Consider the following 55,975-nt stretch of genomic DNA (forward strand, 5'->3'; position numbering starts at 1 on the left):
TACCCGACTGCATCAAGACTTTCGGCGTGTTGATCGCGCCAAGCGACAGCACCGTCTCGCAACGCGCCGTGAACTGACGTCGCTGACCATCGACAAGAACCTCGACACCAATCACCCGCTTGCCAGAGACGCGTGACCAGGGCATCGGTCAGCACCGTCAGGTTCGGCCGCGACATGAGCGGACGGACATAGGATCCGAACACGGATTCCCGCTTGCCATCTCGGATCCGCAGTTCAGCGATCGATGCCCCTCTGTCGGCGCCTAGGCTGTTGGCACTGTCCCTCCATCGATCGTATATTCGGTACCAGTGATTGATGCAGCCCGGTCCGAAGCGAGGAAGGCAATCAGGTTTGCGACCTCTTCCGGCTTTGCCGGACGCCCCAGCGGAATGCCGCCCAGCCCGTCCATGATGATCTTTTTGCCCCCCTCAAGGTCAGTTCCGGCCTGCTTCGCCAGGCGCTCTGCAAGGTGGACCGAAGCTTCCGTTTCGATCCAGCCCGGCGACACCCGAACGACACGAACACCTTTGGGCGAAACTTCCTTCGACATCGCCTTGCTGTAAGTGGAAAGTGCTGCCTTGGCTGCAGCATAGGCGGTCGTCGATTCTGGAAGCGGCAGGACTCTCTGGATGGATGTCACATGCACCACCACACCGTTTCCTTGAGCGACCATGCCCGGAACCAGTTGCCGATCCAGGCGAACGGCTGGAAAAAGGTTGAGCGACAGCTCCTTATGCCAGTCGTCTTCCGACAGTGCAGAAAATCCACCTCCGGCCGCTGAAGAGCCACCGAGCATATGGACGATGACGTCGACGCCGCCAAGGCGCCGCCGCGTGGCCTCTGCGACGATTGCACATCCCTCTTCCGTGGTCAGGTCCGCCTCGACGAACATTTCTTCCGACAGGCTTTCCGGACGGCCCCGCGCTGTCGTCAGCACCTTTGCGCCTAGCTCCCGAAACAGGCTGACGGTTGCAGCGCCGGTACCTTTTGTTCCAGCGGTAATGAGTGCGCGTTTGCCCCTCAGGTTGAGAAAGTCGGTCATGACCGGATCTCCAGCCAGACGATCCTGTCGTCCTTGAGGGTGAAGCCGTGGGTGAGCATCACCGGGCTACCGGGAAACTGGCCGCTCACCCTTGCTCGGACGATTGCTTTGTTGCCGTCAATCGCGGATTCCACGGGTTCTGCACGGTATTGGGTGGCCTTCTTCGCCGCCACCCACCACTCGCGGATTGCGGCGACGCCTTGATGGTGCGCTCCTTCGTCTTCGACGACGGCTTCGATCGCAAAGGTGTCCAGCAGCGCATCCGCGTCATTGCGACGGTCTGCTTCAAAGTACGTGTTTATGATACCGGGCATGTCCATTGTGTTCTCCTCATAATCTAACCGATACTTATCCCTCGACCATTGCGTAAATAAGTGGGATAAACCGGCATGCGATGATGAACAGATCGGGACGATGGAGCTATCCAGCCTGAAGGAACTTGAAGCGGCCATTGCAATTGCCAGGCGCGGGACTTTTCGAGCAGCGGCCATTGATCTCGGTATGTCCACGACCGCGTTGAGCCATACGATAAGCAGGCTCGAGGCGGGACTTGGCGTGCGGTTGTTTAACCGCACCACCCGCAGTGTGTCGCTGACGGATGCCGGCCGGTTGTTTGTGCAGCAGGTTGGGCCCACGCTTCAGGATCTCCATGCTGCTCTGGATCTGGTACGCTCCCACCGCGAGACTCCTTCCGGTACGATACGGATCAACGCAGCGCCATTTGCGGCGCGCGCCATCGTCTCACCGCTCGTGCTGGAGTTCCTGCGCCGCTATCCCGACATGAATGTTGATATCGTTACCGAGGGTAAAATGGTCGATATCGTCAAGGACGGGTTCGATCTGGGCGTCAGGGTAGAAGGCCTCGTTCCCAGCGACATGATTGCCGTTTCGCTCGGCCGGCCTCAGCGACACGCAGTGGTTGGGTCGCCCGAGTATTTCGAGAAACATGGTAAGCCCACGGTGCCTCCGGATCTTCTCAGTCACAGGTGCATTCGTGTTCGCCTGCCAGACGGCTCCTTGTTTCGATGGCGGTTCGAAAAGGACGGCGAGTCGTTGCAGATCGACGTGCGGGGGCCAATCGCACTCGACGAGACCAGTCTTACGCGGACTGCTGTGATCGAAAGCGCCGGCGTGGGCTATCTCTTTGAACAGGACATTCTCTCGGACATAGAGGCGGGGCGCGTTGTGCGCGTTTTGAAAGATTGGACGCCGCCGTATCCAGGGCTATGTCTATACTATCCTGGACGCCGAAATCTATCGGCTGGCGTCCGAGCATTCCTCGACTTAGCTCGTGAGTTCTCCCGAAAAGTGGGTTGACCCACTGCCTTCACCTTGAACGGTTTAGAACCGTTGGCGGTGAACCCTCCTGCGTCGCTCCTGCCTACCGCCCGCCTACTACTGCGCCGGTTCCAGCATCGCGCAATCTTCCCCGCCGTTGCACTCTCCCGAGAGGGTGCGCTGACCGAGCGCAATGATAAGGACGGTTGCGGCCCCGGCGGCTGCAGACACCCAGAATCCGCTCTGGGGACCGTAGCTGTCGACGACCCAGCCGGAGACGAAAGCGCCGAGCGCCATGCCGATGCCGATGCCGGTCATTACCCAGGTGACGCCTTCCGTCAGCACCGATTCCGGCACGCGACGCTCAATCAGTCCGAAGGCCGTAATAAAGGTCGGCGAGATTGCGATGCCACTGACGAAGACGGCCACAGCAAGCAGGGTTACCGAACTGCCGGCGACGAGCAGCGGCAGCGAGGTCAGGGCGAGGATCGCAACAGCGATCAACAACTGACGGTGCAAGGGGATGCGGATATTTAGCGCGCCGAGGGTCAAACCCACTAGGAAGGAACCGAGGGCATAGACACCGATGACCAGGCTTGCGGCATTCGGCTGACCAAGCTCCTTGGTGATGGCGACAACACTCACTTCAGCGGTTGCGAAGATCGCGCCGACGAAGATCAGCGCGAGTGTGATGATCTGCACCGGGCGCTGGCGGATCGCAGAGCCAACCGAAGCCGCGCCGGCGACATGACGCACCTTCGGCTCGGTGCCGCGCTGCACGATGAAGGCGGCCGTTCCGAGCGCCAGAAAAGCTGTGCTCACTATCATGCCGGCCTCCGGGAATAGGGCGACGGCCAGCCCGACCGACAGCGAGGCGCCGGCGATGTAGACCAGTTCGTCCGCGGCACTTTCGAACGCGAAGGCGGTGTTGAGTTCGGGCCGGTTGCGAAAGAGTTCCGTCCAGCGCGCCCGCATCAGCGCCGGAATGCTTGGCATGGCCGCCGCGAGGAAGGCAGAGGCAAATAGCGTCCACACCGGCCAGTTCTGATTGGCCGCGGTGATCAGCGCGATGAACGCCATCACCGATACCATGGTTGTTGGAACGACGACTGCCGTCTGGCCCAGTCGGTCGACCGCTCGCGAAATCTGCGGTGAAATCACAGCATTGGTGAGCGCATAGGTCGCCGACACGGCGCCTGCCAGCCAATATTCGCCACGTGCCTGGGAAAGCATGGCGACGATGCCAATCGGCGCCATGGCGATAGGAAGGCGTGCGAAAAAGCCGGCTGCGGAGAAGCCCTTGGCCCCAGGTGCCGCGAATATTTGTTTATACGGATTTGACATGGGACGATCCTTCCAGATATCGGATAGAACGCTTATATACGGAGCGTATGTGTTCTAGATAATGCATACGTTCCGTATGTCAATGAAAAAGATACGCGGCGTATGCCAATGGAGAAGAGATGCGCAAACCGCGCCAGGAGATGATCGCAGAGACCCGCGGCAAACTGATCGCAGCCGGGCGGCGTGCCTTTGGCACGATCGGCTACGCGGAAGCCTCGATGGACGATTTCACCGGCGAAGCGGGACTGACGCGCGGCGCCCTCTATCACCACTTCGGTGACAAGACGGGCCTGCTCCAGGCCGTCATCATCGAAATCGATGCAGAAATGACGGACCGGCTGAACGAGGTCTCGGCCGCCGCTCCCACGCGCTGGCAGGGATTTGTCGACGAGTGCTCCGCCTATATCGAAATGGCGCTTGAGCCTGAAATCCAGCGTATCATGTTTCGCGATGGCCCGGCTGTGCTCGGCGATATCTCGCAATGGCAGAACACCCCCGGCTGCATCGCCGCCCTCTCCCGCAGCCTCGACCGTCTCAAGGCCGATGGCGAGATCATCGATATCGACACCGAAACCGCCGCTCGCCTCATCAATGGCGCTAGCAGCCATATGGCGCTGTGGATCGCCAATGCGGAGAATCCGGAGGCGGTTTCGAAGCGGGCGGTCGCGGGATTCAAGGCTATGTTGGGGAGCCTCCGCAGGCAGCAAGGAGGTGTTTGATTTTCTATTCAGGCGCCATCGGGCCTGGGTCGTTCCCTTGACGATCGCGTTCCTGCCGCTGTGTAGCCACCGCTCCACACTCTGATACGTTTTTGGCATTTCCTGAAACATGCCAGATACCCAGACCCGTCAGACATCACTCCGTCACGAAATGTCGCCCTGGGCGACAAGAACATGGAGTGCCACATGAAGAAGTTTGACAATATTTTCGCCTGGCGCCGGCTTGCCCGCGGAGCAATGGTGATGGCGGTTGGACCGATGTTGCTGTTCCCAGCCGGTTACCTTGTGCCGGCGAGTGCCGCCGACGTCACATCGGACGGGCCGGCGACGCCGATCGAGGCCGACGAAACGATCCGCCCGTTCCAGATCCACGTTCCGCAGTCACAGCTTGACGATCTGCGCAAGCGCGTTGCCGAAACGCGTTGGCCAGACAAGGAGACCGTGAGCGACACCTCGCAAGGCATCCAGCTTTCGCGCGTCCAGGATCTGGTCCGTTACTGGGGCACTGATTACGATTGGCGCAAAGCCGAGGCGGAGCTCAATGCACTTCCGGAATTCATCACGACGATCGACGGCGTCGATATCCAGTTCATCCATGTGCGATCGCGTCATCCCAACGCCCTTCCGGTCATTTTGACCCATGGTTGGCCGGGTTCGACCTTCGAGTTCATCAAGGCGATCGGCCCTCTTACCGATCCGACTGCCTATGGCGGTAAAGAGGAGGACGCATTTGATGTCGTCATCCCTTCGATCCCCGGCTACGGCTTTTCGGGTAAGCCGACGGAGCTTGGCTGGGGCCCCGACCGCGTTGCGCGGGCATGGGACATCCTGATGAAGCGGCTCGGCTACGCGCACTACGTTTCCCAGGGTGGCGACCATGGTTCCGTTATCTCCGACGCGCTGGCGCGCCAGGCACCGAAGGGTTTGCTTGGTATCCATCTCAACATGCCGGCGACCGTTCCGGGCAATCTCACCAAGGCGATCAACAGTGGAGACCCGGCTCCCGCAGGGCTGTCGGCGCCCGAGCGGGATGCCTATGAATCCCTGAGCACCTTTTTTGGCCGGAATGCCGCCTATGGGGCCGTGATGGTGACGCGTCCGCAGACGATCGGCTACTCGCTTTCCGACTCGCCGTCGGGCCTGGCTGCCTGGATCTACGAAAAATTTGCGCAGTGGAGCGATAGCGAGGGCATTCCCGAGCGTGTTTTTTCCAAGGACGAAATGCTGAATGACATCACATTGTACTGGCTGACCAACACTGGGGCATCCTCGTCGCGGTTCTATTGGGAAAACAACAACAACAACTTCAGCTCAGACGCCCAGAAGACCAAAGAGATCAAGATCCCGGTGGCAATCAGCGTATTCCCAAAGGAGATCTACCAGGCGCCGGAGAGTTGGAGCAAGCAGGCCTATCCCACGCTGCATTACTACCACCGTGTCGATATGGGCGGTCACTTCGCCGCTTGGGAACAGCCCCAGCTTTTCGCTGAGGAACTGCGAGAGGCATTCAGACCGGTGCGCTGATCCATCGGCTGCAGAATGACGGCTTGGCATATCCGCGGCTGAGAGTGGCGAATTCAAAGCCGCGGAGAATCGAGCTCGAACCGTTTCATCAAATCATCCTCATCCCATTGTATTTTCCGCGGGTCAGTTCAATGCGCCGCCCGCTGCCAATACCTCGTCCGGCGTATCGACATCGAGCAAGGCTGCGTCGCCAACATCGACATCAAGCACAGGGAATCCTGATGTGGCGATGATATCGCGCGCGCCGACATCGCCTTCAAGTCTCAGGACTGCCTGATTGAGAGAACGTGGCAGGATAACGGGGTTGCCCGGTTTCCCTCGCGAGACCGCGCGCACGACGGCGTCGCCGCCCACATTGCGAAAGGCGGAAATAAGGGCATCGAGATGCGTCGTGGAAATGCCGGGCATATCGGCGAGCATGACGAGAATGCCGTCGGCGCTGTCAGCGCCCCTCGATGAGAATCCTGCCATGAGCGAGCTCGCCATGCCGCTGGCGTAATCGGGATTATCGACGAAAGTCAGAGCGAGCCCATCGAGCGCGGCCTCGATCTCGCTCCGGCAATGACCTGTGACGACGATAACGGAGGCTGCATCCGTACCGAGCGCGGTCAATGTTGACCGCCGCACGAGCGGCACGCCATCGAACTCGGCCAGCAGCTTGTGCTTCCCGCCCTCACCCATCCGGCTTGCCTTGCCGGCAGCAAGAATGACGATCGCGACTGACGCCTTACGCATAAGCCACCAGTCTTGCCGCAGCGATGTCAGCCAGAACCGACAGGGCGAGCGAGGTTGCATCTCGCGTCGGGCCGAACATCCCGATGGGCGCTTTGATGCGACCGATGTCATCCTTTCCGAAAGCCATGGTTGTCAACCCCACGACACGCCGATGATGCGTGCGGCTACTGCCGAGCGCGCCGATATAAAAGGCGGGCGAGTGAAGCGCGGTCTCGAGAATGGCGGCTTCGGCGTCGAGGTCATGATGCAGGAGCACAACGGCCGTGAAGGGGTCGATGATGTCGGCCGCGACCCTGCCCCCCTCGCCCTGTCCTCTGACGATCACGTCGTAGCCGGAAGCCTCGGCCAGTCGTGCGACGGCCTGCGCTTCGATCGTCTGCCCGGAAAGGACGACGCGGGTGCGGGGACGGTAGACGCTCAGGAAATCTCGCTCGAGCCAGCACGCCCGTGACAGTGGGTCTACCGCTTCGAGCGTCTGACGTTCTGGCGAATAGGCAAGACCGGCTGCCTGCCGCCGTTCGAGACGATCGAGAACCTCCCGCAAAGCGCTGACATCTTTGAGGACATGGATTGCGACGGTGATCCCGCCGCCGCAGGGAAGGACAATGTCGAAGAAGGGAGAGCCGTCGCCGAATTTGACCGTGCGGTCCCGTCCTTCCGCCATTGCCAGAAGCGCTTCGGAAGCGACGGCGGCTTCGACACATCCGCCGGAGACATAGCCGCAGAACCGCCCGTCTGCGGCAACCGCCATATGAGCGCCGAGCGCCCGCGCGGCCCCGCCCCGGATGTCAACGAGAGTGGCGAGCGCCGCCACGCCAAGACCATGGGCGTCTATCGCGAAGCGAAGCAGGTCCGACGGATCGTCGGTGGACGAGGCCCTGACGGGAATTGGCGCCGTGATGGGCGCAAGTGTCTGATCCATCGGAAATCCTACAGGAATTGGCGGCGGTCCGCTTTCGAGACCGCCGCCGAAATAATCAGGCCACGTCCGGCAAGCCGCCGATAAGCTTGTCAAGCGTCAGCGGATAGTGCCGAACCCTGACGCCGGTCGCGTTATAGACGGCGTTGGCGATTGCTGCCGCGACGCCGCAAAGGCCAAGCTCGCCGACGCCCTTGGCCTTCATCGGCGAGGACATCGGATCGGTCTCGTCCATGAAGATTACCTCCTGGTGCGGAATGTCGGCATGCACCGCCACTTCGTAGCTGGCGAGATCGTGGTTGACGAAGAAGCCGCGGCGGGTGTCGACCGCCAATTCCTCGGACAGTGCGCCGCCGGCCCCCATCGTCATCGCGCCGATGACCTGGCTGCGGGCGGTGATCGGGTTGAGGATGCGGCCCGCCGCGCAGACTGCGAGCATCCTGCGAATACGGCTTTCTCCCGTAGCAATGTCGACGCCAACCTCCACGAAGTGTGCGCCGAATGTCGATTGCTGATGCGTCTCGGTAAGCTCTCCCCACTTGATGGTGTCCTCGCCGACAAGACCCTCCGGACCGGCGGCTTCGGCAAGAGGCACCGAACGATTGCCCGAGCGGACCGCGCCATTCTCGAAGATGACGTCTTCGGAGTTGAAGCCGAGCTTCTTGGCGATTGCCTCACGCAGCTTGACACAGGCTGCGTAGACGCCGGACGTGGAGGAATTCGCACCGAACTGTCCGCCGGAACCAGCAGAAACCGGAAAACGCGAGTCGCCAAGTTGGACGGCGACCTTGTCGATCGCAACCCCCATCATCTCGGCGGCAGTCTGGGCGATGATCGTGTAGCTGCCGGTCCCGATGTCGGTCATGTCGGTTTCGACAGTCACGACGCCTTCCCGGTCAAGCTTTACCCTTGCTCCTGAAGGAAGGACGAGGTTGTTGCGGAAGGCGGCGGCAACGCCCATGCCGACCAGCCAGTTGCCGTCACGCCTGGAACCGGGCTTCCCCCGGTTACTCCAGCCAAACCGCTCCGCACCGAGCGTGAGGCAGCCGATGAGATTGCGCTGGGAAAAAGGCCGCTGCGGCTTTTCCGGATCGACCTGCGTGTCGTTGACGATCCGAAACTGCACAGGATCGATCCCAACTTTTTCGGCAATCTCGTCGATGGCGATTTCGAGCGCCATCAATCCGGGGGCTTCGCCCGGAGCGCGCATGGCGTTGCCCTCCGGGAGGTCGAGTGTCGCCAGCCGCATCGCGGTCATCCGGTTCGCCCCTGCATAGAGAAGACGGGTCTGATTGACAGCGGTCTCAAGCTGGCCGCCGGGTTGGTCGCCCGACCAGCTTTCGTGCGCTATGGCGGTGATCTTGCCGTCACGCTCGGTTCCAATGCGGATCCGCTGGATCGTCGCCGGCCGGTGGGTGGTGTTGTTCATGAGAAAGGGCCGGGGCAAGGCGACCTTGACGGGCCGCTTTGCCGCACGCGCGCCGACAACGGCCAGCACGGCATCCGCCCGCAGGAACAGCTTGCCGCCGAAGCCGCCGCCGATGAAGGGCGACATGAGGCGGATCTTCTCCTTGTCGATGTCGAGCGTCGTCGCAAGGTCGGAGCGCCACCAGTCGATCATCTGGCTGGAGGTCCAGACGGTCACCTCTTCGCCGTTCCAGGCTGCGATCGATGCGTGCGGCTCCATCATCGCATGTGACTGGTCGGGCGTCGTGTAAGATGCGTCAACAGTGACGGGAGCTGACCTGAAGGCCGCCTCGAAGTCGCCGACCGCTGTATCGGGCTGCTGCGATTCATCCGGCTTGACGGCTGAATCCTTTGCCATGCCGAGATCGAACACACCCTTCTCCTCGGCATAGTCGACCTTGACCAGGGAGGCTGCGGCGCGTGCCTGCTCGAAGGTCTCGGCGACGATGACCGCAATTGCCTGGTGATAGTGCTGAATCTCGTCGCCGCCAAAAAGCTTGGCGGTGTTGAACTTGCCCTTCTTCCGCTCGCCGATGTCGAGCGTCGTCACGACGGCAAGCACACCCGGAGCCCTCTTGGCGGCGGACACGTCCATGGACGTGATGCGGCCCTTGGCGATGGCCGCACCGATGGGATAGCCGTAGGCGTAGGACATATTCGGATCGTGCCACTCATAGGCGTACATCGCGCGGCCGGTCGTCTTGAGCTGGCCGTCGATCCGATGGATCGGCTGACCGACCACCTTCAGATTATCGATCGGGTTGGTTGTCGCTGGCGTATCGAACTGCATGGCTCAACCCCTTGCTTCGGCGATGACCGCGCCGAGCGTGCGCTCGACCAGACGGACCTTGAAACGGTTCTGTTCGGTAGGACGGGCGCCGGCAAGAAGGACGTCTGCCGCCGCGCGCGCACCTTTCGGCAGCTCGGCTTCGGCTGCCTCGATGCGCCATGGCTTATGGGCGATGCCGCCGACGGCGACCCGCCCTGTACCATCCGGCTGGATCACGGCTCCGACCGAGACGAGTGCGAAGGCATAGGAGGCACGGTCTCGCACCTTGCGATAGATGTGCTTGCCGCCGAACGGGGGCGGCAGCAGGACCGCCGTGATAAACTCGCCGCGCTCGAGAACGGTTTCGATATCAGGCGTGTCGCCGGGCAATCGATGAAAGTCGGCGATCGCAATTGCGCGACGACTGCCGTCGGCCTTGACCGTTTCCACGACAGCATCGAGCGCCCGCATGGCGATCGCCATGTCACTCGGATGCGTGGCGATGCAAGCTTCGCTGGTGCCGACGACGGCATGCTGGCGGCTAAAGCCGCCGATGGCCGAACAGCCGCTGCCCGGCTGCCGCTTGTTGCACGGCTGGTTCGGGTCATAGAAATAGGGACAGCGCGTGCGCTGCAGGAGGTTGCCGGCCGTCGTCGCCTTGTTGCGCAGTTGCCCGGAGGCACCCGCGACCAAGGCGCGGGACAACAGACCATAGTCGCGGCGAACAGTCTCGTGCGCTGCAAGATCGGTGTTGCGGACCAAGGCGCCGATGCGCAGCCCGCCCCCCGGCGTGGGCTCGATCTTGTCGAGGCCGAGACCGTTGACGTCGATCAGATGCGTCGGCGTTTCGATCTCGAGCTTCATCAGGTCGAGGAGGTTGGTGCCGCCGGCGATGAATTTGGCTTCAGGATTGGAGGCTGCCGCCTTGGCAGCGGTCTCGACGGATGAGGCACGTTCGTAGGTGAAGGCTCTCATGCTTTTATCCCCGCGACTTCCGAAATGGCATCGATAATGTTGGAATAGGCGCCGCATCGACAGATATTGCCGCTCATGCGCTCGCGGATCTCGGCCGGAGTGACCGCCGCCTCAGCCGTAAGATCGCTGGTGACGTGGCTCGGTATGTTCGCCTTGATCTCTTCCAGCACCGCCACGGAGGAACAGATCTGTCCCGGCGTGCAGTAGCCGCACTGGAAGCCGTCATGCTTGACGAAGGCCGTCTGCATCGGATGAAGGTTTCCAGGCTGGCCGAGGCCCTCGATCGTGGTGATCTGATCGCCTTCGTGCATGACCGCCAGCGTCAGGCAGGAGTTGATGCGGTGGCCGTCGACCATGACGGTGCATGCACCGCACTGGCCGTGGTCGCATCCCTTTTTCGTGCCTGTGAGATGCAGGTTCTCGCGCAACGCGTCGAGCAGCGACGTTCTGTTGTCGACCTCGAGATCGCGGTTCTGACCGTTAACCGTGAAGGAAACTTTCGATGTATAGGCCATGTCATTTCCTGGGGGCTGCGCCGCCGCGGGCGCGACGGCTCCGGTGACCGCAATCGCTGCGGCCGACGAGATAAGTAGATCTCGACGGGAAAGTTCCAGTTGTGTCTGGCTTGGCATGAACTGTTCCACCTTGCTCGTTGGACATGGGCGCGTCAACGCCGTCTGCTGAGGTAGTGCATCTCCGCCGTCTGATTAGGTCCCTTCCGTTGCATACGGTTATCGATCTGGCTCATGAATTCCCCGGGCCGCGGTCATAAGATGCCGCGAACCACATCTTCAATGAAGTTGGCTTGAATGTGGAAGCGCCGGCGGAGTAACGCCCGTCGATGCGCGCGAAAAAAAGCAGCGCCATGCGCAAAAAATGATGCTTTTCGGGCTCATCATTATTCCCTACTCCCTATCGAAGCAGGTGACGAAAAGGGATGACCGGATGCCCACGCCGTTTTACTGGAACGAGCTCAATACATATGATTTTGCCGGCCTCTCTCCCGAGACCACGATTGCCGTTCTGCCCATCGCCTCGACGGAACAGCACGGCCCGCATCTGCCGATCGCAACGGATGTCGCCATCGCGACCGGCATGCTGGCGGAGCTGAAGCGGCAGCGGTCGGAGGATCTGGACATCCTGGTCCTTCCGACACAGGAGATCGGCAAGGCCAACGAACACATCTACGGCCCCGGCACGCTGTCGCTCAGTGCTGAGCTGCTCATCCCCGTCTGGACGGCGATTGGCGCAAAAGTTGCCGAAGCCGGGCTGCGGAAGATGGTGATCGTCAATTCCCACGGCGGCAATGTCGACATCATGAGCATCGTCGCGCGCGAACTGCGCGTGCGCCAGCAAATGGCGGTGGTCTCCACGCAATGGGGCCGCTTCGGTCATCCGGAAGGCATGGTGAGCGATCACGAGAGCAAATACGGCATCCACGGCGGCGATGTCGAAACATCGTTGATGCTGCACTTCCGCCCCGAGCTGGTGCGCATGGACAAGGCGCAGAACTTTGCCTCCAAGGCCGAAGGGATGCGGCAGCAATCCAAATTTCTTCAGCCTCTGCCGCCGCATTCGCTGGCCTGGATCGCGCATGACCTCAATCCCCTCGGCGTTGTCGGCGATGCCTCGATCGCCACGGCTGAAAAGGGCGAGGCGATCTGCCGCCATCAGGTCAAGGGGTTTGTCGAGCTGCTCCGGGATCTCAAGGCCTATCCGCTTTCGAATCTCTATGTGAAATAGGTTCAGCCGCCGGTTTCACATCCGGTGGGATATGACCCTTGGCCTGCAATTCCTGCACCAGGCCGAGCAGTTCGGCGAGCAGATATTCGACGAAAAGGCTGGTGGCCGCGTCAAGGGGCGCGCGGGCGCGGGCAAACAGCTTCATCTGCTGGTAACGCGCATGGGGCTCGGCGATCGGCCGGAAGACGAGTTCACCGCGCCGGCATTCGGTGATGACGTCGAGCGGATTGAGCAGCGTCAGCCCGGTGCCGCATTTGACGAGCTGCTTCAGCATCTCCGATGCATTGGTTTCCAGCACCGGCTCGACCGAGATCGGCAGGCGCGCAAAAGCAAGGTTGATCACCTCGCGCAGGCTGGTCCCCGGCTGCGCCAGAACCAGTTTTTCCTGGGTGACATCGGCAAGGTTGATCGGCCCGGGACCGATCAGGTGATGCCCTGGCGGCAGCACGACACCGATCGGGATATCGAAATTTCCAAGCGTGCGGATGCCCGGAGTGGCGGGGATGTTGAAGCCGAGACCGATATCCACCTCGCCTGATACAACGGGGCTGGCCGTCGTGCCGCCGGTATCGTTGCGCAGCTGGACGAAGACGCGCGGATGCTCTGAAAGAAAGCGCGCGATGATTTCGGGCAGCGGCCCGGCGGCAAGCCCAACGGTCGTCACCATGCGCACCTTGCCGGCCTGCTGCATCTTGAGGCTGCGGATGCGCCCCTCCAGGCGCTCGTAATTCTTCAGCACGTCCCGGATATGTTCGATGCAGAGTTCGCCGGCAGCCGTCAGCCGCAGGCCACGCGGCAACCGCTCGAAAAGCGGCGCCCCGATCTCCTCCTCCAGCGCCAGAATCTGCCTGTTAACCGCCGATGACGCCACGTTGAGGCGCGCGGCCGCCTTGCGGATCGAACCGCAACGGGCGATCTCGTTGATGTAAAGAAGGCGTCTGGAGTGCAGCATGGTCTCTCCGATGCATAAATTTTGCGCAGGGCGCACAAATTATTTTCAGCTTTCCGACAGATGCCGAAAAGGCATCAATGCGCACGAATTTTGATGCTTTTCAAAGCGCATGGCAATGGCTCAAATTCCCTCAAAAGGGAGCCAGTAAGGTCTCCCTCGGCCACAAAAAGGGGAACTGCCGACCATGTTGAAAGCACAGACGAAGATGCAATTCCTGGGCTGCCTCGGCCTCGCCTCGATGCTTGCGGCTGCCTCACCGGCGCTTGCCCTCGACAAGGTGAGCTACGGGACGAACTGGCTTGCCCAGGCGGAGCATGGCGGCTTCTACCAAGCCGTCGCCGACGGCACCTATGCAAAATACGGCCTCGACGTCACCATCGTCCAGGGCGGCCCGAATGCTGCAAACAGCGCCCTGCTGATCTCCGGCAAGCTCGATTTCTACATGGGCGGCCCTCAGGGAGAGATATCCGCCGTCGAACAGGGCATTCCGCTGGTCGATGTCGCCGCGATCTTCCAAAAGGATCCGCAGGTACTGATCGCCCATCCGGACAACGGCGTCGACAAGTTCGAGGACCTCGCCAAGCTGAAAACGCTGTTCCTCAGCAAGGACGGCTATCTCACCTATTTCGAGTGGATGAAGGCCAACTTCAAAGGCTTCAAGGACGAGCAGTACAAGCCCTATAACTTCAGTCCCGCCCCCTTCCTCGCAGACAAGGAGTCTGCCCAGCAGGGGTACCTGACCTCCGAACCCTACGAGATCCAGAAGCAGGCAGGCTTCGAGCCAAAGGTCTTCCTGCTCGCCGACAACGGCTACTCACCCTATTCGACGATGATCACGACCACGCAGGCGACGATCGATGGCAAGCCCGACGTCGTGCAGCGCTTCGTCGATGCCTCGATCGAGGGCTGGTACAATTACCTCTACGGCGACAACACCAAGGCGAACGCGCTGATCAAGAAGGACAATCCTGAAATAACGGACGGCCAGATCGCCTATTCGGTCACCAAGATGAAGGAATACGGCATCATCGAATCCGGCGACAGCCTGGACAAGGGCATCGGCTGCATCACCGACGCCCATTACAAGAAGTTCTTCGACGAGATGACTGCTATCAAGGTCTTCAAGACCGACACCGACTATACCAAGGCCTTCACGACGAAGTTCGTCTGCAAGGGCGCCGGAATAGCGCTGAAGAAATAAGCCTCCCAGGCCAGGTCCGCCGCTCGTCTGGCGGCGGACCGCACTCCTTCGATAAATGAGCGAGAAAATGTCCCTAGCCGAAACCAAGGCGGCGCCTTCCAAGGAGGCGAGAAAGCGGCCACTGGTCGTCATGCAGTCGGTGTCGAAGGTCTTTTCCAGCGGCACGACAGCGCTCTCGGGCATGTCGTTGACCGTCGAAAGTGGCGAATTCATCAGCCTGCTTGGCCCCTCGGGCTGCGGCAAGTCCACGGCGCTGCGCATCATCGCCGGCCTTGGCGACATCACCGCGGGCAAGATCGACTGGCCGAGTTCACGGATCAATTCCAAGGGCCTGCCTGAAGGTGATATCGGCTTCGTCTTTCAAGAGCCGACGCTGATGCCGTGGAAGACCGTTTTCGGCAACGTCTACCTGCCGCTGAAACTGCGCGGGATCTCCAAGGCGGAAGCCCGCGGCCGAATCACCGAAGCGCTGGCGACCGTCAGCCTCCAGGATTTCGCCGATGCCTATCCGCGCGAACTCTCCGGCGGCATGAAGATGCGCGTGTCGATCGCCCGCGCGCTGGTGACCAAGCCGAAGCTGCTGCTGATGGACGAGCCTTTCGCCGCACTCGACGAGATCACCCGCCAGAAACTCAACGACGACGTGCTGCGGCTGTGGAAGGCGACCGGCATTACGGTGATCTTCGTGACGCATTCGGTATTTGAATCCGCTTATCTCTCGAACCGCATCGTGGTGATGAAGGCGAGGCCCGGCCGCGTGCATGCCGATTTTCCGCTGACCACCAGCCTTGAGCGGGATTCGCATTATCGAACCTCGGAACAATATCGGCAGGCCTGCGAAAAAGCGTCTCGTTCGCTGATCGAGGCGATGGGCGGATCGGAGGATCACTGATGAGCGTCGAAAGCATCGAAACCGCAGAAGCCGCATCTCCGCCCGGCTCCCGACCGGCGAACGCCCGGCGGCGTGAGTTAGCCCTGCGCATTGCCGTGCCTTTCCTCGTCATCACCGTGCTCATCATCGCCTGGGAGCTTTACGTGGTGCTCTCGGACGTTCCGCCATACATCCTGCCCGGTCCCGGCGCGGTGGCTGCGGCCTTCATCAATGATTGGGGCACGCTGGCGCCGGCCCTCTGGGTCACGACCAAGATCACCTTCATCTCGCTGATGCTGGCGCTGATTGGCGGCGTGGGGTTTGCAATCTTCCTGGTGCAATCGCGCTGGATCGAGATCGCCTTCTATCCGCTCGCCGTTATCCTGCAGGTGACGCCGATCGTGGCGATCTCGCCGCTGATCCTGATCTACGCTCCCTCCACGCAGGTCGCGCTTCTCATATGCGCCTTCCTCGTCGCGTTCTTCCCGATCCTGTCGAACATGGTGCAGGGCCTGAAGAGCGTCGACCATAATCTGATCAACCTCTTTGAGCTTTACGGCGCCTCGCGCTGGCAGACGCTGCTCTTTCTCAAACTGCCTGCCGCCCAGCCCTATTTCATGACCGGTCTTCGCATCGGCGGCGGCCTCGCACTGATCGCCGCCGTCGTCGCCGAATTTGCCGCAGGATCCGCCGGTGCCGGCTCCGGCCTCGCCTTCCGCCTGCTCGAAGCGCAGTACCGGATGAACATCCCGCGGCTCTTCGCCGCCCTCTTGATGCTCTCCATGCTTGGCGTAGCGATCTTCGGCCTCACCACCCTCATTGCCTGGCTGAGCCTTCATCGCTGGCATGAAAGCAGCATCAAACGGGAAAACTAATGACCTATTCCTTCATATCCCCGCCGAATGCGGCCCGCTTCGTGTTGAGCAACGCGACAGTGCCCGCCGTCACCGTCGAGCATGTCGACGTGCCGGTCACCGAAGGGCTGGCCACGGTCGATATCGTCATCAGCGACGGCATGGTTGCCGCCATTCGGCCGGCCGGCGCCGCACCCGCCGATTATGCCAGGATCGATCTCAAGGACGGCATGGTCTGGCCGTGCTTTGCCGATATCCATACTCATCTCGACAAAGGCCATATCTGGCCGCGCCAGGCCAATCCCGACGGCAGCTTCATGGGCGCGCTCGATGCCGTCAGGGCCGACCGGGAAGCAAACTGGTCGGCCGCAGACGTCAAACGGCGGATGGAATTCTCGCTCCGCTCCGCCTATGCCCATGGCACCAGCCTGATCCGTACGCACCTGGACTCGCTTGCGCCACAGCATCGCATCTCATTCGAGGTTTTTGCCGAAATCCGGGATACCTGGAAGGACAGGATTGCATTGCAGGCGGTCGCCCTCTTCCCGCTGGATGCCATGGCAGACAGCGCCTTCTTTGCCGATCTCGTCACAACAATCCGGCAGAACGGCGGCCTGCTTGGCGGCGTCACCAGGATGGGGCCGGAGCTTGTCTGGCAGCTTGACACGCTCTTCAGGACCGCCTGGGAGCATGGCCTGGATATCGATCTGCATGTCGACGAGACGGATGATCGCGGCGCCGAGACGCTGAAGGCAATCGCCGAGGCCGTGCTGCGCAACGGGTTCGAGGGCAAGGTCACCGCCGGCCATTGTTGCTCGCTCGCCCGCCAGGACGAAGACACCGCCGCGCGCACCGTCGAATTGGTCGCCAAGGCAGGTATCGCGGTCATCGCGCTACCGATGTGCAACATGTATCTGCAGGATCGCTATCCCGGCCGCACCCCGCGCTGGCGCGGCGTCACGCTGTTCCAGGAGCTGGCCGCCGCCGGTGTCGCGACCGCGGTCGCATCCGACAATACCCGTGACCCCTTCTATGCCTATGGTGATCTCGATCCGGTGGAGGTTTTCCGTGAGGCCGTGCGGATTCTGCATCTCGATCACCCGCTCGATACCGCCGCCCGTGTCGTCACCACCTCGCCCGCCGCCATCGTCGGGCGACCGGACAAGGGCCGTATCGCCGCCGGCGATCCTGCCGATCTCGTGCTCTTCAGCGCGCGGCGCTGGAGTGAATTCCTGTCCCGTCCGCAGTCTGACCGCGTCGTGCTTCGCCGCGGCAAGGTGATCGACCGCAGCCTGCCGGACTACCGTGAACTCGATAACGTCGTTGGAGCCTGACATGGCCGATTATCAAAAGATCAAAAAGGAACTCGAAGGCATCGCCGTCGAGGATAATCCGGCGCTGGTTCGCCAGAAGAGCCGGGATTTCTACTGGTATTCGCCTGTACTCAAAGCTCAGCTCGACAATGTGACGGCCGATCTCGTCGTTACGCCGAAGACCGAGGAAGAGGTCATCCGGACGCTGAAGGTCGCCTATGCCCATGGCGTACCGGTCACGCCGCGTGGCGCCGGCACCGGCAATTACGGCCAGGCCATGCCGCTTTCCGGTGGCATCGTTCTCAATCTTGCCGCCATGGACAAGATCAAGGAGATCCATCCCGGCCGTGTCGTCTGTGAGCCCGGCATCGTGCTTGCCCAACTCGACAAGCAGACCAAGGCCCATTCCGGCCAGGAGCTGCGCTTCCACCCCTCCACCGCCCAGACGGCGACGGTCGGCGGCTTCATCGCCGGCGGTTCCGGCGGCGTCGGGTCGATCACCTGGGGCGGCTTGCGCGACCTCGGCAACATCCTGCGCCTGCGCGTCGTCACCATGGAGGCCGAGCCGCGCGTGCTCGATCTCACCGGCTGGGATCTGCAGAAGGTGAGCCACGCCTACGGCACCAACGGCATCATCACCGAGATCGAGATGCCGCTTGCGCCCGCCTATGACTGGGTCGATGTGCTCGTCGGTTATGACGACTTCATGGAAGCGGTGCGCTTCTCCGATGCGCTGGCGAAATGCAACGGCATCCTGGTCAAGGAGATCGCGCCGATCGCCGCTCCCATTCCTTACGACTATTTCACCCGCCACAAGCCCTACATCCGTCAGGGCCAGTCGATCGTCGTGCTGATGATCGCGCCGCACTCCATGGATGCTTTTCTCGCCTTCACGGCGGCGCAGAAGGGCGAGATCATGTTCCGCTCCGACAAGGTGGAAAGCATGCGCGGCATTCCGCACGCCTACGAGCTTGCCTGGAACCACACGACATTGCGTGCGCTGAAGGTCGATCCGAGCTTCACCTATCTGCAGGTGCAATATCCGGGACCGGATCATGTCGCCAAAGTCCGCAAGATGGTCGAAATCTTCGGTGACGAAGTACCGGGTCATCTCGAATTCATCAAATTCGACGGCCAGATCCAGTGCTCCGGGCTGCCGCTGGTGCGCTATACCACCGAAGAGCGGCTGGAGGAGATCATCAAGATCCATCAGGACAATGGTTGCCCGATCTTCAACCCGCACCGCTATACGCTCGAGGAAGGCGGCATGAAGCGCACCGACGCGGTGCAACTTGCCTTCAAGCAGGAAACCGATCCGAAGGGCCTGCTCAATCCCGGCAAGATGATTGCGTGGGACAATCCCGATTTCGATTTCAACGCCGGCAAGAATTATCTCTTCCCGGGCCTGGCAGCCGTCATGGAGGCTTCATGAGGGTTCTCGTCCTCCACTCTCACCCGGTCGAGGAAAGTTACGGCAAGGCGCTTTACCGGCAAACGGTCGAGAGCCTTGAGAAGGCCGGGCATATTGTGGACGCCTGCGACCTCTATGAAGAGCAGTTCGATCCGGTGCTCTCGCGCCACGACCGGCTCGTCTATCACGACTATCCGGAAAACCTGAAGCTGGTGGAATCGCATGTTGAAAGGTTGAGGGCGGCCGAGGGGCTGGTGATCTGCACCCCGATCTGGAACTTCGGCTTTCCGGCAATCCTGAAGGGATATTTCGACCGCGTCTGGCTGCCGGGCGTCTCCTTCGAACTCGTCAACGGCAAGGTGGAATCGCGGCTGCGCCACATCCGCAAGCTCGCAGCCGTCCTGACTTATGGCGCAACGCCCTTCCGGGCCTTTGCAGCCGGCAACCCGCCAAAGAAAATCGTCAAGCGCGTGCTGAGGGCGCAGATCAATCCGGTGAGGCCGGTGACGTTCCTCGCCCATTACGACATGAACAATTGCACGCCGGAGACGCGGTCAAAATTCCTGGCCCGCGTCGGAGGCGCGATGGAGCGATTCTAGAAAATTTTCGCAGCCGTCACTTCGACCTCGACGAGGAATTCCGAGCGGGTAAAGCCGCCGATAACGAGCAAGGTGGAAACCGGCTTCGGATCGAGCGTATAGCGATCCCGCACGGCCATATAGGCCGGGAAATCCTCCCGGCGGATGACGAAGCCCGAAATGCGGATGACGTCGGCAAAACTCATCTCCGCCTCTTCGAGGATCGCCTTGATCGCCTCGAAGCAGAGTTCCGCCTGAGCCGTGATGTCGCTCGGAACAGTATCGTCGAGACCGATACCCAGCTGGCCCGAGGTGACGAGCAGCGCTGCGCCGGGCGGCACCAGCAGGCCGTGATTGTAATTCCCAAAAGGCCGGCGCACCGAGGCCGGATTGAAGATCTTCTTCATCGATCGCTCTAGAATTCCTATAGGTCCGTAGATCCCGCGACCCTACAGGATGCGGCGGGATATGAGAATATCGCTGCCGCTCATGATAAGTTGCGAGGAATGATGTGGGACAACCCGCCGCGGAGGGGCCGAGGATCGTCCAGGCGCCAGTTCAATATCCACGGTACTTAGTCTGATGTCCGCCGCGCTTCATCTTTGTATCACGCGCCGCGAGGCGACCAAGTGGATGGGGCTGTTGCCTTCAAAGGCTCGTCCGCTGCGCTGCCCGTCCGCCGCGCCTCTGTCGCCGTCCAATTGAAACTGATTGACCAGATCCCGCAGCCGGCCTGCCTCGGAGGACAATGAGGCAACGGCAGCTGTCGATTGTTCGACCATCGCTGCATTTTGCTGGGTCGCTTGGTCCATCTGATTGACGGCCGTGTTGATCTCGGCAAGTCCAATCGATTGCTCGCGCGCCGATGTGGCAATCGCATCCATGAGTTGGTTAATCTGTATGACGTATTCACCGATCGACTTGAGCGACGTTCCGGTTTCGAGAACCAATTTCACGCCATTTTCCACATCGGTTGACGACTTTTGAATAAAGCCCTTGATCTCCTTGGCCGCTTGAGCGGCGCGCTGGGCGAGCTCACGGACTTCCTGGGCGACAACGGCAAAACCCTTGCCCGCCTCACCCGCACGGGCAGCCTCAACGCCAGCATTCAGCGCCAGGAGGTTCGTCTGGAAGGCGATTTCATCGATTGCACCAATGATGTTCGAAATCTGCTGTGAACTGTCTTCGATGCGGCGCATGGCCTGTTCCGCCTCAGAGACGACCGTTGCCGACCGCTGGGCACTGATATCGGCTTCTTTGGCCACGTTGCGTGCCTCGTCGGTGCGTTTGGTCGACATCGTCACATTCGAGGTGATCTCGTCCAAGGCTGCAGCCGTCTCCTCGAGAGAGGCAGCTTGTTGTTCAGTGCGTTTGGAAAGATCCTGCGCGGCAGATGCAATTTCACCGGTACCATTGTCGATGCTGTGTACCGTCTCGAGCACGGCGCCGATGGTCGCACCCAATTGCCGGAGCGAAGCGTTGAAGTCTTCGCGCAAGGCTTCGTATTCGGCCGCAAATTGCTCCGAAAGCTGGAAGGAAATGTCGCCTGCTGCAAGCCGCCGGAGGCCTCCGCCCAATGTCGTGGTCGCGAAGCGCAACTGTTCTGCCTCGCGTTCGGCGCGCTGTTGGGCTGCGGCGCGCGCTGCTTCGCTCTCGCTGCGGGATTCGGCGGCTTCCTTCTCCAGCCTGACGACGTTTAGGGCATTCTGACGGAAGATTTCAACCGCGCCGGCCATTTCGCCGACTTCGTCGGTGCGACCGGCATAGGGAATATCACTGTCGAGATCGCCATCCGACAAGCGCCTCATGGCCGAAGCGATGCTTCGGATTGGGTTAGCAATGCCCGATATCGCAAAGAATATGCCGGCAACGGCAAGAAGCACGGCCAGCGTTGCGATCGTGGCCGTCAGCATGAAAGCGGATTGTGCGGAAGCACCGCTCGCGGCCACGAAACCTTCGGCCTGGCCGAGAATGAAGGCGACCAGATCTGCAACCGCCTTGTTCATTAGCTCGGCTTGTGGCTCCATATTTTCCTTGAGGAGACGGATTGCTTCAGGCGTCTTCCCGTCATTTTCAGACGCGATCATTTGCTCTGCAAGCGCGCGATATTTGGCGAGTTCCGGCTTGATCTGATTGATCAGTTCGCGCCCCCGCTCGGTGCGGACGCCTTTTTCGTATTCGCCAACAACTGTGTCGAGCGCGGCGCCGGCTGCATCGATTTTTTGCTGTCCGACATTCCGCTCCTCCGCTGTATCCTCCAGGAGATACTGGGCATAGACCAATTTCAGGTCGAGGAAGTCATCCTTGATCTCCCGGGCCGTCACAAGCCGCTGCATCCAGAAGGTCCCGATCTGCTCGGTATTGGCACGAAGTGTCGAAATCGTGCTCAGCGAGATATAGGACAGGCCAACCATGAACAGACTGATGATCGACAGCTTTAAGATCAGGGCTTGTTTGATGCTCGGGCGCTTCATGCGGGTCTCCTCGGAGGTCTGGAACGACCGGCATGCCGGCTGATGCAAGATCTCGCGCCAGATTCAATAATTTAGTATTAACTAAACAATGATCCCGCTCTTTTTCCTGAAATCTTCTGAGCAGATCCATACTTCCGCGATTAATTAAACGACATGCGACTTAAAGTTCCTGGAAATCCAAGGAAATAGCAGCCATGGCGAGCGAAAATGGCAGCTCCATCAGGTCTCGATACCAAGAATGAATCGATCTCCATTGACCCGGCTTTGGACATCAATCGCCGTCAGGGCAAGAAACGTCGATCCGCTCACGCAGCCGTCCTGCCGTCCGCGACGGGAGATCCTGACGGGCAAGGCGGAGCTCTGCCGATCGATCGTGGGGCTTTGCCAGATGGCTTTCAGAACCTGAGGTTATCGTAGCGGGCGCCCCGGCGATCGAAGACCTGCCGGTGTTCGCCTATGTCGAAGCCGATGTCGTGACCGCGTTGATGGCCTTGAAGCCGCACCCGCCGGGCGCCGTCGAGATCGCGCTGATTGCGACGCGACCCGAATATCACGGTCGCGGCGCCGGACGCCATCTCGTCGATGCGGCAGAACGTTTCGGTCACGAATCGGGTGCGCGGCTGCTGACGGTCAAGACGCTCGCCCCGCGCGGCCGCGACGAACCGCAGTTCGAGGCGACGCGGCGCTTCTATGACCGGAACGGCTTCGTGCGGGCTGAGGTCTTTGCAAACCTCTGGCACGAGGACCATCCATGCCTGTTCATGGTCAAGCCGCTCGCTGGTGTCCAGGTAGGTGAGGCTACGCTTTGAGACGACGGGATTTTCTGCTTGGCGCGCATTTGCAATAACTGGCGCGCAAGGCACCCGTCTCTGCGCGCGGTGGACGATAGGAGCTAGTGGCGCCCCTCCGGCAGCGGGCAGGCTTCGCCGCAGCCGCCGACGCCCGGCAGGTTATAGCGCAGGCAGCAGACTTTCCGGCGCACGAATTCGAGCCCGCATTGCTGGCGCGCAATGCGGATCATGCCGAACATCGGGTTGCGCCCGACGCCCGGCCATTGAGCTTCTTCCAGCAGCGCCAGGCCACCTTCGACGAGGAGGGGCTCATGGCGATGAGCGATCTCCTTCAGAATCCAGGAGAGATAGGCCGCGACATTGTTCCAGAGAAGCTTCGGCGCGACGCCGGCATTGGCGGCGATCGCCGCGATGACGGGCTCGGCGTGACCGAGCATCAGCCGGTGAAGCTCGCCGGCCGGGTCAGTCGTCACCTCGGGCCTGCCGGACATCAAGAATGCTTCCGGTTCGCCTGTCTGGTCGGTACAGACGAGCGATAGGCGGTCGATTTCTAGCGGCAGCCCGATGTGGTGCACGAACAAATGGACGCTGGGGGCGATGGTCAGCATGCTGAAGTAGTAGAGCGTCCACATCGAGACGATCGCACGACGGTCGCTGCGGGGAAATTTTTGCGCATACCGGCCAATGATCTCGTCGAAGATCGCCCGGTCGCAAAGATCTCTGCAGGAAACGACGATACCCGTCTGCGGCGGGGAATCGAGCAGCTTGCCGCGGCAATAAGAGAACGGTCCGTCGCCCACCAGTCCGTCGAGGTTGACGGTCTGGTGGGCGACAGGATGGTCAGCGATCAAGGTCGGGCGCTGGAGCGCCCCGTTTGTCTCCATTGCCGTGCCTTACCACCGGTATTTCAGGGTGCCGGTAATGTTACGGCCCTGGCCGAGATAGCAGAAGCCCTCATTGCAGACAGTGTCGCGTTCGTCGGCAATGTTGCGGATATTGAAGGCGGCCGTCAGGCCCTCATATTTCTTGTCGACCGCGCCGAAATCATAAGCGGCGGACGCATCGACGTAGAAACCCGAAGGGTTTTTCGAAGTATTGGCGGTATCCGTCCAGTTCTCGCTGACGTAACGGACACCCGCGCCGACCGACAGCCCGTTGAACGGATTCATTTCCTGGAACGTATAGTTGGCCCAGAGACTTGCGACATGCGATGGGGTCACAGCCGGCGTGTTGCCCTCGTTTTCACCACCTCCGGTCACCTCGGAATGGTTGTAGGTGTAGGCTGCGATGAGATCCAGGCCATCGGCGACTGCCGCGCGGGCTTCAAGCTCGATGCCCGTTCCCGTCACCTCGCCGAGCGAGTTATAGGCAAGGGTCAGGGGATTGGCCAACACCGGCTTGTTCTTTTCGACGATGTGATAGGCGACCGCCGATAACAGGATATCGGTGCCGGGCGGCTGGTACTTCACGCCAAGTTCGTATTGTTCGCCCTCCGTCGGCTCCAGGATCTTGCCGGATGCCGACCGGTTGGTCACGGGATCGAAAGAGGTCGCATAGGAAACGAATGGCGCGATGCCGTTGTCGAAGCGGTAAAGCGCGCCGGTCTGCCAGGAGAGGGCATTCTTGCTGACGTCTTCGGAGGCGTTCAACCCCAAAGAGGTATAGGTCGTGTCACGCGTCTGGTTCACCCAGGTCTGGCGGCCGCCGAGATTGAAGCGCCAGTTGCCGGCCTCGATCTGGTCCATGGCGTAAACACCGACCTGCCGCATGTCGGCATCGGCTACGATGAAGTTATAGGCCGGCGTGGCGCCTGACACGCCATAGGTCGGATTGGCGATATCGAAATCGAATGCCGGGTTGACGGCGCCGATGCCGTAGCCCCAGTTCGACTGGAGATTGGTGTAGTCGAGCCCGAAGAGCATCGTGTGGGCAATCGGGCCTGTATCGAACTTCGCCTCGAGCTGGTTGTCGACCTGGAAGACGTTCATCTCGTCCCGGATCGAGCTGGCGTTGCGATGCGCGACGGTCCCGGTCCAGCTGGAAACGCCGAGGTAGCGAGCGCGAAGATCGAGATGCGAGTAACGCAGGTTATGCCGGAACGTCAGGCCGTTGTCGAATTCATGCTCGAACTGATAGCCGACCTGCTGCTGCTTGACCTTCTGGTAGTCGTAATCGGGATCGCTCTGCCTAATGTCGAGTATTCGGCCGTCCAGTGTCGTGATCGCGCCGACATTGGAGTCGGTCTCGTCGGCCTGCACCAGACCGTACAGCGTGAAGGTCGTGCCCTCGTCAGGTTTCCAGGTAAAGGACGGTGCCAGGAAATAGCGGTCGTCGGCAATATCGAAATTGGTGTCGCCGTGACGGGCAAGGCCGACGATGCGATAGAGAAAATCGTCATTTCCTTCGCTGATCGGCCCGCCGAAATCGAACATCGCCTGAGCCCGATCCTTGGTGCTGTAGGAGATACCGACTTCGTGGATCGGCTCTTCGGTCGGAAGCTTCGATATCTTGTTGACGAGGCCGCCCGGCGATCCGGAGCCGTAGAGAACGGATACTGGTCCCTTGATCACCTCGACGCGCTGCAACTGATAGGGATCGGTGCGGAACATGCCGTAATTGATATAGGGTTGACGCAAGCTGTCACGGTAGTCGCCAACCGTCGTAACGTTGAAGCCGCGAATGAAGATCTGGTCGAAGCGCGGATCGAACCCGTTCGGTCCGGTTGTCACGCCGGCCGAATAGCGCACTGCCTCGATGATGCTCTGGGCGCCACGCTGCTCGATTTCCCTCTCCGTGGTCACCGAGACCGAACGCGGCGTCTCGACGAGCGGCGTGTTGATCTTGGTCGCGGCCGAACTGTTCTTGGCAGCAACGGACGTCCGGTCGGACTTGCTATCAGAGGATGCACCTTGAATGACGATCGGCTCCAGCGTCGTCGCGCTGCCATCTGTCGATGCGCTCTGAGCTAAAGCCGGCGATGCTGCAACGCCGATCAGGAGGATCGCTGTCGCGACAAATAGGCTATCGTTATAAATTCGCGATACATTATTAGAAACATTCAAAAAAACACGCGCCATTGCTTGGTCCCGACACCACCGATGCGGGCGGAACCTATGGAGCGAAATTGGCCCTGTCAACATAAGATGATTATTTAAATCATCTATTAATCTGCAAGAATCCACGCTTTCGAGTCACCCGAATAGGTTGCACGTAGAATTGGGGCCATGACGTCCCGTGCAGATAAATTGCCAACCTGCCGGTCTTGATGGGTCGAGATTGCGGGATGGCTCGGCAATCGTCAGCCGCTTGTCGCTGCTATGTCGGTGCGTACCACGGGTTGATAACGTTAAGTCCTGCGGCTTCGAAGGGACTAGTGTCGCGGGTAGCGACAATAAATCCGTTCGCCGCGGCAGTTGCGGCGATATAGGCATCTGCTTTACCGATTGCCCGACCTGCTACGCGTGCTCGCGCCATTAATTCCGAATAGCTCTTTGACACAGCCATGTCGAACGATAGAACGCGTCCAGAAAATAGAGGTAGAACTTCCTCTTCTAGTCGATCGTAGAGGACGGTCTTTCGTCTTCCGCTAGGCATCGCGGCGATGCCGAACCGTAACTCAGCTACTGTAATCGCCGAGACGAACAGTGTTTCCACTGCTTGAGCATCGATCCACGCCAGCACCTGACTATCGGGTGTGGGCTTCCATGGCTCCGAGATGACGTTGGTATCGATCAGGATCATTCGAAACTCATAGGTTCCGCAGGCGCTTTGTCTCGGACGAGCTGCAGATTATCCACGTCGTTGTTGGAAAGCCCTGCTTCGCGCCCGATCGATGCTAGCAACGAGCCCAACATGACGCGCTCAGCTGGCCGTACCGCTGTTTCTAGGATGTCACGGATTTCTGCTTCGGTACTGCGGCCGTGATGAGCTGCCCTCACTCTCAAGGCACGATGTGTCTCCTCAGACAAATTGCGTATTGTAACTGCTGCCATCGCTTGCACCCCCTTAACACTGATGATCATGCTATCAATATATGGAAGGTGATATCAGCTGACAACTCCTCTAGTTGTTTTGGAAGGACGCTTTTTGAATTGCGACAAATTGCAATCCTCATCCACCATCCATGCGCAACCTTTGCCACCCGACTGCGGTCAGTAGTATCAACTGACTAAGTAGGAGGGCATTTCGACCGCAGGTGCCGCTGAAGTGGCTCGCCGGCTAGATCGGCTGGCGGAGTTGCGCAAAACTCCATCGCGCGCAGTTGAGCAACTGCCACTCCCATTAGAGCCGCTGGCCAATTATGGGATGAGGCCCGTGGTCCGATAGGCCCGGATCGTCCGGTCATAGATGCCGATGTCCCGGCAACCGCGCGCGACCAGTTGGGCCCCCTCGATGGCTGCGAAGATTGCCATCGCATGCTCCCGCAGGTCCTGCTCGCCCGACGAGGGCCTTGCGCGTGAGAGGATCTGGGTGAGCCATCCGACGTTCATCTGCGCGAATCGATCGACCTCGGTTCTAACCTCCGCAGGGAGGTCGTCTAGTTCCGCGCTCATAATGCCGCACAGGCACATGCGATTATCGTTGGCCAGGGCAGCGCGAAAGATCGCCGCGTATCTGCCCATGCACCAACTCGCATCGTTGGAAGTGGCCAGCAGCTCCGCCAGGTAGGCTGCGCCCTCCTCCGTATAGCGACGCGCCAACGCGGCGCCGAGATCGCCCTTGGTCGGAAAATGATAGTGCACGCTGGCGCTTTTGATCCCGACCTCTTTGGCGAGTTCACGAAAGCTCAGCGCATTGTAGCCATGCGACTGCACCGTGGCTTTTGCGGCGGCCATGACCGCCTCGCGCATATCCGTCTTGGTTTTTGCCATTGTCGTTCCGTACCTATCACTCGATAGATAGTTGTTGACGGCCAAAAAGGGAAGAGATATCTGTGAATCGCAATCTATCTATCGATAGACAGATAAAGGCATTCCTGATGAAAATCTTCGATCGCCCCGGCTTTCCTGGGCAACCGCCAGCGCGATAAGGCGCTAGGCGGCATGAGGTATTTCGACATGGTGCTGCAGGACCGTTCGTTCGTCGCCGGCGATGCATTCTCGATGGCCGACAGTGTATGCCGGGCTGATGTTCGCGGACGCCGCCGGCATTGCCATCCCTGAAGATCATTCCGCGCTGAAGACCTGGCGCACAAAAGTCTCCGAGCTGCCGAGCGTCAAGAATCGCAGCGGCCAGATGTTCGTCGCGGAGGATCTGCGTAGGCTCGGCTTCTAATCGCACACCTCACCTCGCTACACCGCGCCAACCTATTCCCCACCGGCAGCTCTGATTGCACCGGCGCCCGCTCCTGCGCCCGCCGCTCCGCGGCAGATGGCACCCGAGAAAACACTGCCCGGAAACTCGAACAAATTCAGGCGGATCGTTATCCAGGTGCAGTCGGGATTGCCTGCCTACGGTTATTACGCTGGCTCCCTGACTGGTGTCGTCGACGAGGACACGCGCGCGGCGCTGAGCCAGATGCAGAAGGACAACAAGCTCAAGGTAACCGGTACGGTAACGACAGAGGTCTTGAACGCATTCGGGATTGCAGCACGATAGCGATTGGAATGCCCTGCCGCTCTATACGCAGCGCTTTTCCGACATAACGGCGATAGTAGTCAAGCCCCATTACAGCCATCATCACCTTGTTTTTATTCTATTTATTTCGTGTCTAGATGCGTGAGCAATCGCGATCCCGACAAAAGGGGGATAAAGACCGGGCGCCGTATCTAGGTCATCGGGGCGACCTGCTTCTCCCTCGCCGCATTCAAAACGCGGATAAAACGCGTCGCTCACTTCTTATTACCATCGCATTGTTTTTGCTGAAAAAACTCACCCCTCTCACCTGAGTGGACCGTGACGATAGGGGCGAATCTGATATAAGGGGGATAAAACGAGGAAACGAAATGCCTATCCATGATCCATGCGCTTTGCTCAACCGGTTGCTTCAAGAGCCGAACGAAACTGGGTGGCTGGAATTCAAGGTCAATAACAAGGATCCGCGCGAGATTGGTGAGTATGTTTCCAGCCTCGCGAATTCAGCCATGCTGGCTGGCAGGGATCGTGCTTTCCTTGTCTTCGGCGTGGAGGACCGCTCGAAAGAACGGGTGGGGACCGAACTCCGTTTGCAAAAACTAAAGCAGGGAAACGAGGATTTTACAAATTGGCTGAGCCGGATGATCGAGCCGCGTGTCCTCATCGAGGTTCTGGATTTCTCGTGCGATGGCCTTGCCTATTCCGTGATTGCCATCGAACCGTCCTATGAACGGCCCGTAAAGTTCAGCGGTGTGGAATTCATCCGGATTGGGGAGAACAAGAAAAAGCTCGCCGAGTTTCCGGAGCATGAGCGGGCGCTGTGGATAGCGACCGGAAGGCGCCGCTTCGAGACAGCCGTGGCTGCATCCAACGTGACCACGGAAGATGTTTTCGCGCTCCTGGATCCGGATCCTATGTTCGATTTAACCGGCGAGCCAAGGCCCAAGAACCAAGAAGAGGTGACCCGCAAGATGGCGGATCGAGGGGTTGTTCTGGATAATCTTGAGGGCCGGTTCGACATTACCAACCTCGGCGCCATCATGCTGGCCCGCGACGTCACGGCTTTTCCCTCCATCGCCGGGAAAGCCGTTCGCATCGTCAAATATACCGGCCGCGATAAATCTCGATCCGACTTCGAACAGGAAGGCAAGAAGGGCTACGCCGTCGGTTTCACCAGCATGATGAAATTCCTGATGGAACGCCTGCCCAAGGACGAACGATATATCGACGGGGTTCGACGCATGGTTCCGCACTTCCCGGAAACAGCTATCCGGGAAGTGATTGCCAACGCACTCATCCACCAGGATTTCATGGCGACCGGCGTCGGTCCTGTGGTTGAGATCTATGATAACCGGATCGAGGTCAGCAATCCGGGTAACTCTCTGATCAGCACCGACCGAATCCTCGACGAACGACGCTCCCGAAACGAAAAACTGGCAGCGACTATGCGTTCATTCGGCCTCTGTGAGGAACGCGGTGGCGGTCTCGACAAGACGCTAATTGAGATCGAGGCAGAGCATCTCCCGGCCCCCGATTTCATCTCATCCGAAAACTCAATGCGTGTCGTGCTGTTCGCGCCAAAAGGCTTCAACCAGATGTCGAAGGCAGAGAAAATGCGGGCGTGCTTCTTTCATTGTATTCTGCGCTGGCTAACTCACGATTACATGAGCAACGCAACTCTCCGGGAACGGTTCTCGCTTCCGGCCGAAGAGTATCAGGCAGTTTCCGCAATTATCGCGGAATCGATCAAACTCGGCCGCATCGCACCGGCAGATCCGGACCAGGGCAGGAGAAACGCGAGATACGTTCCGTACTGGGCCGTCTAAGGCAAGTGACCGCCTTGACAGGAATCGAACCGTGAATTCGGTCTGGCATGAGTGAGACTTTGGCCCGATATGATACGTTTACGACATACTGTCGTCCGCTGGTACAAAATCATTAGGGCAAGCAGATCGTCTTTTGGGGCGGAATTCGCGGCCCGCCTTGCCTCCGGTCGTCTGCTCCCTAGATCCGACACATGGATACCGAGCGAACCACAGCTCCTATCAGATCGGTAAGGGCGTCTTCGCGGAAACCTCTGCAGAGGTTGAGCCCGGCCATTGTCGAGCAAGTCGAGCGCCTGCTCGGTGGACGCACGCGTGATATCCGCTTCAATGGGGAACTGGCTCGGCTTTTTGGCGAACGCTCCTGGCCGCGGACTGCCAAGATCATTCGCGCGTGGATGGTCTGGGTTATCGTGCTCGACGTCCTGACGTTGGGCCTCAACGCGATCTTGCTTCCGACTGAAACCGTCATGTCGATGCTTTGGCCAGCGTCTATCCTTCCCCCCGCGGCTCTTGTCGCCGCGGTGGCCTTCCTGCGGCCGCATGCTTTGTGGGTGCAGGGAGTTTTCCTCCTCTCGGCTGTTTTTCTCATCCTCCTGTCGGTCGCCATGGTGGGCGTTAACACCGGTGGCGAGTTTTATGAGCGGCATTTGACCATCATGCTTTTTGTGGCCGTCACTGCCATTATCATATTTCCCATTCCACTCGGTTGGGCGATGGCGATCGGTGCTTCTGCCCTCGGTATCTACCTTGTGTTTCAACTGCGCAATCCAGCCATCGAAGTGGGCAGTGCTCTGGCCGGGACGCTGTTTTTCGCAAGCGGTGTGGCTGCAACCGTCGTTGCCCGACGTACCGCAACCATCTTCGCTCAGAAGACTTTCTTGCTGGAGTTACGAGATCGAAGTCGCCTCGCGGAGCTTACCGACGCCAATTCCCAGCTGGAATTGCTGGCACGGACAGATCCGTTGACGGGTGTCGCCAACCGGCGCTCGATGATGGAAACGCTCCATTATTTCTGGAGCGAGGATCTTAAACGAACGAGCGGCGCGGCGATGCTGATGTGCGATATCGACGACTTCAAGCATCTCAACGATAATCTCGGACATGCCGAAGGCGACCGCTGCCTGGTGAAGGTTGCCGGCATCATTCAGAGCAGCATGAGAGACGAGCGGGACCAGGTCGCCCGTTACGGAGGCGAAGAATTTCTCGTCTTTCTCCCAGGCTCAGATGAGCAAGAAGCCAAGGTCGTCGCTGAGCGGATACGCAGCCGAGTGGAAGCTGCGTCTCTTCCAAACCCGACCTCCCGCGTCGTTGCTTATGTCACTGTCAGCATTGGAGTGGCCACGATGATGCAAGACAGTGAGCTTGTGTCAGCAGAGCACATGCAACGCCAAGCGGATGCGGCGCTCTACCTTGCCAAAAAGACTGGCCGCAACCGTGTGGTGGTCCATGCCGCAAAGGTCGACCAAGCCTCAGACTAAGCCGTTTGGCTATCGTGGTCTCCAAAACGACTGCCTTAAAAGGCCGCAATCTGGGTCCGGTGTCAGCCCTGTCAGCTTGACCATTTGACAGATATCCTACAAGTCGATATGTAACATCGATCTTATCGGCGATGCGGGAAAGTGACCGGCATGACATTGAAATCGATGAAGCCGCTGACGCGCGCGCCACTGCTGCATGTCTCCGTGCAGGAAAGTCTGCGCGCCTATATCGACGACAATGGCCTGGCGCCCGGAACCCTGCTTCCGGCCGAGGGAGAGCTCGCCACCCAGCTCGGTGTCAGCCGCAATTCGCTGAGGGAAGGCATCAAGGCGTTGGAATCGCTCGGCGTGCTGGATACGCGGCGCGGCGTGGGTATCTTCGTGAAGGCATTTTCCTTCGGGCCGCTTCTCGACAACCTCGCTTACGGCCTCGGCGGCGCCCTGCGGCAGATCGAGGAGGTCCTCGAAATCCGCCGTACGCTGGAAGTGGGATTGATCGGCAAAACGATCGACGTGATCGGCGAAGAGGACATCGCCGAATTGCGCGCCACCGTCAATCGGATGCGCGCCCAGGCCGAGCGCGGTGAAACCTTTGCGGAAGACGACCAGCTGTTCCACCGACTGCTGTTTCGCTGCCAGGACAATGAAACGCTGGTGCGGCTGATCGATGTCTTCTGGCTCGCCTTCTACAAGGCGTCGGATTTCGTCAACCTTGAAAATGCCGATCCGATGGCAACGTGGCGCGACCATGCCGCAATCGTCGATGCGATCGAGGCAAAAGATCTGGAGGAGGCGCGCAGACGCCTGGATCGTCACTACGAAGGCATTGCCCGGGTGATTGCCAACAACAAGACAAGTTCAAACGTGGGAGGAACACATGAAAAGACTGTCTAGATTATCCGTGATTGCGCTTGGCGCCCTGCTGTCGACGGCTGCCGTTCCAGCTCTTGTCGTTTCGGGCGTTGCAATAGAGGCCCAGGCAGCCACGCTATCGGGCGGCTTCGATGTCGGTCCCGGAGGTTTCCAGGGCAACTTCAATCCGCTCGCCGCGACCGCCGGCTTCACCTGGCTCAGCATCTATTACGAACCGCTGATCACTTATGACGAGAAGCTGCAGAAGGTCGTCGGCGCGCTGGCAAGCTCCTACGAGGTCAGCTCCGACCAGATGACCTACACGTTCAAGCTGGTGGACGCCAAATGGCATGACGGCAAACCGTTCACTGCCAAGGACGCAAAGTTCACCATGGCCCTTGCGATGGACGCGAAAACCGGCTCGGTGCTCGCCGCCCGGCTGAAGGGCATATCGTCCGTCGAGACGCCGGATGAGCACACTGTTGTCATCAAGCTCAGCGCCCCCAGCAGCAGTTTTCCCGACACGATGACCAAAGTGATGATGCTGCCCGAGCATGCGCTCTCCTCGATCCCGGCCGACCAGCTGACGAAGAACACCTGGTGGTCCACAGCTCCGATCGGCACCGGTCCGTTCAAATTCACCAAATACGTCTCGGATCAATATGTCGAACTTGCCGCAAACACCGATTATCGCGGTGGCAAACCCGCACTGGAACGCGTCATCAATCGCTATTTCGCCAACCCGGCCGCAGCAATCGCTGCGCTGAGATCCGGCGAAATCCAGTTCACCTATGTCGATTCCAACGACGTGCCGACCTTCAAGGACAACAAGGACTTCCAGGTCATAGAAGGCAACTCTTTCGTCGTCAACTACCTGGGCTTCAACCACGAATCCCCGCTCTGGAAGGACGTGCGCGTCCGCCAGGCGGTGATGTACGCGATCAATCGCGATGCCATCATCCAGAGCCTTTATGGCGGTGCGGCCAAGCCTGCCAACTGCGCCTATGTCGCCGAACAGCTGATACCCCCTGATATCGACAGCTATGCCTATGATCCCGAGAAGGCCAAGCAGTTGTTGACGGAAGCCGGCTGGGACCAGATCAACGGCGGCAAGCAGATCACCCTTCTGACCTATTACACCACGCCGCTGGCGACCAACGTGCTTGCCGCAGTCCAGGCGATGCTTGCCCAGGTCGGCATCAACATCGTCCCGCGCGCCGTCGATGCGCCGACCTATAACAGCATCGTGCTCAATGCGACGCCGGATATCGCCCAGTTCCAGTTGGTTTATGCCGGGCTGCAGAACGGGCCGGATGCCGGAAGCATCAATGTCGGCCTCAACGAGAAGCAGATCCCTCCGGCCGGGCCGAATGTCGCCAGGGTTCGCATGCCTGACCTCACCAAGGCGCTCGATAGCGCCTTGGCCGAGCCTGATAGCACCAAGCGGGATGCCGCCTACCAGGACGTCTGCAAGGTGATGAACACCAACCTGCCCTGGGCGACGCTCTGGGTGGCAAACCGCTATGGCATCGTCTCGACAAAGGTGAAGGATTTCGTCTGGACGCCAGCGCCGGGCGGCGGCCCCTACCAGGCCAATCCGCAGAAATGGTCGATCGCCGAATAGGCGCTTTCCGGGAAAGCCTTGAGGGTGGCTTCGGCCACCCTGACAAGACGGCCCGATAAGACGGATTACCGATGCTCCAATACAGTCTCAGACGCCTGATCATAGGAATAGGCATGCTCGTCGCCCTGAGCATGCTGATCTTCCTGCTGCTGCGCCTGACACCCGGCGATCCGATCGATGCCTATATCGATCCTAACCTGCCGATGTCGCCGTCAGACCTTGCCGATCTGCGCCGAAGCCTCGGCCTCGATCAGCCCTTGCCAGTGCAGTATCTTGGCTGGTTGCAGCAGGCGGTGACGGGCAACCTCGGCTATTCGATCAAGCGTCTCGATCAGCCGGTTCTGGGGCTGGTGCTGTCACGGATCGGCCCGACAGTTCTGTTGATGGGCACCGCACTTGCCTTTGCCATCGTCGCAGGCATCACTTTCGGGGTGATCGGCGCCGTCCGCCGCAATTCGCTTGCCGATCTGTCCTTGTCGGTGGTTGCGCTTGCCGGCATTTCCAGCCCGGCCTTCCTCAGCGCGCTGATCGGCCTTTATATTTTCTCCGTCCGCCTGCACTGGATGCCATCAGGCGGCATGCTGACGCCGGGCGAGGAATTCTCGGTGGGCGATCTCCTCCACCATCTGATCCTGCCCGCGGCACTTCTGTCTGTCGCGCAAGCCGCATTGATCATGCGTTATATGCGCGCCTCGCTGCTCGAAGTTCTGACCCAGGATTACGTGCGCACGGCCCGCGCCAAGGGCGTTCGCGAGTTCTGGATCATCAGCAAGCATGCCTTGCGCAATGCGCTTCTTCCGATCGTGACGCTGATCGGTTCCACCATCGGGCTTGCAATCGGCGGCGCCATCTTCATCGAGAGCGTCTTCAACTGGCCGGGTATGGGTCTGTTGCTCGTCGATGCCGTGCAGACCCGCGACTACCCCGTCATCATGGGGGCGACACTCGTCATCGGCGCCTGCGTTATCGTCGTCAATCTTCTGACTGATATCACCTATGCGGTCGTCGACCCGCGCATCAAGGTGGGCTGACCATGCTGGCACGCTCGTCCGAACGCCGGAGCCCCGGACCATTTTCCCGCGCCTTCAGTCGGTTTCTGCTCAACCGCGCAGCTGTTGCCGGCGTCTGCATTGCCACGCCAATGCTGCTGCTGATCCTCTCCTATCCCCTATGGTGGGCTTTCCGGCCGAACGACATCGATCTTCTGGCCATGAATAGCGGGCCGACGGCAACGCACTGGTTCGGAGCCGACGGCGTCGGCCGCGACGTCTTCGCCCGCGTGCTCGAAGGCGGCCGGATTTCGCTGCTGGTCGCCGTCGCATCGACCGCGCTTTCTGCCGTCATCGGGTTTCTTTTTGGGGCAACCTCGGCGCTTGCCGGACGCTGGACGGACGCCGTCTCGATGCGCTTCGTCGATCTGGTGATGACCCTGCCACCCGTCATCTTCCTGCTTGTGCTCGCGTCGATTGCCGGCACCGGCATCTGGCCGACTGTGCTGGTCATCTCGCTGCTCTCCTGGCCGCTGCTTGCGCGCATGATCCGCTCGCGGCTGCTGGAATTGCGTGAACGCGACTTCGTCATGGCCGCCCGCGGCATGGGCGCCGGCATCGGCCATCTGCTCTTCCGCCACGGCCTGCCGAACTCGATCGATATCCTCGTGGTCTATGCAACGCTACAGATCGCCAATGCCATTCTGCTCGAGGCGGGACTGTCCTTCCTCGGTCTCGGCATCGCCCCGCCGGCGGCAAGCTGGGGCAACATGCTGAACGCGGCCCGCTCGACCGCCGTGCTCGAACAATATCCGTGGCAATGGCTCTTCCCCGGCGCCGCGCTGATCCTTGCCGTCCTGGCGATCAACTTCATTGGCGATGGCCTCAGAGATGCCTTCGATCCGCGTGCCGAACTGAACTGACAATCGAAAGAAGCGAAAATGACCAAATTCAAGGGTGTCGTCCCTCCCGTCGTAACACCGCTCAATCCGGATCTCACCATCGACTACCCATCCTATTCACGCGTGCTCGAGCATCTGATCGACGCCGGCTGCCATGGCGTATTCGTGCTCGGCTCGACGAGCGAGGTGATCTTCCATGACGAAAGGACCCGGCGGGAAATCATCGAGCATTCGGCCAAGGTGGTGAACGGCCGGGTGCCGCTGATCGTCGGCGTCATCGATCCGACCACGGATCGCGTCATCGCCCATGCGAAGGTCGCAAAGGCGGCCGGCGCCGATGCAGTCGTGGTGACGGCGCCATTCTATACGGTCACCAGCCAGTCCGAGATCCTCGACCACTTCCGTTATATCCGCGACGCGGTGGACATTCCGCTGATCGCCTACGACATTCCGGTCTGCGTTCACGTCAAGCTGCAGCGCCAGACCGTGGTCACGCTCGCCAGGGAAGGCGCCATTATCGGCCTCAAGGATTCCAGCGGCGACGATGGCAACTTCCGCTATGCGCTCCTCGACCTTGCCGAACAAAAAGACGTCTTCCTGATGACCGGCTCCGAGATCGTCGTCGACACCGCCCTGCTGATGGGCGCCCATGGCGTCGTTCCTGGCATCGCCAATGTCGATCCGCACGGCTATGTCCGGCTTTGGGATGCTGCCCAACGTGGCGACTGGATCGCCGCGAAGAAGGAACAGCAGCGTCTCTGCCGCTTGTTCGAAATCGTCTGGGTCGCGCAGGGTCGTGTCAGCGGCGGCGCAGCCGGCATCGGCGCCTTCAAGACCGCCATGCGCAGCCTCGGCATCATCGATTCCGCTGTCATGCCCCGTCCGCGTGCCTCTCTTAACGAAGCCGAAACGGCGCGGATCGACGAGATCCTGCGTGCAACCGGCCTGCTGAACTGAGCCAGTTGATGGAACAGACCGCCGAACCCGTACTCGACATCAGGGGATTGCGAACGATCTTCCGCATCCGCGGTGGCGAGATCACGGCGGTCAACAATATCGACCTGACCGTTGCCGCTGGCGAGACGCTTGCGCTCGTCGGCGAATCCGGCTCCGGCAAGTCGGTCACCAGCCTGTCGGTCATGCGGCTGCTCACCCGCAACATCGGCGTGATCGCCGCAGGCAGCATCCGCCTTGCGACGGGGAACGGCGTGGTCCGCGATCTCGTCTCCCTCGACGAAGAGAGCATGCGCAGGATCAGGGGCGACGACATCGGCATGGTGTTCCAGGAGCCGATGTCGAGCCTCAATCCCGTCTTCACCATCGGCGACCAGATCGCCGAGCCGATCCGCATCCATCGCGGTAGCGACCGCAAGGCGGCGATGAACGCAGCCGTCACGCTGCTTGAAAGCGTCGGCATACCGGACGCCCGGCGCCGCGCCGGCCAATATCCGCACGAACTGTCAGGCGGCATGCGGCAGCGCGCGACGATCGCCATGGCGCTCGCCTGCGATCCGGCGCTGCTGATCGCCGATGAGCCGACCACGGCGCTCGACGTGACGATCCAGGCGCAGATTCTCGACCTGCTCCTCAAGCTGCAGCGCGAGCGCGGCATGGCCATGCTGTTCGTCACCCACAATCTCGGCGTCGTCGCCGAAATCGCCCATCGCGTGGCGGTGATGTATGCCGGCCGGATCGTCGAAGAAGGGCCGGTCGGCGAGGTCTTCCGCAATCCCAAGCATCCCTACACGATGGGCCTTCTCGCCTCCATGCCGCGCCTTGGCGATGCCGCACGGATGAAACAGGCCGGCGAAAAGCTCGCCGCCATTCCCGGCATGGTCCCGAGCCTGATGAACATGCCGAGCGGCTGCGCCTTTTCCCCGCGCTGCAAATTCGCGATCGATGCCTGTCGCGTGGCGGTTCCCGCGCTCGAACAGATCAATCCGCAGCACCGAAGCCGCTGCATCAGATGGCAGGAGATCTAGATGAGCGAACCGCTGCTTTCCGTCCGCGACCTTTCGAAACATTATACCTCCCGCGGCACGCGGCTGAACATTCTTCAGGGCATTTCCTTCGATATCGGCAAGGGTGAAGTCGTCGGGCTTGTCGGCGAATCCGGCAGCGGAAAGACCACGATCGGGCGTTCCGTCCTTCGCCTCGTCGAACCGTCGTCCGGCAGCGTCCGTTTCGACGGGACGGAACTCACGGCACTTTCCGCCTCCGCGCTAAGGCGGCAGCGGCCGCGCATGCAGTATATTTTCCAGGATCCCTTCGCCAGCCTGTCGCCGCGCATGACGATCGGCGAGATCCTGACGGAAGGCCTGAAGATCCAGGGGATCGGCACCGCCCGCGGCAGGCTCGAACGGGCGCAGTCGGCTTTGGTAAAGGTCGACCTGCCCGCCGATGCTATCAATCGATATGCCCATGAATTTTCCGGTGGCCAGCGCCAGCGCGTCGGGATTGCCCGTGCGTTGACCTTGTCGCCGGAATTCATCGTCGCCGACGAGCCGGTTTCGGCGCTCGACGTGTCGATCCAGGCGCAAGTGATCAACCTGCTGCGCGACCTGCAGCAGCAGCTTGGCCTGACCATGCTGTTCATCTCGCATGACCTTGCCGTCGTCGAATATATCTGCGACCGGGTGATCGTGCTCTATCTCGGCCGCATCATGGAAATCGCGCCGAGTGCCGATCTCTATGCGAGACCGCAGCATCCCTATACGCGTGCGCTTCTGTCGGCGATTCCGTCGCCCGATCCGGATGCCCGCCGCAACAGGCAGATCCTGAAAGGCGATATTCCAAGTCCGGCCAATCCGCCGAGCGGATGTGTTTTTCGCACGCGCTGTCCGAGCGCGCTCGATGCCTGCGCCGGCGCCGTTCCGCAATTGCGGGAAATCGCGCCCGGCCACTTCAAGGCCTGCATCCGCGACGACCTCAATTGATCCGTCATCCCTCGGAGAAACAAGAGATGAATGCGAAGACGCCGCGTCCCGCCATCAGCGGAAACTGGGCGAGCCTGCTTCTGCCGATCGCGGCCGATGACAGCATTGAATTCGACAAGCTCGGCGAAGAGATCGACATCCTCATCGATGCCGGCGTCGACGGTATCTATTCGAACGGCACTGCCGGCGAATTCCACAATCAGACGGAAGCGGAGTTCGACAGCATCCAGGCAATGCTGGCCGAGCGCTGCAAGGCATCTTCAACGCCATTCGTCATCGGCGCCTGCCAGCCCGACCCGCTGATCATGCTCAATCGCGTCCGTCGCGCCGCCGCGCTAGATCCGCGCGCCATTCAGGTCATATTGCCGGACTGGTGGCCGCTCACCGATGCCGAAGCGGTCGACTTCCTGAAACGAACGGCCGAGGCTGCCGACAGAATTCCGCTCATCCTCTACAATCCGCCGCATGCAAAACGCGTGCTGGCGCCAAGGGAGCTCGGCATGGTCTGCGCGGCAGTGCCGGAGGTGATCGGCATCAAGCTCGCCGATGGCGACGCCTCCTGGTATGCCGAGGCACGCCGGCATCTGTCCGGGCTGTCACTCTTCGTCCCCGGCCATCATCTGGCAACCGGCACCAAGGAAGGTGTGGCAGCAGGCTCCTTTTCCAATGTGGCCTGCCTTAGTCCCCGCGGCGCTCAGGCCTGGACGGTCTCCATGCGAAACGAGATCGACCCCGCACTCGATCTGGAGGGACGCATCGGCGCATTTATGGACGCGCATATTGTCCCGTTTCGCCAGGAATTTGGCTATTCGAACGCCGCTCTCGACAAACTTTTGAGTGCGATCGGCAATTGGGGACCCGTGGGCACCCGTTTGCGGTTTCCCTATCGCTCGATAGACATGGCAGAAGCGGTCAGGTTGCGACGCATCGCACGCTCCGAACTCCCCGATCTTTTCCACTGAGTTTGCTCAAAGAACGGGCATGGCACGAAACAAGCTGCGTTGGCTCGCCCTGATGGGCGTCGAACCGAAGAGACAAGGTCCGATATGGCTGAGAACGAAAAGCTCTACCATCCCAGCCGGGCCGATATCTTGCTGGAGGCCTCCTTCAGCAGAACGATGAAGCGGTCGACATCGCTTTTTTGCGTGCGAAAGGCCGGGGCGCCGACATTCACCGCGGCGATCACGGATCCGTCGAATGCCAGAACCGGCACCGAGACGGAGACGAGTTGATCGCTGACTTCACCGTAACTCACACAAAATCCCTGGCGGCGGATTTTATCCAATTCAGCAACCAGCTTGCCACGATCCGTGATCGTGCGCTTGGTCAGCCGCGGCAAAGTCTCGGGGATCATTTGCAGCTGCACCTGGGGGTGGAGATAGGCGAGAAGCACCTTGTACGAGCCGGCCGTGAGCGGCCGTCTTCGACCGATCATCGCCTGCACCCGCAAGTCGCGCATCGGTTCAAACTTTGCAATACACAGGGATTCCCCATTGTCGATGATCCTGAGCTGGGTCGTTTCGTTCGCCTTCTGGCCGACTTCTTCAAGAATAGGATTGGCTATGCGCACCAGATCAACCTGTGTCGAGGCAGCGGTCCCGAGAATGATCGCAGTCGTCCCCAGCCGGTAAGTGCCCGTATCGCTCTTCCGCACCAGGCCGCGCCGTTCCAGTGTGCGTAACATACGCAAAATTCTCGGCTTGGTTTCCCCGAGGTTCTGCGCCACCTCGGTCAGTCTGATATCCGGGTTTTTGGCGACATTAAGCAATACCTCGATACAGACATCAACAGATTGCACGATATCGCTTTTTGATGGCTGTCTTTTGTCCATGGGACCAGAATTTTCTCCGCGACAAAGGCTGAAGGATTGGCATTATTTCAAGTTACGCCTATCGTAACGCGCTTGATTTCCGTTTGACAGCCCCCTTGAGGCCCCCTTACCAATTTGTGTCAAGAGTGGACGGGAACCTGCTCGTACCGGCCAAGCAAGGTCGGCCCAAAAACGCTAAACCGGGATGGAAGAAATGGCCGCAAAAATATTGACGCGGGCAGCGATCGGGCTGCTCGGAACGATTGCTATTCCTGCAATGGTCGCCGCACAGGAAACCCCGCTGACGATCGGGATGTCGACGACGCCGACGACGCTGGATCCCCATGAAGACAGTTCGGCGCCAAACAATGCGACCTCGCGCCATATCTGGGACAGCCTCATAAACCTCACCGGAACGTCGGCAAACGCGCCGGAACTCGCCACCGAATGGAAGGTCGTCGACCCGACCCACTGGGAATTCAAGCTGCGGAAGGGCGTGAAATTCCATGACGGCAGCGAGTTCAACGCCGATGACGTCATCGCTTCGCTACTGCGTGCCCGCGACAAGCCCAGCCAGAGCTTTGCTTCCTACACCCGCAATATTGTCAATGTCACGGCCACGGATCCCTATACCATCGTCGTCGAGACGAAGGTTCCAGATCCGATCCTGCTGAATTCCGTCAGCCGAATTCGCATTATCAGCGCCGATTGCAAGGAGGCGCCGGTCCAGGATTTCGACAACGGCAAGTGCGCAATCGGAACCGGGGCCTATTCCTTCGTCTCCTATTCGCCAGGCAGCAACCTGACCTTGAAGCGCAATGACAGCTATTTCGCTGGCCCCTCGCACTGGTCGAACGTCACGCTGCGCTTCCTGCCCGATGACGGCGCCCGCCTGGCATCGCTTCTTTCCAACGAGATCGACATTGTCGAAACCCTTCCTGCCGATGGAATGGCACGCGTGGAAGCGAGCGATAATCTGCAAGTCATCAACGGCCTGTCTTCCCGCTTCGTCTATCTTGGCCTCGATGTCAGCCGCGATGTTTCGCCTTTCGTGAAGGCTGCGGATGGTTCCGATCTCGACAAGAACCCGCTCAAGGATGAACGGGTGCGTCGCGCAATGCTGATGTCGATCAACCGGCCGGCAATCGTCGACCGCGTCATGCAGAAGAACGGCACGGTGGCCGACCAATTCGTCACCCAAGGCTATGCGGGCTATTCCGAAAAAGTCGAGAAGGTGGGCTATGATCCGGCCGCCGCCAAGGCGCTTCTGGCCGAGGCCGGTTATCCCGATGGCTTCAGCCTGACCCTGCATGGTCCCTCTGGCCGTTATGTCAAGGATGCCGAAGTTCTGCAGGCGGTCGGCCAGATGTTCACGCGCATCGGCATCAAATCGAAAGTCGAGGTCCTGCCCTGGTCGATGTATTCGGAAGCCTATTCAAAGGGCACGTACAGCACCTATTTCGGCTCCTGGGGTGTGAACACCGGCGAAACCACCAATCCGACTGTCGCGCTCGTCGCGACGCGCGACGAGAAAAAGGGGACCGGCAGATATAACGGCGGCGGCGTGTCCGATCCGAAGATCGACGAGGTACTGGCCAAGGCGAGTTCGACACTCGATGAAGCTGCACGCGCGCCCCTTCTCGAGGAGCTGTCGACCGAGACGTTCAACAACCTTTGGCTGCTCCCAATGCATTACGAAAACGTCGTGCTGGGTGCAAAGAAAACCGTGTCCTACACCCCGCGCGGCGACAAATATACGCTCGCTTATGACGTGAAGCCGGCGGACTAATGCATGTCGTCCAAAAGCGTGCAGCGGTTTTGGGACAAATAAAGATTTGAAGTGCGCCGCATCAATCCAATCGATGCGGCGCGGTTTAAAACAGCAGCATGGGGCCGCACCAGGGCCGTCCCTTTCTTCATCTCCCAGGAGACACTCATGCAGGAACTTGGAACGGGCGAAGCCGTCGCCCGGGCAAAGGCCATCTATGACTATGGCCAGACGGCCATCTTCGCCTCTCAGGCCGATCCTCGCCTTCATATGGTGCTTTATGTGCCGCCGACGGCGGCAGATGGCCGCAAGCTCGACCTCCTGGTCGCGGTCCACGGCACCGGGCGCACATCGGCCATCGACTTCCGCGACGGTTTTGCCGAATTCGGGCTCTACAACGACTGCGCCATCCTTTGCCCGATCTTCCCGGTTGGCGTTCTCGGCGATGGTGCGCGTTCCGGCTACAAGTTTCTTGAGGAAGGCGACATCCGCTACGATCAGGTCGTCCTGGCCATGGTCGCGGAGATGGCCGACAAATACCGCCAGGACTGGTCAAAATTCGCCATGTTCGGCTTCTCCGGCGGCGGGCATTTCGTGCACCGTTTCACCATCCTGCATCCGGAAAAGCTCTGGGCGGCATCCATCGGCGCACCTGGTTCCGTCACCCTTCTGGATCCGACGCGTGACTGGTGGGTCGGCATTCGGGATCTGGAGGCGCGCTTCGGCAAGGCCTTCCGGCCCGAAGATCTCGCCAAGGTGCCGGTGCATATGATCGTCGGCGACGCCGATCTGGAGACCTGGGAAATCACCCACAAGCCGGGTGGAAAATATTATATGGATGGCGCAAACGACGCCGGCAAAACGCGGCCCGAACGCCTTGCCGCCTTGGCGAGCTCATTCCGCAAAGCGGGTGTCGATGTGACGTTCGATCGTGTTCCGGGCGTCTCTCACGACCGGATGAAAGTTCTGGGCAACGTCAAGGCCTTCCTGGCAAAGGTGCTGGAGGGCCGTCACGCAAAATGAGAAATGCAACGATCGTGGCGCCTCAGCCGGAGGCCGTTGAAGCCGGCGCGGAAGTTCTCGAGCGCGGCGGCAATGCCATCGACGCAGCACTTGCCTGTGCTTTTGTCCAGGGCGTGGTCGACCCGCAGATGGCCGGCATCGGCGGCTTCGGCTCCATGCATGTCTACATGCCGAAAAAGGGGGTGCACGAGATCCTCGAATTTTATGCGCGCGCGCCGTTGAAGGCTGCGCCGGACATGTGGCTCGACAAGATCAAGCACCAGAGCCGCGACGGCTTCGGCTATGTGCTTGAAGGCAATATTTCCGATATCGGCTACCTTGCCGTCTGCACCCCCGGCTCGCTCAAGGGTTATGAGACCGCGTTGCGCGACTACGGCACCTTCGATTGGGCCGATCTCATCAAGCCGGCCATCCGCCTTGCCTGCAACGGTTTCATGATCCGAAACCACATGCAGTGGTATTGGGCCAAGGACCAGTCGAACGACGGTTTTGCCAACACGCTCGACAAGCTGCGCTTTTCTGAAACGGGTCGGAAAGTCTATTTCCACGACGACGGCACGCTCAAGAATGTCGGCGACCTGCTCGTCAACAAGGACATGGGAGAGACCCTCGAACGCATCGCGCGAAGCGGCGGCTCGGACATCTTCTATCACGGCGAACTGGCCGAACAGATCGCCGGCGATTTCAAGGCAAATGGCGGCTTGATCGATCGGCAGGACCTGGCGCGTTACGAATTGTCGAAGGTAGAGCCGGTTTGGGGCGACTATCACGACCACCGCATCGCCACCTCGCCTCCACCAGGCTCAGGCTTCCCGATGCTGGAACTCCTGCATATCATGGAGCAGTTCGACGTCGGCTCGCTGCAGCATGGCAGCGCCGATCATGTCCGCATCCTGTTCGAAGCGATGAAGCGGATGACGATCGACAAGGACGCGCATATGGGCGATCCCGCCTATGTCGACGTGCCCTATGCAAAGCTGCTGTCGAAAGAGCATGCAAAGGCGCATGCCGGCGCGATCAAGGCGGGCGAGATCGCCAGCGTATCGCGCCTTGATGGGTCGCAGCGCGACACCACCCACATCTCGGTAATCGACAAGGACGGCAATGCCGTCGCGATGACCCACACCCTCGGCAGTCCCTCGGGCGCGATCACCGACGGCCTCGGCTTCATGTACAATGGCACGATGAGCCGCTTTAATCCGCTTCCCGGCAAGCCCGGCTCCATCGCGCCCGGCAAGCGGCGTCCCAGCTCGGCGGCACCGACGATCGTCTTCAAGGACGGCGAGCCCAGCATCGTCATCGGAGCGCCAGGCGGCAGCTATATCGCGCCCGCCGTTGCGCAATGCCTGATGAACATGATCGATTTCGACATGTCCGTGCTCGAAGCGGTCTCGGCGCCGAGGATCGTAGGGGTGTCAAACACGATCGACATCTGCAATCGCATTCGACACTCTGTCGAAGACGAGTTGCGGGCGCAGGGTTACCAAGTGGCGCGGTCGCCGCAGACATACGCGTTCGCCGCAGTCCACGCGATCAAGATTGACGGCGGCATCTCGAAAGGCGCGGCCGATCCGCAGCGTGACGGGATGGCGATCTCCGTCGCCTAGATTCAAAATTACAGCGTCCTTTGCGGCTCTCGAAAAGACGCGCGGCGCTGTAGGGAGAGGTTCAATGGTCACATCCATCATCAGGCGATTGATACAGGCGTTGTTCGTCGTTGTCGCGATGACGATCATCGTCTTCATCGGCGTCAATGTGATCGGCAATCCGGTCGACATCCTCATCAACCCGGACGCCAATCAGGCGGAGCGGGCACTCGTCATCGCGCATTACGGCCTGGATCAGCCGCTGTGGAAACAGTATCTGCTGTTTCTCCAAGGGCTTCTGCACGGGGACTTCGGCAACAGCTTCGTTTATGGGCGGCCGGCGCTGGATCTGATCCTCGAACGTCTCCCGGCAACGCTCGAACTGGCGATCACGGCTCTCGGCATCGCGCTGCTGTTCGGCCTGCCGCTTGGGCTGTACGCAGGGCTCTACCCCAATCGGATTTCCTCCAAGCTGATCATGAGCGGCTCGATCCTGGGCTTCTCGCTTCCGACCTTCTGGGTCGGCCTCATGCTGATCATGGTCTTTTCCGTCGAGCTCGGCTGGTTGCCGACGAATGGCCGTGGCCCGACGCAAGAACTGCTCGGCGTACAATGGTCGTTTCTGACCGCAGACGGCATCCGGCACCTTCTATTGCCCGCCTTCAACCTGGCCCTGTTCAAGACGTCGCTCATTCTTCGGCTGACCCGTGCCGGCGTGCAGGAGGTCCTTCCCCAGGACTATGTGAAGTTTGCCCGCGCCAAGGGATTACGAGAGGGGCGGATCATTTCCGTGCACGTTCTCAAGAACCTGATGATCCCGGTGGTGACCATCATCGGTCTCGAGTTCGGCTCACTCATCGCCTTTTCGGTCGTGACCGAAAGCATCTTTGCGTGGCCGGGCATGGGCAAGCTCATCATCGACTCGATCAACCTTCTCGATCGCCCCGTCATCGTCGCCTACCTGATGATGATGGTGCTGCTCTTCGTCGTCCTCAATTTCATCATCGATATCTGTTATACCCTTCTGGATCCGCGGGTCCGGCTGGAAGGAAAGGCTTGACCCCATGGCCGAACCACAAACGCAAGACACCAGCGCTCCAACGCCCGAACCCAGTCGTCTATCGAAAGGGATCGCGAATTTCTTCAGCTCTCCGGCAGCCACGATCGCCTTCCTCACGCTGGTGATCATCTGTTGCCTGGCGCTGTTTGCGCCATGGATCTCTCCGCAAAATCCCTATGATTTGATGCAGCTCGACATCATGGATGGACGGCTGCCGCCGGGGTCCGAATCCATGACCGGGCTTGTCTATCACCTCGGTACCGACAGCCAGGGCCGCGATATCCTGTCCGGCATCCTCTATGGCCTGCGCACCTCACTACTGGTGGGCGTTCTGTCGGCTTTCGCCGCTGCCATCATCGGAACCTCAGCCGGATTGTTCGCCGCTTACATGGGAGGGCGCACCGAAACCGCGATGATGCGGCTCGTCGATCTGCAGCTCTCGTTTCCCACCATATTGATGGCGCTCATGATGCTCGCCGTGCTCGGCAAGGGCGTACCCAACGTCGTGATCGCACTGATCATCGCCGAGTGGGCGACCTATGCCCGAACGGTCCGCGGCACCGCTCTGGTCGAGCGCGAGAAGGAATATATCGAGGCTGCCCGGATGCTGCGCCTGCCCGGATGGCGCATCCTCTTCAGGCACCTGCTGCCGAACTGTCTTGCGCCGGTCATCGTCATCGCCACGATGCAGATCGCCCGGGCAATCGGCCTCGAAGCAACCTTGTCCTTCCTCGGTCTCGGTGCATCCGTGACTGAACCCTCGCTCGGCATGCTGATCTCGACGGGCTACCAGTATCTTCTGACGGGCCTTTACTGGATCAGCTTCTTTCCCGGCATTGCCCTTCTGGTCACGATCGCGGCGATCAATCTCGTCGGCGACCGGCTGCGCGATGTCCTCAACCCGAGGAACATGTCATGACCCCATTGCTGCAAGTGAGCAATCTCGTCACCGAATTCGGCGGCGGCAGGGGACGCCCCAGCCTTTGCGCCGTCAACGATGTGTCGTTCACCGTGGAGCGCGGCAAGGTCCTTGGTCTTGTGGGAGAATCCGGATCCGGAAAGTCGGTGACCGGCTTCTCGATCATGCGGCTCCTCGATAAGCCCGGCCGGGTTGTCGGCGGCAGGGTCATCTTCGACGGCGCCGACATCGCGAAATATTCAGACGAAGAGATGCGGCAACTGCGCGGCAAGCGGATCGCCATGGTATTCCAGGATCCGATGATGACGCTCAATCCGGTCCTGACGGTCGGAACGCAGATGGTGGAAGCCGTCCGGGCACACGAGCGGGTCTCGAAGGATGCCGCCCAGCAGCGGGCGCGGGATGCTTTGGCGCTGGTCGGAATACCAAGCCCTGAAGAAAGGCTTGCCGCCTATCCGCATCAGTTTTCCGGCGGAATGCGCCAGCGTGTGGCGATTGCCATCGCGCTTCTTCACAAGCCGGACCTCATCATCGCCGATGAACCGACAACAGCGCTTGATGTGACGATCCAGAGCCAGATCATTTCCGAATTCCAGAAGCTCACCGAACAGGGAAATACGGCGGTGATCTGGATCACCCACGATCTGGCGATCGTTTCAAGATTGGCCGACGAGATCGCCGTCATGTATGCCGGCCGCCTCGTGGAGACCGGACCAGTGGGCAAGGTTCTGACCGATCCTCACCATCCCTACACGGCCGGTCTGATCGCGTCCGTTCCTTCGCAAAACAGACGCGGAGAGCCGCTTCACCAGATCCGCGGCATGACGCCGGCGATCGACCGGCTCCCACAGGGATGCAGTTTTCGTACGCGCTGTGATCGGGCAACCGACGGCTGTCTGGTCATGCCGGCACTCATGCCGGAAGGCGATCGCTCCTTCCGCTGCATTCATCCCGTAACGAAAGAGGTAGCATGATGACGGCGACCGCCGCGCCCCTTATCGAAGCGAGGAACGTGTCGCAGCGCTTCGGAGCCAAGCCCGACCTGGCCGCCAAGATCGCGCTCAAGCTCAAGCTCGCCAAACCGGCGCCTATCGTTCATGCGCTTGATGATGTCAGCCTCAGCATCCGGCCCGGAGAGGTTGTCGGCCTTGTCGGCGAAAGTGGCTGCGGGAAGTCGACGCTCGGCCGCGCCATTGCAGGGATCACCTCGCCAAGCCAGGGCCAAATTCTCTGGAAGGGGATGGACAGAAGCGCCATGTCGAAAGGCGAGCAGCATCAGTTCGGTCTCGCCAGCCAGATGATTTTCCAGAACCCGATGGCGGCTCTCAATCCGCGCATGACCGTCGAGGAGCTTATCTGGGAGGCGCCTCGAACACATGGACTTGCCCGCTCGACGGAACGCGACGCCTATGTCGACAGATATTTGATGCTGGCCGGTTTCGACCCGGCGATGAAAAAGCGATACCCGCACCAGTTTTCCGGTGGCCAGCGGCAACGCGTCAATATTGCCCGCGCGCTCGCCGTGCAGCCGAAATTCCTCGTCTGTGACGAAAGTGTCGCAGCACTCGACGTTTCCATCCAGGCCCAGGTCATCAACCTGTTTATGGAACTTCGTGACAAACTCGACCTGACCTATTTGTTCGTCAGCCATGATCTCGGCGTCGTGGAACATATTTCCGATCGCGTTGCGATCATGTATCTCGGCCGCATCGTCGAAGAAGCGCCCGTCGAGGAGGTTTTCAGGCGGCCCAATCATCCTTACACGAAAGCGCTCCTGGCCGAGGTGCCGCGCATCGAATCCGGCAAGCGGCAGTTCAGGCCCGTCGATGGCGAACTCCCCAGCCCGATAAACCCGCCGAAAGGCTGTCACTTCCATCCGAGATGCCTGTTCGCGATGGACCGCTGTCGTATGGAAGTACCGGTGAAAAAGGAAATTGCACCGGGGCACCTGTCGGCTTGCCATCTCAATGATGAATGATCTCAAACGACAGGACCGCTGACAGCGATCTGTCGCGCAATTGGCCCGCGGGTTTGCAGGTGCGGCGCCATTTTTTCAGAGCAACGATCGGAGCAAAACTATCCGGAAGACCGGCAACCCGATCTCGTTCTTTAAGGAGCGGAAGAATTTTCTGTTGTCGCAAATGAAAAATCTGATTTACTGACGCTTCGCTGCTTGGCTTTAAGGGGGATATTGCCGATGCCGTGGACACGCAGAAATATTGTGCTTGGTGGATTGGCGTTACTTGGCGCCGGTGCAGTCCGGAAACCGGCATTCGCCGCGGCGTCTTCCTTTTTCGACGGCACCATCGTCGACAATGGCGTGACGTTCCGAAGAACCAACTTCGCCAAGATCGACAAGAAGTGGCACCGCCAGGTCGTCAAATATTTCAGCAGCGAGCCGATCGGCACCGTCGTCGTCGATACGAGGCACCATTTCCTCTACGTGATCATGGAGAACAAGACGGCCATCCGCTACGGCGTCGGCGTCGGCCGCGAGGGCTTCAAATGGTTTGGCCGCGCCACGATCGACAGCAAATCGCTGTGGCCGCGCTGGACGCCGCCGCCGGAGATGCGCAAGCGCCATCCCGAACTGCCCGAATTCGTGGCGGGAGGCTCACCGAAAAATCCACTCGGTCCCCGCGCCATGTACCTGCATCGCGACGGCGTCGACACCGGCTATCGCTTCCACGGCACGCTGGAGCCGTGGAGCATCGGCAAGGATGCGTCGAGCGGCTGTATTCGCATGTTCAACGAAGACGCCATCGATCTTTACCAGCGTTGCCCGATCGGCACCGCGGTGCAGGTTCTGCCGCATATTGCCGACCAGGCTGAAAGTGCAGCGCAGGTCAGCCAAACAACTCCGGTCGAATGAGGAATATCACCCTGATGTCTGCTCCGACCGGATTTGTGAGGCGCCTTGCCGCCGCAGCCATGCTCTTGGCGCTCGCCGCCTGCAGCACCACCGATATCGCCTCCGTGGAAGAACCTGCTGCGGCGCCGATGACCGGCCAAACCAACGATCCAGCACCCGGTTTCGAGAACGTTGCGATGGGCAGCGAAGAGGATTTCATCCTTAATGTCGGCCGCCGGATCTACTTCAAGCAGGATTCCGCAACACTCGATCCCGTCGCCATGGCAACCCTGGATAACCAAGCCGCCTGGCTCAACAGGAACCCGTCCTGGCTGCTCAAGCTGCAGGGATTTGCCGATGATTCCGGCTCCGCAGCCAAAATGGAGACGCTGTCACAGAAGCGCGCCGATGCGGCGATGGCCTATCTCGTCTCGAAGGGCGTGGACGCCAGGCGCATGTGGGCCAAGGGCTACGGCAACGACCGCGAAGTCCGCGACTGCACGGAGCGCTCTTGCAAGGTCCAGAACAGGCGCGTCGTTACCAATCTCCGCACCCAGCCTGACGCGGCCTGATCCAGCTCGAACCACACAACGCTTGGCGCAGACGCGCCAGCCGCTATCGGCTGGGCCCAGCCTGCGTTTAATACGAAGCTGGCAGGACATAATCGAGTGGTGACGGCAGATCGATGACGAACCTGATATCCGCGGCATTCGCCGCCACGACCAACTGATAGGCGCCCGGTTCGGCGCGAAAGGCACCGGCCTCGACGTCATAATAAGCGAGGTCGCGCGGCAGGATCTTCATTTCGGCTGTCCCTGTTTCACCGGGCAGGAGCGACAGCTTTGCGAAGGCGCGCAATTCCTTGTCCGGACGCTCCACCTTGGACTTTGGCGAACGCACATAGAGCTGGACCAGTTCCGACCCGGCCCGGTCGCCGATATTGGTCAGATCGACGCTGACGGTCAGGCCTTCGGCACCCATATCGCTGGCCGACAGGCGCGGCTCGCCCCAGCTGAAGCGTGTATAGCCAAGGCCGAAACCGAAGGGGAAGAGCGGCTCGACAGCGCGTGTATCGTGGTGACGGTAGCCGACGAAGACGCCTTCGGCATAACGCACATGCCCATCCTTACCCGGATAGACAGCTGGATCGCCCGTCATGGCGGAATTGTCGGCAAGCGCCTTCGGGAATGTCTGCGGCAGGCGTCCGCCGGGCTCGACTTCGCCGAAGAGGACATCGGCGACGGCGTTGCCCAGCTCCTGCCCGGGATACCAGATCTGCAGCACGGCGCGAACCTTGCCGAGCCATGGCATTTCCACCGGGCCGCCGGTCTGCAGCACGACCACGGTGTTGGCGTTGACGGCCGCGACCCGTTCGATCAGCTCTTCCTGCCGGCCTGGAAGCCGCATGTCGGGCAGGTCCAAGCCCTCGGTATCCCATTCGCCGTCGCGGCCGACGAAGAGAAGCGCCACATCGGCATTCAGCGCCGTCTCAACGGCTTCCTGCATATCGGCCTCGCCCAAAGGCTTTTCGACGCCGAAGCGAATGGCCGTGAGGTTGATCCCCTCCCCGGTCGCCACCGGCGTGTCATATTCGACGGTGACGGTATGGGCCTTGCCCGCATCGAGCGCCATCGTGCCGCGCTGTTCGTCATTGGCCGTGCCGAAATAGTTCTCGCCGCGCGTCCAGCCGTCATGGCCGTCGACCGTGAGCCTGCCATCGACGAAGAGCCGCGCCAGTCCGGCATTGGTCATGCCGAAGACATGATCGCCGCTCTCTTCCGGCGCGAATTGCATCGTCATCCGCGCCGAGAAATCGGTGGGGTCGAGTTCGTCAGACGGCAGCTCGAACCAGAAGAACTCGCCCTTGTCGACGGTCTCGACGTGAAGCGGATTGCCCCGGCAGCCGCGCCCCTTGAAATATTCGACCGTGATCTTTCCCTTTGCCACCTCGATCAAACGATTGTGGCGGCAGCCGACGGCGTGGCTGACGCTGTTGGCATTGGAAAGGGCGGCTCGAATCCCTTCGAGCGGGCTGACCGTATAATGCGCCGCGATCTGCGCACTGCCGCCGCCCATGACACGCGCGCTCGCAGCGTTGGGTCCGATGACGGCGATCCGGTCGAGCGATGTCTTGGCAAGCGGCAGGATGCCGTCGTTTTTCAGCAGGACTGCGCCTTCCGCGCCGAGACGCCGGATCAGCACCCGGTCTTCCGGCAGGTCGACCGCCTGCTCCGTGAGATCGGGCGTCTTCTCGAACGCGCCGACCCGCTCGAGCAGAAGCAGGATCCGTCGCGCCGCCGCCCGCACGGTCGCCGCTTCAACCCTGGCTTCGCGCACGGCGGCAACCAGCCTCTCGCCACGATCGCGCGCCGGACCGGGCATTTCGAGATCAAGACCGGCATTGATCGTCTCGGCCGTCGAATGCGAACCGAACCAGTCGGACATGACGATCCCGTCGAATCCCCATTCCTCCCGCAGCACCTTGGTCAGCAGCCACGCATGCTCGCTGGTATAGGTGCCGTTGAGGCGGTTATAGGAAGACATGACGGCCATTACGCCGGCGCGCCTGACAGCCTGTTCGAAGGGCGGAAAGTAGATTTCGCGCATCGTCCGCTCGTCGATATTGGAAGACATGGTCTGCCGCTCGATCTCGGATTCGTTGCCAGCGAAGTGCTTGATCGTCGCCGCGATCCCCTGGCTCTGCACGCCCTTGATATAGGCAACGGCCAGTTCCGCGGTCAGCATCGGATCCTCGGAATAACATTCGAAATTTCGCCCGTTCAGGCCGGAACGATGGATATTCACCGTGGGTGCGAGCAACACGGCGGCACCCTTGCTCTTCGCCTGGTGGGCAAGCGCCACGCCCATGCGCTCGACGAGATCGGGATTCCAGGTGGCGCCGAGCGCGATGGCGACAGGAAAGCAGGTCGCCTTGACGCCGCCGACCAGCGAGCCCGCGCCGCGAGCCCCATTCGGCCCGTCCGTCACCTTGATCTTCGGCACATCAAGGCGCTCGACGGGAACAGTCGTCCAGAAATCGGCGCCAGACAGCAGCGAAACCTGCTCCTCGAGCGTCATCTTGTCGAGAATGGAATCGATCATGCAAACCTCCCCTTCAATGGAATTCGGGCATTGCGACGTGCTGACTAAGCATGCCCGGTGCCAATTCATCCGGCGGCGACGCCGACTTCTCCACGCACCAGGCAGTTCTTAAACCTACCGATTACTCGGTATTTTTAAGATGTCAACTGCCGAGCCGTAATGTATGGATGGAGGGCGGGGAAAAGAGGCAGACGGAAAAGACGATGGCAGAGGTTTCCGAATCGAAGGCCGGACAGGACGAAAAGCGACGGCGCCGATCCCGCAAGGGCGAAGCGCGCCGCGCGGAGATCTTGTCGGCTGCGATGCGACGCTTTGCCGAAGACGGCTACCAGAATGCCGCCATCGGCGATGTCGCCCGCGACGTCGGCCTGTCGCTGCCCGGCCTGCTGCACCATTTTCCGACCAAGGTTGATCTCCTGCTTGCCATTCTGGACAAGCGCGATCTCGAAAGCGAAAGCTTCATCGGCCCCTATCGCTCCGATCTCCGCGGCCTGCTCAAGGGCATGGTCGGGGTCTTCCGCCGCAACGCCGAAATGATCGAGGTCATCAGGACCTTCGCCATCCTGAATGCCGAGAGCCTGATGAAGGATCACCCGGCCAAGGCATGGTTTCTCAATCGCGTCACGGAGCTACAGGACGACATCGCTGCGACCTTCGAACGGGCCGTCGCCGATGGCTCGATAAACGGCAAGATCGATGGCAGGGCAATGGCGGCCGAGCTGATCGCGGTGATGGACGGCCTTCAGATGCTCTGGCTGCGCGATCCCACACGCTTCGATATGGTCGGCGGACTGGAAGCCTATATCAGCCGCCTGTTGGCGAGCCTTGGGTTAGAGGACTGAGCCTTGGCTTACTGCATTCCATCAAAGCGTGCCAACCAGACCATAATGCGGCTTACAGCTTCGTAATACCTCTGCCCGACAAGCAGACCCGTATGTGTGGTACCCTGGACACCTAGATACTCGCTACCGATGTGGCGTGCTGTCGCCAGGCCTCGATGATCATCGGATTCGTCGTTGACGGCGCAAATGACGAGGCTGGGACAGGTGATCTTCTCACCTTCGATGGAAATCCCCTCCGCCCCGAAATGAAAGGAGAATGCGCTGAATGCCTTTGCAGATTCCATGGACAGGTACTTCCGCTGGAATTCAATATCCTCGAATGTTTCATCGGTACTGATTTGCTCGTCACGCACGGGAGCAGGCACGACGAGGCCGGGCATTCGCAACGCGAGATCGCGATAGGGCGCCTCCGCATGCACTTGCCTGCAAATGCTGGTATCGATCAGCACCAGCCCGGCTATCTTCACGCTTTCCGCCAGTTTCTGGCTCAGGATTCCTCCCATGCTGAAAGCGATCACGATGGGAGGAGTTCCACATTCTTCGACGATTTCGGAGATCACCAGCCGGATGTCTTCCAGGTAATCTTCAAACAGGATTTTTGTGAAATCCATCGACCTGCTTTTGTAGTGGCCTCGCAGGTTGACGCAATAAGAATTCCATCCAGCCGATGTGAAATGAGAAATGTATTTGCTCCACATCCAGCTCCCGGTAAAGGCGCCGTGAACAAAGAGCAACGGCGGCCGAGCGGACTGCCCTGGATCGCTGTGCCCATGAAATATTTCCAGAAATAGGTCATTCTCTCCGACGTATTTTTCCGTGTGCTCGGGTCGTTCTTTTGCATAGTCCCGCATACCGCTCACTCCTTTGATATTGGCTGGCCGCGCATCGAGACAAAGGATATTTCCTACGCAATATTGCTCAATGACGGCTCATGGATGCACATAAAGGACAAAATATCTTCAATCGGGTGTTGATGTGGACAGTCTCGCAAGCGTTATCGCCTTCGTCCACGCCGTCGAACAGCAGAGCTATGTCGCAGCCGCCAGGGTTGGCGGAGTTTCGCCTTCCGCGATCGGAAAGGCTGTGGCGCGGCTCGAAAGCCGGCTGGGCGTGCGGCTCTTCAACCGGACGACGCGCAGTATCAGCCTGACCGAGGAAGGAGCGGTCCTCTACGAGCGCTACAAACGCATCATCGATGACATGGACGACGCAGAGGCCACAATCTCACGAAGCCGGGAGCGCCCAAGGGGGCGCCTTCGCGTCAGCGTACCGCATATTGTCGGGCATCACCTTCTCATGCCGATCCTGCCCGTTTTTGCCGAGCAGTTTCCGGAGATCGAACTGGACATCGATTTCGAAGACAAGGTCATCGACCTGGTCGCAGAGGGCCTGGATGTTGTCGTGCGGAGCGGTGAGCTTGCCGATGCACGATTGATTGCCCGCCATCTCGGCGATCAGCATTTCGTCGTTTGTGGAAGTCCCGATTATCTCAAGCGCCATGGGCGACCGGAGACCCCGGATGACCTCTCCCAGCATGCTTGCATTCACTTCAAATACCCATCCAGCGGTCGTGTCGCGCCGTGGGCATTCCGCCGGCCATGTGAGCGGTTGCCTTTGCCGAGAGGCCTTACATTGAACAACACGGATGCAGGTCTGCGGGCAGCACGGGACGGTTTGGGCCTCGCGCATCTGCCTGTCTACGTCGCAGAGCCCCATATGCGAACCGGGAGTTTGGTCCCCGTCCTGACCTCCTTCATGGTGCCGTACGGCTCGCGCTCGCTCGTCTGGCCCTCCAATCGTCAGCTTTCACCAAAAGTCCGGGCTTTCGTGGACTTTGTAGTTGCGAACTTTGCCGCCCGACCCGACGCTTTTC

51 protein-coding genes and 3 pseudogenes (2 of these 54 only partly in view) are annotated in these 55,975 nt (G+C 60.3%); 34 read left to right on the forward strand and 20 right to left on the reverse strand.

Annotated features, from left to right (window positions below; translation table 11 throughout):
- The 3 genes and pseudogenes from AC25BC_RS24610 to AC25BC_RS24620 form a co-directional block, all read right to left on the reverse strand.
- Positions 1–254, reverse strand: a pseudogene (locus tag AC25BC_RS24610) (GMC family oxidoreductase); its annotated part reaches 755 nt to the left of the window's first position; the annotation flags it as partial.
- Positions 255–262: 8 nt separating this feature from the next.
- A complete protein-coding gene (locus AC25BC_RS24615; RefSeq protein WP_017996136.1) occupies positions 263–1,042 on the reverse strand; it encodes an SDR family oxidoreductase in 780 nt (259 codons plus the stop codon).
- Complete coding sequence (locus tag AC25BC_RS24620; protein WP_017996135.1) at positions 1,039–1,362, reverse strand: nuclear transport factor 2 family protein; 324 nt, start codon at positions 1,360–1,362, stop codon at positions 1,039–1,041. The genes AC25BC_RS24615 and AC25BC_RS24620 overlap by 4 nt, the downstream gene beginning before the upstream one ends.
- Before the next feature lie 94 nt (positions 1,363–1,456).
- Between AC25BC_RS24620 and AC25BC_RS24625 the strand changes: the two genes are divergently transcribed.
- Complete coding sequence (locus tag AC25BC_RS24625; RefSeq protein WP_017996134.1) at positions 1,457–2,359, forward strand: LysR family transcriptional regulator; 903 nt, start codon at positions 1,457–1,459, stop codon at positions 2,357–2,359.
- A gap of 78 nt (positions 2,360–2,437) precedes the next feature.
- Here AC25BC_RS24625 and AC25BC_RS24630 read toward each other — a convergent pair whose 3' ends face one another.
- Positions 2,438–3,664, reverse strand: a complete 1,227-nt coding sequence (locus tag AC25BC_RS24630) for an MFS transporter (protein ID WP_017996133.1) — start codon at positions 3,662–3,664, stop codon at positions 2,438–2,440.
- Positions 3,665–3,783: 119 nt separating this feature from the next.
- Here AC25BC_RS24630 and AC25BC_RS24635 point away from each other — a divergent pair, with 119 nt between their 5' ends.
- On the forward strand, positions 3,784–4,383 hold the full coding sequence (locus tag AC25BC_RS24635) for a TetR/AcrR family transcriptional regulator (RefSeq protein ID WP_012755140.1): 600 nt from the start codon (positions 3,784–3,786) through the stop codon (positions 4,381–4,383).
- A 186-nt stretch (positions 4,384–4,569) separates the two neighbouring features.
- The gene (locus AC25BC_RS24640) at positions 4,570–5,907 is read left to right on the forward strand and encodes an epoxide hydrolase family protein (protein ID WP_017996132.1); all 1,338 of its coding nucleotides are present in this window, start codon (positions 4,570–4,572) and stop codon (positions 5,905–5,907) included.
- 123 nt (positions 5,908–6,030) lie between these two features.
- Here the strand turns inward: AC25BC_RS24640 and AC25BC_RS24645 are convergent, their stop codons facing one another.
- From AC25BC_RS24645 to paoA, 5 genes are read right to left on the reverse strand one after another with little or no spacing between them, the layout of a single operon-like run.
- Positions 6,031–6,642, reverse strand: coding sequence for a nucleotidyltransferase family protein (locus AC25BC_RS24645; RefSeq protein ID WP_128438803.1), 612 nt, complete (start codon positions 6,640–6,642; stop codon positions 6,031–6,033).
- Positions 6,635–7,564 carry an XdhC family protein gene (locus AC25BC_RS24650; protein ID WP_128438802.1) on the reverse strand — a complete coding sequence of 310 codons (930 nt, stop codon included), beginning with the start codon at positions 7,562–7,564 and terminating at the stop codon, positions 6,635–6,637. Before AC25BC_RS24650 ends, AC25BC_RS24645 begins: the two co-directional genes overlap by 8 nt.
- Positions 7,565–7,619: 55 nt before the next feature.
- Positions 7,620–9,818: an aldehyde oxidoreductase molybdenum-binding subunit PaoC gene (paoC, locus tag AC25BC_RS24655; RefSeq protein ID WP_487778571.1), complete on the reverse strand. Its 2,199-nt coding sequence runs from the start codon at positions 9,816–9,818 to the stop codon at positions 7,620–7,622.
- Positions 9,819–9,821: 3 nt separating this feature from the next.
- Entirely contained in the window at positions 9,822–10,772 is a 951-nt protein-coding gene (locus AC25BC_RS24660) for an FAD binding domain-containing protein (RefSeq protein WP_012755145.1), read from the reverse strand.
- Positions 10,769–11,416, reverse strand: coding sequence for an aldehyde dehydrogenase iron-sulfur subunit PaoA (gene paoA, locus AC25BC_RS24665; RefSeq protein ID WP_128438861.1), 648 nt, complete (start codon positions 11,414–11,416; stop codon positions 10,769–10,771). Before paoA ends, AC25BC_RS24660 begins: the two co-directional genes overlap by 4 nt.
- 232 nt (positions 11,417–11,648) lie before the next feature.
- On the opposite strand from paoA, the gene AC25BC_RS24670 reads away from it, so the two are divergent.
- Entirely contained in the window at positions 11,649–12,515 is an 867-nt protein-coding gene (locus AC25BC_RS24670; RefSeq protein WP_012755147.1) for a creatininase family protein, read from the forward strand.
- Here the strand turns inward: AC25BC_RS24670 and AC25BC_RS24675 are convergent.
- A complete protein-coding gene (locus AC25BC_RS24675; RefSeq protein ID WP_003562367.1) occupies positions 12,478–13,467 on the reverse strand; it encodes a LysR family transcriptional regulator in 990 nt (329 codons plus the stop codon). The genes AC25BC_RS24670 and AC25BC_RS24675 overlap by 38 nt on opposite strands.
- Before the next feature lie 184 nt (positions 13,468–13,651).
- On the opposite strand from AC25BC_RS24675, the gene AC25BC_RS24680 reads away from it, so the two are divergent.
- The 6 genes from AC25BC_RS24680 (at position 13,652) to AC25BC_RS24705 (ending at position 19,716) form a co-directional block, all read left to right on the forward strand.
- Positions 13,652–14,668: an ABC transporter substrate-binding protein gene (locus tag AC25BC_RS24680; protein ID WP_012755148.1), complete on the forward strand. Its 1,017-nt coding sequence runs from the start codon at positions 13,652–13,654 to the stop codon at positions 14,666–14,668.
- Between the two features lie 67 nt (positions 14,669–14,735).
- Positions 14,736–15,560, forward strand: coding sequence for an ABC transporter ATP-binding protein (locus tag AC25BC_RS24685; protein ID WP_012755149.1), 825 nt, complete (start codon positions 14,736–14,738; stop codon positions 15,558–15,560).
- Positions 15,560–16,414: an ABC transporter permease gene (locus AC25BC_RS24690; RefSeq protein ID WP_012755150.1), complete on the forward strand. Its 855-nt coding sequence runs from the start codon at positions 15,560–15,562 to the stop codon at positions 16,412–16,414. The genes AC25BC_RS24685 and AC25BC_RS24690 overlap by 1 nt, the downstream gene beginning before the upstream one ends.
- A complete protein-coding gene (locus AC25BC_RS24695) occupies positions 16,414–17,727 on the forward strand; it encodes a cytosine deaminase (RefSeq protein WP_128438800.1) in 1,314 nt (437 codons plus the stop codon). The genes AC25BC_RS24690 and AC25BC_RS24695 overlap by 1 nt, the downstream gene beginning before the upstream one ends.
- A 1-nt stretch (position 17,728) precedes the next feature.
- Positions 17,729–19,138 carry an FAD-binding oxidoreductase gene (locus AC25BC_RS24700; RefSeq protein ID WP_012755152.1) on the forward strand — a complete coding sequence of 470 codons (1,410 nt, stop codon included), beginning with the start codon at positions 17,729–17,731 and terminating at the stop codon, positions 19,136–19,138.
- Positions 19,135–19,716 carry an NAD(P)H-dependent oxidoreductase gene (locus AC25BC_RS24705; RefSeq protein WP_128438799.1) on the forward strand — a complete coding sequence of 194 codons (582 nt, stop codon included), beginning with the start codon at positions 19,135–19,137 and terminating at the stop codon, positions 19,714–19,716. The genes AC25BC_RS24700 and AC25BC_RS24705 overlap by 4 nt, the downstream gene beginning before the upstream one ends.
- Here AC25BC_RS24705 and AC25BC_RS24710 read toward each other — a convergent pair.
- Both AC25BC_RS24710 and AC25BC_RS24715 read right to left on the reverse strand, forming a co-directional pair.
- Complete coding sequence (locus AC25BC_RS24710) at positions 19,713–20,102, reverse strand: RidA family protein (protein WP_012755154.1); 390 nt, start codon at positions 20,100–20,102, stop codon at positions 19,713–19,715. The genes AC25BC_RS24705 and AC25BC_RS24710 overlap by 4 nt on opposite strands.
- A gap of 189 nt (positions 20,103–20,291) precedes the next feature.
- Positions 20,292–22,169: a HAMP domain-containing methyl-accepting chemotaxis protein gene (locus AC25BC_RS24715; protein WP_012755155.1), complete on the reverse strand. Its 1,878-nt coding sequence runs from the start codon at positions 22,167–22,169 to the stop codon at positions 20,292–20,294.
- Between the two features lie 274 nt (positions 22,170–22,443).
- Here AC25BC_RS24715 and AC25BC_RS24720 point away from each other — a divergent pair.
- A pseudogene (locus tag AC25BC_RS24720) lies at positions 22,444–22,978 on the forward strand (GNAT family N-acetyltransferase).
- A gap of 83 nt (positions 22,979–23,061) precedes the next feature.
- On the opposite strand, the gene fhuF reads toward AC25BC_RS24720, so the two are convergent.
- The 5 genes from fhuF to AC25BC_RS24745 form a co-directional block, all read right to left on the reverse strand.
- Positions 23,062–23,844, reverse strand: a complete 783-nt coding sequence (gene fhuF / locus AC25BC_RS24725; protein WP_128438798.1) for a siderophore-iron reductase FhuF — start codon at positions 23,842–23,844, stop codon at positions 23,062–23,064.
- 9 nt (positions 23,845–23,853) lie between these two features.
- Complete coding sequence (locus AC25BC_RS24730) at positions 23,854–26,037, reverse strand: TonB-dependent siderophore receptor (protein WP_012755157.1); 2,184 nt, start codon at positions 26,035–26,037, stop codon at positions 23,854–23,856.
- A 238-nt stretch (positions 26,038–26,275) separates the two neighbouring features.
- Positions 26,276–26,701: a type II toxin-antitoxin system VapC family toxin gene (locus AC25BC_RS24735; RefSeq protein ID WP_012755158.1), complete on the reverse strand. Its 426-nt coding sequence runs from the start codon at positions 26,699–26,701 to the stop codon at positions 26,276–26,278.
- Positions 26,698–26,952: a FitA-like ribbon-helix-helix domain-containing protein gene (locus AC25BC_RS24740; RefSeq protein ID WP_027664431.1), complete on the reverse strand. Its 255-nt coding sequence runs from the start codon at positions 26,950–26,952 to the stop codon at positions 26,698–26,700. Before AC25BC_RS24740 ends, AC25BC_RS24735 begins: the two co-directional genes overlap by 4 nt.
- A 306-nt stretch (positions 26,953–27,258) precedes the next feature.
- On the reverse strand, positions 27,259–27,831 hold the full coding sequence (locus tag AC25BC_RS24745) for a TetR/AcrR family transcriptional regulator (protein WP_128438797.1): 573 nt from the start codon (positions 27,829–27,831) through the stop codon (positions 27,259–27,261).
- Between the two features lie 138 nt (positions 27,832–27,969).
- Here AC25BC_RS24745 and AC25BC_RS24750 point away from each other — a divergent pair.
- The 12 genes and pseudogenes from AC25BC_RS24750 to AC25BC_RS24805 all read left to right on the forward strand — a co-directional run.
- A pseudogene (locus AC25BC_RS24750) lies at positions 27,970–28,234 on the forward strand (glutathione binding-like protein); the annotation flags it as partial.
- Between the two features lie 156 nt (positions 28,235–28,390).
- Positions 28,391–28,558 carry a peptidoglycan-binding domain-containing protein gene (locus AC25BC_RS24755; protein WP_409566640.1) on the forward strand — a complete coding sequence of 56 codons (168 nt, stop codon included), beginning with the start codon at positions 28,391–28,393 and terminating at the stop codon, positions 28,556–28,558.
- A 347-nt stretch (positions 28,559–28,905) separates the two neighbouring features.
- Entirely contained in the window at positions 28,906–30,360 is a 1,455-nt protein-coding gene (locus AC25BC_RS24760) for an ATP-binding protein (RefSeq protein WP_128438796.1), read from the forward strand.
- 191 nt (positions 30,361–30,551) lie between these two features.
- A complete protein-coding gene (locus tag AC25BC_RS24765; RefSeq protein WP_050786648.1) occupies positions 30,552–31,838 on the forward strand; it encodes a GGDEF domain-containing protein in 1,287 nt (428 codons plus the stop codon).
- A gap of 150 nt (positions 31,839–31,988) precedes the next feature.
- Entirely contained in the window at positions 31,989–32,732 is a 744-nt protein-coding gene (locus AC25BC_RS24770) for a FadR/GntR family transcriptional regulator (protein ID WP_012755164.1), read from the forward strand.
- Positions 32,716–34,314 carry an ABC transporter substrate-binding protein gene (locus tag AC25BC_RS24775; RefSeq protein ID WP_012755165.1) on the forward strand — a complete coding sequence of 533 codons (1,599 nt, stop codon included), beginning with the start codon at positions 32,716–32,718 and terminating at the stop codon, positions 34,312–34,314. Before AC25BC_RS24770 ends, AC25BC_RS24775 begins: the two co-directional genes overlap by 17 nt.
- Before the next feature lie 71 nt (positions 34,315–34,385).
- On the forward strand, positions 34,386–35,345 hold the full coding sequence (locus tag AC25BC_RS24780; protein ID WP_041935709.1) for an ABC transporter permease: 960 nt from the start codon (positions 34,386–34,388) through the stop codon (positions 35,343–35,345).
- Between the two features lie 2 nt (positions 35,346–35,347).
- Positions 35,348–36,226 carry an ABC transporter permease gene (locus AC25BC_RS24785; protein WP_012755167.1) on the forward strand — a complete coding sequence of 293 codons (879 nt, stop codon included), beginning with the start codon at positions 35,348–35,350 and terminating at the stop codon, positions 36,224–36,226.
- An 18-nt stretch (positions 36,227–36,244) separates the two neighbouring features.
- A complete protein-coding gene (locus AC25BC_RS24790; RefSeq protein ID WP_128438795.1) occupies positions 36,245–37,162 on the forward strand; it encodes a dihydrodipicolinate synthase family protein in 918 nt (305 codons plus the stop codon).
- 8 nt (positions 37,163–37,170) lie between these two features.
- Positions 37,171–38,187, forward strand: coding sequence for an ABC transporter ATP-binding protein (locus tag AC25BC_RS24795; RefSeq protein ID WP_012755169.1), 1,017 nt, complete (start codon positions 37,171–37,173; stop codon positions 38,185–38,187).
- Complete coding sequence (locus AC25BC_RS24800) at positions 38,188–39,141, forward strand: ABC transporter ATP-binding protein (RefSeq protein ID WP_012755170.1); 954 nt, start codon at positions 38,188–38,190, stop codon at positions 39,139–39,141.
- A gap of 26 nt (positions 39,142–39,167) precedes the next feature.
- Positions 39,168–40,103 carry a dihydrodipicolinate synthase family protein gene (locus AC25BC_RS24805; RefSeq protein WP_012755171.1) on the forward strand — a complete coding sequence of 312 codons (936 nt, stop codon included), beginning with the start codon at positions 39,168–39,170 and terminating at the stop codon, positions 40,101–40,103.
- Between the two features lie 104 nt (positions 40,104–40,207).
- On the opposite strand, the gene AC25BC_RS24810 is transcribed toward AC25BC_RS24805, so the two are convergent.
- A complete protein-coding gene (locus AC25BC_RS24810) occupies positions 40,208–40,972 on the reverse strand; it encodes an IclR family transcriptional regulator (protein ID WP_012755172.1) in 765 nt (254 codons plus the stop codon).
- Between the two features lie 193 nt (positions 40,973–41,165).
- On the opposite strand from AC25BC_RS24810, the gene AC25BC_RS24815 reads away from it, so the two are divergent.
- The 9 genes from AC25BC_RS24815 to AC25BC_RS24855 all read left to right on the forward strand — a co-directional run bounded on the left by AC25BC_RS24815 (position 41,166) and on the right by AC25BC_RS24855 (position 50,730).
- Positions 41,166–42,740, forward strand: a complete 1,575-nt coding sequence (locus AC25BC_RS24815) for an ABC transporter substrate-binding protein (RefSeq protein WP_012755173.1) — start codon at positions 41,166–41,168, stop codon at positions 42,738–42,740.
- Between the two features lie 147 nt (positions 42,741–42,887).
- Positions 42,888–43,742, forward strand: a complete 855-nt coding sequence (locus AC25BC_RS24820; protein ID WP_012755174.1) for an alpha/beta hydrolase — start codon at positions 42,888–42,890, stop codon at positions 43,740–43,742.
- Entirely contained in the window at positions 43,739–45,349 is a 1,611-nt protein-coding gene (ggt, locus tag AC25BC_RS24825; RefSeq protein ID WP_012755175.1) for a gamma-glutamyltransferase, read from the forward strand. Before AC25BC_RS24820 ends, ggt begins: the two co-directional genes overlap by 4 nt.
- Positions 45,350–45,413: 64 nt before the next feature.
- Positions 45,414–46,388: an ABC transporter permease gene (locus AC25BC_RS24830; protein ID WP_128406648.1), complete on the forward strand. Its 975-nt coding sequence runs from the start codon at positions 45,414–45,416 to the stop codon at positions 46,386–46,388.
- Between the two features lie 4 nt (positions 46,389–46,392).
- Positions 46,393–47,307: an ABC transporter permease gene (locus AC25BC_RS24835; protein ID WP_012755177.1), complete on the forward strand. Its 915-nt coding sequence runs from the start codon at positions 46,393–46,395 to the stop codon at positions 47,305–47,307.
- Positions 47,304–48,281 carry an ABC transporter ATP-binding protein gene (locus tag AC25BC_RS24840; protein WP_012755178.1) on the forward strand — a complete coding sequence of 326 codons (978 nt, stop codon included), beginning with the start codon at positions 47,304–47,306 and terminating at the stop codon, positions 48,279–48,281. The genes AC25BC_RS24835 and AC25BC_RS24840 overlap by 4 nt, the downstream gene beginning before the upstream one ends.
- Complete coding sequence (locus AC25BC_RS24845) at positions 48,281–49,285, forward strand: ABC transporter ATP-binding protein (protein WP_128438860.1); 1,005 nt, start codon at positions 48,281–48,283, stop codon at positions 49,283–49,285. The genes AC25BC_RS24840 and AC25BC_RS24845 overlap by 1 nt, the downstream gene beginning before the upstream one ends.
- Before the next feature lie 219 nt (positions 49,286–49,504).
- The gene (locus AC25BC_RS24850) at positions 49,505–50,179 is read left to right on the forward strand and encodes a L,D-transpeptidase (RefSeq protein ID WP_128406647.1); all 675 of its coding nucleotides are present in this window, start codon (positions 49,505–49,507) and stop codon (positions 50,177–50,179) included.
- Positions 50,180–50,193: 14 nt separating this feature from the next.
- A complete protein-coding gene (locus AC25BC_RS24855; protein WP_041935752.1) occupies positions 50,194–50,730 on the forward strand; it encodes an OmpA family protein in 537 nt (178 codons plus the stop codon).
- Positions 50,731–50,797: 67 nt separating this feature from the next.
- Here AC25BC_RS24855 and AC25BC_RS24860 read toward each other — a convergent pair whose 3' ends face one another.
- On the reverse strand, positions 50,798–53,260 hold the full coding sequence (locus AC25BC_RS24860) for a beta-glucosidase (protein ID WP_128438794.1): 2,463 nt from the start codon (positions 53,258–53,260) through the stop codon (positions 50,798–50,800).
- Positions 53,261–53,463: 203 nt separating this feature from the next.
- On the opposite strand from AC25BC_RS24860, the gene AC25BC_RS24865 reads away from it, so the two are divergent.
- Positions 53,464–54,102, forward strand: coding sequence for a TetR/AcrR family transcriptional regulator (locus AC25BC_RS24865; RefSeq protein WP_128438793.1), 639 nt, complete (start codon positions 53,464–53,466; stop codon positions 54,100–54,102).
- 8 nt (positions 54,103–54,110) lie between these two features.
- Here AC25BC_RS24865 and AC25BC_RS24870 read toward each other — a convergent pair whose 3' ends face one another.
- Positions 54,111–54,953, reverse strand: coding sequence for an alpha/beta hydrolase (locus tag AC25BC_RS24870; protein WP_128438792.1), 843 nt, complete (start codon positions 54,951–54,953; stop codon positions 54,111–54,113).
- A 124-nt stretch (positions 54,954–55,077) separates the two neighbouring features.
- Here AC25BC_RS24870 and AC25BC_RS24875 point away from each other — a divergent pair, with 124 nt between their 5' ends.
- On the forward strand, positions 55,078–55,975 hold the 5' portion of the coding sequence (locus AC25BC_RS24875) for a LysR family transcriptional regulator (protein WP_128438791.1). It continues 20 nt past the right edge of the window; only the first 898 of its 918 coding nucleotides appear in the window; the start codon lies at positions 55,078–55,080; its stop codon lies beyond the right edge, outside the window.

Source organism: Rhizobium sp. WSM409 (assembly GCF_057653825.1).

What these genes read in the sequence shown, in the direction of transcription:
- AC25BC_RS24615 (WP_017996136.1), bottom strand. Translation starts at nt 1,042, where the DNA reads ATGACCGACTTTCTCAACCTGAGGGGCAAACGCGCACTCATTACCGCT.
- AC25BC_RS24620 (WP_017996135.1), bottom strand. Translation starts at nt 1,362, where the DNA reads ATGGACATGCCCGGTATCATAAACACGTACTTTGAAGCAGACCGTCGC.
- AC25BC_RS24625 (WP_017996134.1), top strand. Translation starts at nt 1,457, where the DNA reads ATGGAGCTATCCAGCCTGAAGGAACTTGAAGCGGCCATTGCAATTGCC.
- AC25BC_RS24630 (WP_017996133.1), bottom strand. Translation starts at nt 3,664, where the DNA reads ATGTCAAATCCGTATAAACAAATATTCGCGGCACCTGGGGCCAAGGGC.
- AC25BC_RS24635 (WP_012755140.1), top strand. Translation starts at nt 3,784, where the DNA reads ATGCGCAAACCGCGCCAGGAGATGATCGCAGAGACCCGCGGCAAACTG.
- AC25BC_RS24640 (WP_017996132.1), top strand. Translation starts at nt 4,570, where the DNA reads ATGAAGAAGTTTGACAATATTTTCGCCTGGCGCCGGCTTGCCCGCGGA.
- AC25BC_RS24645 (WP_128438803.1), bottom strand. Translation starts at nt 6,642, where the DNA reads ATGCGTAAGGCGTCAGTCGCGATCGTCATTCTTGCTGCCGGCAAGGCA.
- AC25BC_RS24650 (WP_128438802.1), bottom strand. Translation starts at nt 7,564, where the DNA reads ATGGATCAGACACTTGCGCCCATCACGGCGCCAATTCCCGTCAGGGCC.
- paoC (WP_487778571.1), bottom strand. Translation starts at nt 9,818, where the DNA reads ATGCAGTTCGATACGCCAGCGACAACCAACCCGATCGATAATCTGAAG.
- AC25BC_RS24660 (WP_012755145.1), bottom strand. Translation starts at nt 10,772, where the DNA reads ATGAGAGCCTTCACCTACGAACGTGCCTCATCCGTCGAGACCGCTGCC.
- AC25BC_RS24670 (WP_012755147.1), top strand. Translation starts at nt 11,649, where the DNA reads ATGATGCTTTTCGGGCTCATCATTATTCCCTACTCCCTATCGAAGCAG.
- AC25BC_RS24675 (WP_003562367.1), bottom strand. Translation starts at nt 13,467, where the DNA reads ATGCTGCACTCCAGACGCCTTCTTTACATCAACGAGATCGCCCGTTGC.
- AC25BC_RS24680 (WP_012755148.1), top strand. Translation starts at nt 13,652, where the DNA reads ATGTTGAAAGCACAGACGAAGATGCAATTCCTGGGCTGCCTCGGCCTC.
- AC25BC_RS24685 (WP_012755149.1), top strand. Translation starts at nt 14,736, where the DNA reads ATGTCCCTAGCCGAAACCAAGGCGGCGCCTTCCAAGGAGGCGAGAAAG.
- AC25BC_RS24690 (WP_012755150.1), top strand. Translation starts at nt 15,560, where the DNA reads ATGAGCGTCGAAAGCATCGAAACCGCAGAAGCCGCATCTCCGCCCGGC.
- AC25BC_RS24695 (WP_128438800.1), top strand. Translation starts at nt 16,414, where the DNA reads ATGACCTATTCCTTCATATCCCCGCCGAATGCGGCCCGCTTCGTGTTG.
- AC25BC_RS24700 (WP_012755152.1), top strand. Translation starts at nt 17,729, where the DNA reads ATGGCCGATTATCAAAAGATCAAAAAGGAACTCGAAGGCATCGCCGTC.
- AC25BC_RS24705 (WP_128438799.1), top strand. Translation starts at nt 19,135, where the DNA reads ATGAGGGTTCTCGTCCTCCACTCTCACCCGGTCGAGGAAAGTTACGGC.
- AC25BC_RS24710 (WP_012755154.1), bottom strand. Translation starts at nt 20,102, where the DNA reads ATGAAGAAGATCTTCAATCCGGCCTCGGTGCGCCGGCCTTTTGGGAAT.
- AC25BC_RS24715 (WP_012755155.1), bottom strand. Translation starts at nt 22,169, where the DNA reads ATGAAGCGCCCGAGCATCAAACAAGCCCTGATCTTAAAGCTGTCGATC.
- fhuF (WP_128438798.1), bottom strand. Translation starts at nt 23,844, where the DNA reads ATGGAGACAAACGGGGCGCTCCAGCGCCCGACCTTGATCGCTGACCAT.
- AC25BC_RS24730 (WP_012755157.1), bottom strand. Translation starts at nt 26,037, where the DNA reads ATGGCGCGTGTTTTTTTGAATGTTTCTAATAATGTATCGCGAATTTAT.
- AC25BC_RS24735 (WP_012755158.1), bottom strand. Translation starts at nt 26,701, where the DNA reads ATGATCCTGATCGATACCAACGTCATCTCGGAGCCATGGAAGCCCACA.
- AC25BC_RS24740 (WP_027664431.1), bottom strand. Translation starts at nt 26,952, where the DNA reads ATGGCAGCAGTTACAATACGCAATTTGTCTGAGGAGACACATCGTGCC.
- AC25BC_RS24745 (WP_128438797.1), bottom strand. Translation starts at nt 27,831, where the DNA reads ATGGCAAAAACCAAGACGGATATGCGCGAGGCGGTCATGGCCGCCGCA.
- AC25BC_RS24760 (WP_128438796.1), top strand. Translation starts at nt 28,906, where the DNA reads ATGCCTATCCATGATCCATGCGCTTTGCTCAACCGGTTGCTTCAAGAG.
- AC25BC_RS24765 (WP_050786648.1), top strand. Translation starts at nt 30,552, where the DNA reads ATGGATACCGAGCGAACCACAGCTCCTATCAGATCGGTAAGGGCGTCT.
- AC25BC_RS24770 (WP_012755164.1), top strand. Translation starts at nt 31,989, where the DNA reads ATGACATTGAAATCGATGAAGCCGCTGACGCGCGCGCCACTGCTGCAT.
- AC25BC_RS24775 (WP_012755165.1), top strand. Translation starts at nt 32,716, where the DNA reads ATGAAAAGACTGTCTAGATTATCCGTGATTGCGCTTGGCGCCCTGCTG.
- AC25BC_RS24780 (WP_041935709.1), top strand. Translation starts at nt 34,386, where the DNA reads ATGCTCCAATACAGTCTCAGACGCCTGATCATAGGAATAGGCATGCTC.
- AC25BC_RS24785 (WP_012755167.1), top strand. Translation starts at nt 35,348, where the DNA reads ATGCTGGCACGCTCGTCCGAACGCCGGAGCCCCGGACCATTTTCCCGC.
- AC25BC_RS24790 (WP_128438795.1), top strand. Translation starts at nt 36,245, where the DNA reads ATGACCAAATTCAAGGGTGTCGTCCCTCCCGTCGTAACACCGCTCAAT.
- AC25BC_RS24795 (WP_012755169.1), top strand. Translation starts at nt 37,171, where the DNA reads ATGGAACAGACCGCCGAACCCGTACTCGACATCAGGGGATTGCGAACG.
- AC25BC_RS24800 (WP_012755170.1), top strand. Translation starts at nt 38,188, where the DNA reads ATGAGCGAACCGCTGCTTTCCGTCCGCGACCTTTCGAAACATTATACC.
- AC25BC_RS24805 (WP_012755171.1), top strand. Translation starts at nt 39,168, where the DNA reads ATGAATGCGAAGACGCCGCGTCCCGCCATCAGCGGAAACTGGGCGAGC.
- AC25BC_RS24810 (WP_012755172.1), bottom strand. Translation starts at nt 40,972, where the DNA reads ATGGACAAAAGACAGCCATCAAAAAGCGATATCGTGCAATCTGTTGAT.
- AC25BC_RS24815 (WP_012755173.1), top strand. Translation starts at nt 41,166, where the DNA reads ATGGCCGCAAAAATATTGACGCGGGCAGCGATCGGGCTGCTCGGAACG.
- AC25BC_RS24820 (WP_012755174.1), top strand. Translation starts at nt 42,888, where the DNA reads ATGCAGGAACTTGGAACGGGCGAAGCCGTCGCCCGGGCAAAGGCCATC.
- ggt (WP_012755175.1), top strand. Translation starts at nt 43,739, where the DNA reads ATGAGAAATGCAACGATCGTGGCGCCTCAGCCGGAGGCCGTTGAAGCC.
- AC25BC_RS24830 (WP_128406648.1), top strand. Translation starts at nt 45,414, where the DNA reads ATGGTCACATCCATCATCAGGCGATTGATACAGGCGTTGTTCGTCGTT.
- AC25BC_RS24835 (WP_012755177.1), top strand. Translation starts at nt 46,393, where the DNA reads ATGGCCGAACCACAAACGCAAGACACCAGCGCTCCAACGCCCGAACCC.
- AC25BC_RS24840 (WP_012755178.1), top strand. Translation starts at nt 47,304, where the DNA reads ATGACCCCATTGCTGCAAGTGAGCAATCTCGTCACCGAATTCGGCGGC.
- AC25BC_RS24845 (WP_128438860.1), top strand. Translation starts at nt 48,281, where the DNA reads ATGACGGCGACCGCCGCGCCCCTTATCGAAGCGAGGAACGTGTCGCAG.
- AC25BC_RS24850 (WP_128406647.1), top strand. Translation starts at nt 49,505, where the DNA reads ATGCCGTGGACACGCAGAAATATTGTGCTTGGTGGATTGGCGTTACTT.
- AC25BC_RS24855 (WP_041935752.1), top strand. Translation starts at nt 50,194, where the DNA reads ATGTCTGCTCCGACCGGATTTGTGAGGCGCCTTGCCGCCGCAGCCATG.
- AC25BC_RS24860 (WP_128438794.1), bottom strand. Translation starts at nt 53,260, where the DNA reads ATGATCGATTCCATTCTCGACAAGATGACGCTCGAGGAGCAGGTTTCG.
- AC25BC_RS24865 (WP_128438793.1), top strand. Translation starts at nt 53,464, where the DNA reads ATGGCAGAGGTTTCCGAATCGAAGGCCGGACAGGACGAAAAGCGACGG.
- AC25BC_RS24870 (WP_128438792.1), bottom strand. Translation starts at nt 54,953, where the DNA reads ATGCGGGACTATGCAAAAGAACGACCCGAGCACACGGAAAAATACGTC.